This is a genomic window from Chitinophaga sp. 30R24, from assembly GCF_049056765.1.
Taxonomy (GTDB): domain Bacteria; phylum Bacteroidota; class Bacteroidia; order Chitinophagales; family Chitinophagaceae; genus Chitinophaga.
This window is the reverse complement of the sequence record NZ_JBJGXX010000001.1, coordinates 1,211,103-1,268,773: the sequence shown is the minus strand read 5'-3', so window position 1 is coordinate 1,268,773 and position 57,671 is coordinate 1,211,103. Positions and strand designations below refer to the sequence as shown.

Annotated in this window: 48 protein-coding genes (1 of these 48 only partly in view); 4 read left to right on the top strand and 44 right to left on the bottom strand. The window is 40.5% G+C overall.

Going from position 1 to position 57,671, the window contains the following annotated elements; translation table 11 throughout:
* Positions 1-11: 11 nt before the first annotated feature.
* The 23 genes from ACDQ55_RS05315 to ACDQ55_RS05205 form a co-directional block, all read right to left on the bottom strand.
* Complete coding sequence (locus tag ACDQ55_RS05315; RefSeq protein ID WP_420980149.1) at positions 12-1,916, bottom strand: ABC-F family ATP-binding cassette domain-containing protein; 1,905 nt, start codon at positions 1,914-1,916, stop codon at positions 12-14.
* A gap of 202 nt (positions 1,917-2,118) precedes the next feature.
* A complete protein-coding gene (locus tag ACDQ55_RS05310) occupies positions 2,119-3,705 on the bottom strand; it encodes a hypothetical protein (RefSeq protein WP_420980148.1) in 1,587 nt (528 codons plus the stop codon).
* 210 nt (positions 3,706-3,915) lie between these two features.
* Positions 3,916-4,995, bottom strand: a complete 1,080-nt coding sequence (locus tag ACDQ55_RS05305; protein WP_420980147.1) for a mannose-1-phosphate guanylyltransferase — start codon at positions 4,993-4,995, stop codon at positions 3,916-3,918.
* Between the two features lies 1 nt (position 4,996).
* Complete coding sequence (gene fcl, locus ACDQ55_RS05300) at positions 4,997-5,932, bottom strand: GDP-L-fucose synthase (protein ID WP_420980146.1); 936 nt, start codon at positions 5,930-5,932, stop codon at positions 4,997-4,999.
* A gap of 1 nt (position 5,933) precedes the next feature.
* Positions 5,934-7,046, bottom strand: a complete 1,113-nt coding sequence (gene gmd / locus ACDQ55_RS05295) for a GDP-mannose 4,6-dehydratase (protein ID WP_420980145.1) — start codon at positions 7,044-7,046, stop codon at positions 5,934-5,936.
* An 85-nt stretch (positions 7,047-7,131) separates the two neighbouring features.
* The gene (locus ACDQ55_RS05290) at positions 7,132-7,965 is read right to left on the bottom strand and encodes a glycosyltransferase (protein WP_420980143.1); all 834 of its coding nucleotides are present in this window, start codon (positions 7,963-7,965) and stop codon (positions 7,132-7,134) included.
* Between the two features lie 62 nt (positions 7,966-8,027).
* Positions 8,028-9,143, bottom strand: coding sequence for a glycosyltransferase (locus ACDQ55_RS05285; protein ID WP_420980142.1), 1,116 nt, complete (start codon positions 9,141-9,143; stop codon positions 8,028-8,030).
* A gap of 4 nt (positions 9,144-9,147) precedes the next feature.
* Positions 9,148-10,089 carry an NAD-dependent epimerase/dehydratase family protein gene (locus ACDQ55_RS05280; RefSeq protein ID WP_420980140.1) on the bottom strand — a complete coding sequence of 314 codons (942 nt, stop codon included), beginning with the start codon at positions 10,087-10,089 and terminating at the stop codon, positions 9,148-9,150.
* A gap of 1 nt (position 10,090) precedes the next feature.
* Positions 10,091-10,987 (bottom strand): glycosyltransferase family 2 protein, encoded by an 897-nt coding sequence (locus ACDQ55_RS05275; protein WP_420980139.1) that lies wholly within the window; start codon positions 10,985-10,987, stop codon positions 10,091-10,093.
* Complete coding sequence (locus tag ACDQ55_RS05270) at positions 10,950-12,296, bottom strand: O-antigen polymerase (protein WP_420980138.1); 1,347 nt, start codon at positions 12,294-12,296, stop codon at positions 10,950-10,952. Before ACDQ55_RS05270 ends, ACDQ55_RS05275 begins: the two co-directional genes overlap by 38 nt.
* Entirely contained in the window at positions 12,293-13,012 is a 720-nt protein-coding gene (locus ACDQ55_RS05265) for a glycosyltransferase family 2 protein (protein WP_420980137.1), read from the bottom strand. The genes ACDQ55_RS05270 and ACDQ55_RS05265 overlap by 4 nt, the downstream gene beginning before the upstream one ends.
* Before the next feature lie 31 nt (positions 13,013-13,043).
* Positions 13,044-14,180 carry a glycosyltransferase gene (locus tag ACDQ55_RS05260; protein WP_420980135.1) on the bottom strand — a complete coding sequence of 379 codons (1,137 nt, stop codon included), beginning with the start codon at positions 14,178-14,180 and terminating at the stop codon, positions 13,044-13,046.
* Positions 14,159-15,052, bottom strand: coding sequence for an NAD-dependent epimerase/dehydratase family protein (locus tag ACDQ55_RS05255; RefSeq protein WP_420980134.1), 894 nt, complete (start codon positions 15,050-15,052; stop codon positions 14,159-14,161). Before ACDQ55_RS05255 ends, ACDQ55_RS05260 begins: the two co-directional genes overlap by 22 nt.
* 13 nt (positions 15,053-15,065) lie before the next feature.
* A complete protein-coding gene (locus ACDQ55_RS05250; protein WP_420980132.1) occupies positions 15,066-15,620 on the bottom strand; it encodes an acyltransferase in 555 nt (184 codons plus the stop codon).
* 52 nt (positions 15,621-15,672) lie between these two features.
* Positions 15,673-16,956 (bottom strand): hypothetical protein, encoded by a 1,284-nt coding sequence (locus ACDQ55_RS05245; protein ID WP_420980131.1) that lies wholly within the window; start codon positions 16,954-16,956, stop codon positions 15,673-15,675.
* 6 nt (positions 16,957-16,962) lie between these two features.
* Complete coding sequence (locus ACDQ55_RS05240) at positions 16,963-17,871, bottom strand: glycosyltransferase family 2 protein (protein WP_420980130.1); 909 nt, start codon at positions 17,869-17,871, stop codon at positions 16,963-16,965.
* Between the two features lie 4 nt (positions 17,872-17,875).
* Positions 17,876-18,895 carry a GDP-mannose 4,6-dehydratase gene (locus ACDQ55_RS05235; protein WP_420980129.1) on the bottom strand — a complete coding sequence of 340 codons (1,020 nt, stop codon included), beginning with the start codon at positions 18,893-18,895 and terminating at the stop codon, positions 17,876-17,878.
* On the bottom strand, positions 18,892-20,202 hold the full coding sequence (gene rfbH / locus ACDQ55_RS05230) for a lipopolysaccharide biosynthesis protein RfbH (RefSeq protein ID WP_420980127.1): 1,311 nt from the start codon (positions 20,200-20,202) through the stop codon (positions 18,892-18,894). The genes ACDQ55_RS05235 and rfbH overlap by 4 nt, the downstream gene beginning before the upstream one ends.
* A 5-nt stretch (positions 20,203-20,207) precedes the next feature.
* Positions 20,208-21,107 carry an NAD-dependent epimerase/dehydratase family protein gene (locus ACDQ55_RS05225; protein WP_420980126.1) on the bottom strand — a complete coding sequence of 300 codons (900 nt, stop codon included), beginning with the start codon at positions 21,105-21,107 and terminating at the stop codon, positions 20,208-20,210.
* Positions 21,094-22,167, bottom strand: coding sequence for a CDP-glucose 4,6-dehydratase (rfbG, locus tag ACDQ55_RS05220; RefSeq protein ID WP_420980124.1), 1,074 nt, complete (start codon positions 22,165-22,167; stop codon positions 21,094-21,096). Before rfbG ends, ACDQ55_RS05225 begins: the two co-directional genes overlap by 14 nt.
* A 21-nt stretch (positions 22,168-22,188) precedes the next feature.
* Entirely contained in the window at positions 22,189-22,959 is a 771-nt protein-coding gene (gene rfbF, locus ACDQ55_RS05215; protein WP_420980123.1) for a glucose-1-phosphate cytidylyltransferase, read from the bottom strand.
* Between the two features lie 30 nt (positions 22,960-22,989).
* Positions 22,990-24,066 carry a hypothetical protein gene (locus ACDQ55_RS05210; RefSeq protein WP_420980121.1) on the bottom strand — a complete coding sequence of 359 codons (1,077 nt, stop codon included), beginning with the start codon at positions 24,064-24,066 and terminating at the stop codon, positions 22,990-22,992.
* 38 nt (positions 24,067-24,104) lie between these two features.
* Positions 24,105-26,588 (bottom strand): SLBB domain-containing protein, encoded by a 2,484-nt coding sequence (locus ACDQ55_RS05205; protein ID WP_420980120.1) that lies wholly within the window; start codon positions 26,586-26,588, stop codon positions 24,105-24,107.
* A gap of 539 nt (positions 26,589-27,127) precedes the next feature.
* Here ACDQ55_RS05205 and ACDQ55_RS05200 point away from each other — a divergent pair.
* A complete protein-coding gene (locus ACDQ55_RS05200) occupies positions 27,128-27,625 on the top strand; it encodes an RNA polymerase sigma factor (RefSeq protein ID WP_420980119.1) in 498 nt (165 codons plus the stop codon).
* A 44-nt stretch (positions 27,626-27,669) separates the two neighbouring features.
* Here the strand turns inward: ACDQ55_RS05200 and ACDQ55_RS05195 are convergent, their stop codons facing one another.
* The 11 genes from ACDQ55_RS05195 to ACDQ55_RS05145 all read right to left on the bottom strand — a co-directional run bounded on the left by ACDQ55_RS05195 (position 27,670) and on the right by ACDQ55_RS05145 (position 46,254).
* Positions 27,670-28,887, bottom strand: coding sequence for a sterol desaturase family protein (locus ACDQ55_RS05195; protein ID WP_420980118.1), 1,218 nt, complete (start codon positions 28,885-28,887; stop codon positions 27,670-27,672).
* A gap of 277 nt (positions 28,888-29,164) precedes the next feature.
* Positions 29,165-29,341 carry an RtcB family protein gene (locus tag ACDQ55_RS05190; RefSeq protein WP_420980117.1) on the bottom strand — a complete coding sequence of 59 codons (177 nt, stop codon included), beginning with the start codon at positions 29,339-29,341 and terminating at the stop codon, positions 29,165-29,167.
* Positions 29,342-29,637: 296 nt separating this feature from the next.
* Entirely contained in the window at positions 29,638-30,702 is a 1,065-nt protein-coding gene (locus tag ACDQ55_RS05185; protein ID WP_420980116.1) for an AAA family ATPase, read from the bottom strand.
* Positions 30,703-31,368: 666 nt separating this feature from the next.
* On the bottom strand, positions 31,369-33,606 hold the full coding sequence (locus ACDQ55_RS05180; protein ID WP_420980115.1) for a DUF3857 domain-containing protein: 2,238 nt from the start codon (positions 33,604-33,606) through the stop codon (positions 31,369-31,371).
* Between the two features lie 18 nt (positions 33,607-33,624).
* Positions 33,625-35,559 carry a transglutaminase domain-containing protein gene (locus ACDQ55_RS05175; protein WP_420980114.1) on the bottom strand — a complete coding sequence of 645 codons (1,935 nt, stop codon included), beginning with the start codon at positions 35,557-35,559 and terminating at the stop codon, positions 33,625-33,627.
* A gap of 141 nt (positions 35,560-35,700) precedes the next feature.
* The gene (locus ACDQ55_RS05170; protein WP_420980113.1) at positions 35,701-36,267 is read right to left on the bottom strand and encodes a DinB family protein; all 567 of its coding nucleotides are present in this window, start codon (positions 36,265-36,267) and stop codon (positions 35,701-35,703) included.
* A gap of 568 nt (positions 36,268-36,835) precedes the next feature.
* Positions 36,836-37,918, bottom strand: coding sequence for a PA0069 family radical SAM protein (locus ACDQ55_RS05165; RefSeq protein WP_420980111.1), 1,083 nt, complete (start codon positions 37,916-37,918; stop codon positions 36,836-36,838).
* Between the two features lie 63 nt (positions 37,919-37,981).
* Positions 37,982-39,763 (bottom strand): MutS-related protein, encoded by a 1,782-nt coding sequence (locus ACDQ55_RS05160; RefSeq protein WP_420980110.1) that lies wholly within the window; start codon positions 39,761-39,763, stop codon positions 37,982-37,984.
* Between the two features lie 105 nt (positions 39,764-39,868).
* Positions 39,869-41,299, bottom strand: coding sequence for a glycoside hydrolase family 125 protein (locus tag ACDQ55_RS05155; protein WP_420980109.1), 1,431 nt, complete (start codon positions 41,297-41,299; stop codon positions 39,869-39,871).
* A 158-nt stretch (positions 41,300-41,457) separates the two neighbouring features.
* Positions 41,458-44,859: a methylmalonyl-CoA mutase family protein gene (locus tag ACDQ55_RS05150; protein WP_420980108.1), complete on the bottom strand. Its 3,402-nt coding sequence runs from the start codon at positions 44,857-44,859 to the stop codon at positions 41,458-41,460.
* Positions 44,860-45,558: 699 nt separating this feature from the next.
* On the bottom strand, positions 45,559-46,254 hold the full coding sequence (locus ACDQ55_RS05145; RefSeq protein ID WP_420980107.1) for an NUDIX hydrolase: 696 nt from the start codon (positions 46,252-46,254) through the stop codon (positions 45,559-45,561).
* Positions 46,255-46,441: 187 nt separating this feature from the next.
* On the opposite strand from ACDQ55_RS05145, the gene ligA reads away from it, so the two are divergent.
* Together ligA and ACDQ55_RS05135 are read left to right on the top strand one after the other, a co-directional pair.
* Positions 46,442-48,559 carry an NAD-dependent DNA ligase LigA gene (ligA, locus tag ACDQ55_RS05140; protein ID WP_420980105.1) on the top strand — a complete coding sequence of 706 codons (2,118 nt, stop codon included), beginning with the start codon at positions 46,442-46,444 and terminating at the stop codon, positions 48,557-48,559.
* Between the two features lie 24 nt (positions 48,560-48,583).
* Entirely contained in the window at positions 48,584-49,024 is a 441-nt protein-coding gene (locus tag ACDQ55_RS05135) for a nucleoside deaminase (RefSeq protein ID WP_420980104.1), read from the top strand.
* Here ACDQ55_RS05135 and ACDQ55_RS05130 read toward each other — a convergent pair whose 3' ends face one another.
* From ACDQ55_RS05130 to ACDQ55_RS05120, 3 genes are all read right to left on the bottom strand, one after another.
* Entirely contained in the window at positions 49,025-49,954 is a 930-nt protein-coding gene (locus tag ACDQ55_RS05130; protein ID WP_420980102.1) for an SPFH domain-containing protein, read from the bottom strand.
* Positions 49,955-50,054: 100 nt separating this feature from the next.
* A complete protein-coding gene (locus ACDQ55_RS05125; RefSeq protein WP_420980101.1) occupies positions 50,055-50,294 on the bottom strand; it encodes a hypothetical protein in 240 nt (79 codons plus the stop codon).
* Between the two features lie 243 nt (positions 50,295-50,537).
* Positions 50,538-51,242 carry a LuxR C-terminal-related transcriptional regulator gene (locus ACDQ55_RS05120; RefSeq protein ID WP_420980100.1) on the bottom strand — a complete coding sequence of 235 codons (705 nt, stop codon included), beginning with the start codon at positions 51,240-51,242 and terminating at the stop codon, positions 50,538-50,540.
* A gap of 288 nt (positions 51,243-51,530) precedes the next feature.
* Here ACDQ55_RS05120 and ACDQ55_RS05115 point away from each other — a divergent pair, with 288 nt between their 5' ends.
* Complete coding sequence (locus ACDQ55_RS05115; protein WP_420980099.1) at positions 51,531-52,136, top strand: superoxide dismutase; 606 nt, start codon at positions 51,531-51,533, stop codon at positions 52,134-52,136.
* Between the two features lie 129 nt (positions 52,137-52,265).
* On the opposite strand, the gene ACDQ55_RS05110 is transcribed toward ACDQ55_RS05115, so the two are convergent.
* The 7 genes from ACDQ55_RS05110 to ACDQ55_RS05080 all read right to left on the bottom strand — a co-directional run.
* Positions 52,266-53,939 (bottom strand): S41 family peptidase, encoded by a 1,674-nt coding sequence (locus ACDQ55_RS05110; RefSeq protein ID WP_420980098.1) that lies wholly within the window; start codon positions 53,937-53,939, stop codon positions 52,266-52,268.
* A gap of 60 nt (positions 53,940-53,999) precedes the next feature.
* Positions 54,000-54,230 carry a membrane protein insertion efficiency factor YidD gene (yidD, locus tag ACDQ55_RS05105; protein WP_420980097.1) on the bottom strand — a complete coding sequence of 77 codons (231 nt, stop codon included), beginning with the start codon at positions 54,228-54,230 and terminating at the stop codon, positions 54,000-54,002.
* Positions 54,231-54,294: 64 nt separating this feature from the next.
* The gene (locus ACDQ55_RS05100; RefSeq protein ID WP_420980434.1) at positions 54,295-54,678 is read right to left on the bottom strand and encodes a ribonuclease P protein component; all 384 of its coding nucleotides are present in this window, start codon (positions 54,676-54,678) and stop codon (positions 54,295-54,297) included.
* A 25-nt stretch (positions 54,679-54,703) separates the two neighbouring features.
* Complete coding sequence (gene rpmH, locus ACDQ55_RS05095) at positions 54,704-54,859, bottom strand: 50S ribosomal protein L34 (RefSeq protein WP_012788729.1); 156 nt, start codon at positions 54,857-54,859, stop codon at positions 54,704-54,706.
* A gap of 235 nt (positions 54,860-55,094) precedes the next feature.
* The gene (locus tag ACDQ55_RS05090; protein ID WP_420980096.1) at positions 55,095-55,604 is read right to left on the bottom strand and encodes an OmpH family outer membrane protein; all 510 of its coding nucleotides are present in this window, start codon (positions 55,602-55,604) and stop codon (positions 55,095-55,097) included.
* Between the two features lie 57 nt (positions 55,605-55,661).
* Entirely contained in the window at positions 55,662-56,177 is a 516-nt protein-coding gene (locus tag ACDQ55_RS05085) for an OmpH family outer membrane protein (protein ID WP_420980094.1), read from the bottom strand.
* A gap of 65 nt (positions 56,178-56,242) precedes the next feature.
* Positions 56,243-57,671, bottom strand: the 3' portion of a protein-coding gene (locus tag ACDQ55_RS05080; RefSeq protein ID WP_420980093.1) for a BamA/OMP85 family outer membrane protein. The gene runs 1,331 nt beyond the window's last position; the window shows 1,429 of its 2,760 coding nt (coding positions 1,332-2,760); its start codon lies beyond the right edge, outside the window — the gene reads right to left on this strand; it ends in the stop codon at positions 56,243-56,245.

Sequence of the window (57,671 nt, the reverse complement as noted above, 5' to 3'; positions counted from 1 at the left end):
ATCCCTTAAAACTATCCGTTCATTTCGCTCAGTTCGAGCCAACGCATTCCCTTGTCGTCCAGTAACTGGATAATTTCCCCGATCCGGAGGGTTAGGGGTTCCATTTTATCAAAAGAAAGGGAACTATCGGACAGAGCAGCTTCAATCTTCTTTTTCTCTGTTTCCAATGTCTCTATCTCTTTCTCCAGTAATTCCAGCTCCCTCTTTTCTTTAAAAGACATTTTACGTGCCTTGTTATCGGCAGCAGGTACAATTGCTGCCGGTTCTGGCTCTGCAGATACCGGCTTTTTAGGCGCTATCGTTTTCTTTTTATCTTCTTCTTTTTGCCATTCCCGGTATTGGGTGTAGTTACCTGGAAAATCACGGATTTCCCCATCGCCTTCAAATACAAACAGGTGATCTACGAGTTTATCCATGAAATACCGGTCGTGGCTTACAATCATCACACAACCCTGAAAATCCAGTAAAAAGCTCTCCAGGATGCTCAGCGTAGGCAGATCCAGGTCGTTGGTAGGTTCATCGAGGATCAGGAAATTAGGGTTGCGGAATAGGATGGAAAGCAGGTGGAGCCTCCTTTTCTCGCCACCGCTAAGTTTAGAGATATAAGTATACTGTTTTTCTGCCGGAAAGAGGAATAACTCCAGGAATTGAGCAGCACTTACCTTGGTACCATCTGCCAGGGGGAAGTTCTCTGCAATATTCTTTACAAATTCAATTACCCGCATATCTTCTTTCACTACCAGGCCGGTCTGGGAATAATCGCCAAATACAATGGTTTCTCCCACGTTGATCTTACCAGAATCCGGTTGCTCAAGACCCAATAACATATTCAGGAAAGTAGACTTTCCTACGCCATTCTTACCTACAATGCCTACACGCTCTCCTTTTTTAAACGTATAGTCGAAGCCTTTCAGAATATTCAGGTCGCCGAAAGATTTGTATACTTTCTTGAGTTCCAGTATTTTACCGCCCAGGCGGGTCATTTTCACATTCAACTCCAATTGCTGATCGGCAATGCGGGTACTGGCCTTTTCTTTTACATCGTAAAAAGCATCCTGCCTTGCCTTGGATTTAGTGGTACGGGCTTTCGGCTGTTTACGCATCCATTCCAGCTCTTTACGATATAGGTTACGGGCTTTTTCTACGCTCGATTTATCACTTTCTTCCCGGGCCGCTTTCTTTTCGAGATAATTTTCATAATCCCCTTTATAGATAAACAGTTGTTCCTGATCTAGTTCCATGATTTCGTTACACACGCTGTCCAGGAAGTAACGGTCATGCGTTACCAACAAGAGGGTCACTTTTTCCTGGTCCAGGTAATTTTCCAACCACTCGATCATGCTTACATCAAGGTGGTTGGTAGGCTCGTCCATGATCAGCAGCACATGTTTATGTTCAAAGCCGATCTCTATCAGCACTTTAGCCAGGGCCACCCTTTTCTGCTGTCCGCCGGAAAGTGAACCTACAGGTTGATCAAGATTGTGTATATTAAGCTTTCCTAATATCTGTTTTACTTTGGAATCGAAGTGCCAGGCATTTAGTTCATCCATTTTTGCAATAGAGGCCGTTAACTTATCCAAATCAGGTTCAAGTCCTTCTTCGGTAAGCAATTCATATTCCTTAATCGCATTGAGCACTGGATTATCATGATTAAAGATATTCTCAATCACCGTTTTATTGAGATTGAAGCCGGTTTGTTGTTCCAGCATTACCACGGTCACGTCTTTATGTATCCACACTTTACCGCTATCGGGTACATCCTTTCCGCACAAAATGCGTAGCAGGGTGGATTTCCCTGTTCCGTTAAGCGCCACCAGCGCTATTTTATCCCCTTCTTCTATATGAAAAGAAATATCCCTGAATAATGGTTTGGTGCCAAAAGATTTGGTAAGTCCTTCTACTGTAACGTAATGCATACTGCGAAGTTATAAATTATCGGCAAGACTGAGGATATTAGGATTTTTTTCCGTATATTCATTGTAGGATAAGTGGGTTATTCTGTACCTGAAAAGTTGCTTATCTCGGCCCTTTGTCCATTATTATCCTTCCCCTCTTTCGATGAAAAAATAAAGCCCTTACGTAAAAAGCGTAAGGGCTGAGTGTTTCTATATAGTTGATTTAGAAATCGTAATAAAACTGACGGAAGGTACTGCGCAATCCCACATTAAAGATCAGGTCATTTGTTTTGGTGATGTCATTACTTACTTTCCAGTAAGCCAACGAGGTTTCCAAACGCAGGTTATACTTCGGATTTAATATATAAGCGATAGTGCCCTGCGCATATACCAGGTTAGTTTTTACGCCTTGTCCGATCCAGTTTCCATAATCATGCGCACGGGTAAGGTATGATTTGGATATGTCGTGCCCATAATTGGTTTCGGCATCTGGATCATCACCATATTTAGCATACATAATTTCTCCACGGCCATACCATCTCTTAATACGATAGGAAGCAATGCCCAGCACCTCCCAGAAATTGGCACCCAGCGGATGAGCAAGGGATTGATTATAATGCTCATAATTGATGAGCGTGCTTTTATAAGAATAAGTATATGGGCGCACTACGTTAAACTCTCCCTGAAGATCCAGCTTCTTAACATTAAAGAGATCAAAAGATCTGAACCCTAATTGTCCAGCTTGTTTGTTGGCCCACCAACCATTTCCTGCCAGTACTTCTTTCAATTTAAATTCATCCAGTACCAGCTGGCCATATATCGTAGTTTTAGGGAATAACTTGAATTTAGCATTTAAACCTAACAATGCATTATCAGAAGACCCTTCGGAAAATTCGGATGATCTGAGAAAAATGATTGGATTCATATAACTCCAGTCGAATCCGCGTTTACGGCCAGAAGAATCCGCATCGGGCCAGATCACTGCGTCAAAAAATCCCAGTGTTAGTTTTTTGCTGACATTCCAATCCAGGAAATGGAATACCCCCCATTTCTTATAGTACCCCAGGTCATCATAGGCCTGTGCAAAATCTTTACTATGCGCGTCCATAAATTGGGCCCACATAGCGGTATATTGTACTTTTCCCAGGTTACCCGTTATTTTTAAATAGGGATAACTGAACTGGATATCCGAAAGGATCAGTGAACGATAGCCATCTCCGATAAAGTTTTGCCCGTATCCGGCGGTAAATGTAAGATACTTAATCGGCGTATATGATAATAATGCACTGGCATAGTTGTAGTCAAAAGCTTTGCCGTTGCTATAATCCTTGATTCCACCTTGTCCAGGAACAATCTGGTTTTTTCGTATATACTCATCCAGATAATCCGGAAATTTCCCTTGGTTCTCGAAGAAATATGATTCAAAATAGAATTTAGTACCAATATTAGCCTGGATACTAGCTCCGCGGGTATTAAGCCAGGTGGTTCTGCTACCATCTTTAGTTTTACCTATCTGAAAATCCGGCAGAAAATCGATGAACACGTTATATTCATTATTCCGGAATTCCAACAGGTGCTCATTAAACAATTTACGGTGAAACCAGCTTCGTTTAGTCGTGTCCGGTTGGGTATACATAGCGCTGGTATCTTCGTGCAAAATAGGCTTAAAGGCGGTATGGTGATTCACCGTATCTAAATACAACTCTCTAATATCCAAGTAATTATAAGGTACTATAACAGGTAATTTTTCCTGTGCGCGGGTAGTAGCAAATAGCAATAGACTTGCTATTATCCAAACAAGCTGCTTCATTAATTTCCTTTTATGATTCTATAAATTCCAATACACGCGATCAGGCTTCACAAACATGTCTTTTATGGTAAGCTGGCAAAACGGTACTGCCAGCCTTAATTAAGACGCAAAGATAATGCTTTCAGTAAATTGTGAGACAGTTGAAGGGATTAATATCTGATTAGAAAGGACGTGGTTACTCCTTATAAAGGTATAAAGAGTAACCTAAAATTACAAATAACGTGAAAGATTATCTGATTTTAATTGCTCAGTAACCTTTTTAATTTCCTGTTCTTCGTTTTTAGGATATATCAATAGTACATCGCTATCATCCACCACTATGTAATCTTTCAAACCTCTGATAACAGCCAGTTTACCAGGGGGTAAATGAATGATGCTGTTTTCCGTTTCTTCCAATCTTAAGTTATCGGCAGATATAGCATTGGTACCATCCTGCTTATCGGCTACATCGAATAAAGAGCCCCAGGTCCCCAGATCACTCCATCCGAAATCAGCTGGTATAGTGTATACGTTATCTGCTTTTTCCATGATGGCATAATCGATGGAAATATTAGGAGACTTTGGATAATTGATATCTATAAATGATTGTTCCCCTAACGTATTATACACATCGTTTCCTTGTTCAAAAAGCGCGTGAATAACAGGAGCATACTGCAAGAAAGCATGTAGTGCAGCTTTTACATTCCAAATAAATATACCGCCATTCCACACATAATCGCCACTCACCAGAAACTCCTGCGCCTTTTCCAATGGCGGTTTCTCGGTAAAGCGGTTTACTTTGTGTACTCCATTAACGCCGGTTTTATCGAAATTAATATAGCCATAACCGGTATCCGGCCTGGTAGGAGAAATACCAAGCGTAAGCAACACTGGCTGTGTTGCTACGGTTTCGAGCCCCAACTTTACCTTATCAATAAAAATATCTTCATACAGGATAAAGTGATCTGAAGGGGCCACTACCATATTGGCAGTAGGGTCTTTAGCCGCGAGTTTAAATGCGGCATAAGCAATACAAGGGGCTGTATTATTCCGGGAAGGCTCACTTAGTATATTCTCCTCAGGTAAACCAGGCAATTGCTCCTGTACCAGGGATTTATATTGACCATTGGTGACAACATAAATGTTTTCTACAGGACACAGTTTAAGAAACCGGTTATAGGTTAATTGCAGCAAAGATCTTCCTGTTCCGAGAATATCGATAAACTGTTTAGGAAAATTATTACGGCTCTTTGGCCAAAAGCGGCTCCCAACGCCACCTGCCATGATAAAAAAGTAGTTGTTAGTATTCATATTATGCGGACCAATGGGTCTTTTTCACCTCCTCATATACTTTACGGATACCTTCTTCCAGAGCAATAGTAGCCTTCCAGCCATAACTATGGAGCTTGGTAACATCCATCAGTTTACGTGGGGTGCCATCTGGTTTGGAGTTATCAAATACCAACTTACCTTCATAACCTACAATTTTGCGGATCAACGCTGCGAGGTTGCTAATACTGATATCTTCGCCTACGCCAATATTTACCAATCCTTTTTCATTGAAATGTTGCATCAGGTAAAAGCAAGCATCGGCCATATCGTCTGCATGTAAAAACTCCCGTTTAGGCGTACCAGTACCCCAAAGAATAACCTCTGGCAGATGATTTACCTTTGCTTCGTGCATTTTACGCAACATGGCTGGCAATACATGCGAGTTATTCAGATCATAATTATCATTGGGGCCATATAGGTTGGTAGGCATTACAGAAATAAAATTACTACCATATTGAGAACGGTAAGCATCACACATTTCAATACCGGCAATCTTGGCAATGGCATATGGCTCATTTGTAGGTTCCAGCGGGCCAGTCAGCAAATATTCTTCTTTCATTGGCTGGGGAGCCATTTTAGGATAGATACAAGAAGACCCCAGAAACATGAGCTTCTTAACGTTATTCAGATGAGCATGATGAATAACATTATTCTGAATCATCAGGTTCTCATAAATAAATTGGCCCCTGTAGGTATTATTAGCCATGATCCCACCTACTTTGGCCGCTGCTAAAAAAACATAATCAGGTTTTTCTTCCTGAAAAAACGCGGCCACAGCTGCCTGATCACGTAGATCAAGTGTTTGAGAGGTTTGAGTAACAATATTGGTAAACCCTTCTTTCTGCAACCTTCTTACAATAGCCGAACCTACCATTCCGCGATGTCCTGCCACATATATTTTATCTTGTAGATTCATACTATTCAAATTGGTTTAATACCTTGTAACCATTGTCTTTCAACAACTTCTCACGATGAAATAATTCTACATCGGCAGCAACCATTTCTTTCACCAATGCGGGTAAGTCGTATTTAGGCTTCCAGCCCAACTGGGTTTGCGCCTTAGTTGGATCACCAATAAGTAATTCCACTTCTGTAGGACGGAAATAACGGGCGTCAATAGCTACTACCTCCTGCCCCGGATGAAGTGGACAGTTGGGATTATTGTTATTTTTTACGTACCCTTTCTCGTCCACACCAGTACCTCTAAACTCTATTTCAATACCCACTTCCGCAAAAGCCATAGTAATAAAATCCCTTACAGTAGTAGTAATACCGGTTGCAATTACAAAATCCTCCGGGCTTTCCTGCTGGAGAATTAACCACATAGCTTCTACATAATCTTTGGCATGTCCCCAGTCACGTTTTGCGTCCAGATTCCCCATATATAATTTATCCTGCATTCCCAATGAGAGTTTAGCTACGGCACGGGTAATCTTCCTGGTAACAAAAGTTTCACCGCGCAAAGGGCTCTCATGGTTAAACAGTATACCGTTGCAAGCAAACATATTGTAAGCTTCCCGGTAATTTACTGTAATCCAAAAAGCATACATTTTGGCTACTGCATAAGGAGAACGTGGGTAAAAAGGCGTTTTCTCAGACTGGGGAACTTCTTGAACAAGACCATAAAGTTCAGAAGTAGAAGCTTGATATATTTTAGTCTTCTGGCTTAATCCAAGTATTCTAACAGCTTCCAGAATACGCAACGTTCCGATACCATCGACATCTGCAGTATATTCTGGGGCTTCGAAGCTTACCTGAACATGGCTCATTGCACCAAGATTGTAGATTTCATCAGGTTGAATTTCCTGAATTATACGAATAAGGTTGGTACTATCTGTAAGATCACCATAATGCAGCTTAAAGCGTACATTTTTCTCGTGTGGATCCTGATAAATATGATCTATACGATCTGTATTAAAAAGGGAACTCCGTCTTTTAATACCGTGTACTTCATATCCCTTAGATAAGAGTAATTCAGAAAGATAAGCTCCGTCCTGGCCTGTTATACCTGTAATTAATGCTACTTTCATTTAATAAATTATAAACTTCTAATAATTAAAATTAAATCCTGAATTTAGTTATGAACTACTTAAGACTTATATCCAAATTTCAAGCTTATTTTCTAAGCATTTTTTTATAAATAAAGGATAACTGCCTTTTAGGTAATAATCGTAAAGGAATCCTTGTAAATAAGGCCGTTACAAAATCACCACTACTAATGTGTCCTTCAGCTCTGACTTTCTTCAGGAAGAAAAGTTCTTTTTTCAAATAAGCCCATCCATGTCTACGCCCAATCATATCATTTCCAACGCGGAAAAAAAGCAATGAATCATTAATATTCCATATTTTGAAATCGGCTGAAATTAATCTAAGCCATAGATAATAATCTTCAAAATAGGGTACATCCTGGTATGACCCAACTGCGAGAATAGCTTCTTTTCGGAACATCACAGTTGGGTGATTCAAGGGGCTTCTCTTCCTAGCAAATTTAATAATAGCGCTTGCATCCAAAGGTACAAATCTTATTTGTTGAATATCTCCTGGTTCATTGATAAATTCCTGTACAAGACCACCCACTACTGCACAATCCGGGTCAGCATTTAGAAATTCTAATTGACGCTCAAACCTATCAGGCTTTGAAATATCATCTGCATCCATTCTCGCAACATACTTACCGCTACAATGAAGCAATCCTTCCCGTAAGGCAGCCCCAAGCCCTACATTATTTTCAAGTACTACTATTTTAAATAGCTCAGGGAATCGATTGGTATAGCTGCAAATTACCTCCTCAATTTCCTTCGTTACTTTTCCATCCTTTACAATTACTACTTCGTCAGGCAACACTGTTTGTTCCACAATGCTTTGCAAAGCTAAATGTAAAAACGGAGGTTGATCCTTTATATATACTGCCATCAAAACAGACAGGATGTCCGAAGTATCATTTTCCATAACTTTTTATTGCAACATTTGAATATTAAAAAAATACCGGCACGCCAACATCTCTAATAGCTTTATGCCATTTTAATATAATAATCTTGATATGCCCTGGCCATTAATTCCGCATTCAAATGTTTTCTTACCAGATCCGACGCAGCCTTCTTTCTTTCTGTCAGATTAGAGTGAAGTATCTCTTTCATCGCATTAAATATCGCCTCAACGCTATTTACAGCAACCAGCATACCTGCCTTACTATTGTAAGATAGTATTTCAGCATGAGGACCGATATCAGATAGTATTACGGGCACCCCCAAAGCCAGGGATTCCACTACAGACATGGGCAATCCTTCCGATTTTGAGCTGGCCACATAACAATTACTAGCTACTAGGTATGGCCTGGTGTCACTAACGGTTCCTGCAAATAAAATATTTTTGTAACCACTAGCTTCCATTTTACAGGCATCTTCCAATTCTCCAGATCCAACGATAACAAGACAAACAGACTGATCTTTATATTGATCAGACAACTTTTTAAACGCTTCGATGGTAACTTGTGGTAACTTACGATCCGTTAACACTCCTATAAAAGAAAAAACAAAGTCAAATTCCCTAACACCTAGCTGATGTCTCATATTATCAATCTCTTGTTTATCAGGAACATTGAAAAAAGCGAGGTCAACTGCATTATTGATAACTTCACATGTAAGCCCTTTTTTTCTCATCTTCCAGGCAACATCCCTAGAACATGTTACTGGAACACTAAATCTTTTTAGAGCCATTGTAGACAATCCTGCCATAACAGTCCCTTTCACTCTGCCATAAGTCATCACATAATCATCATATGGATAATTCTGTAAAGAAGTAATCCGTTTGTATCTGTTCAAGAAAAAGCCCGTTAGAATATCAGCCCGGAATCCGTTCGTATGAATAATATCCGGATCTATTTCTGTTATAGTTCTTTTAAGAGCAGACAATAAGCCATTAAATAATGACTCATGCTTCTGATTAAGTTGTTTGATACTTACGTTAAGTTCCCTGAAATCGTTTATTCTGGTTTGCTCCCCTTCTTGCGAAATAGTTAAAATACTTACATCAAATTGAGTGCGATCTATATACTTTAATAAATTATAAAGTACATTCACCGGTCCCCCTCTTTTTAATGTTGAAATAATATACAAAATTTTTGTCATATGTTTAATTATTGTATTGTTTTTCCTTCCACCAATCCAATGTCCGTGCTACCCCTACTTCAAAATTAATCTTTGGTCTCCATCCTAATAACTTCAGCTTTGAACAATCAAGCACGTTATAAGGCACGTCGAAATGTCGGGAAGGAAGAATATTTATCTTAATATCGTCCAAGGTTTTATGAACAAGCCCTGCCGTATTCTTAATTGTATTAATGACATCAAAATTGGATCTTCCTATACCTGAGCCTATATTAAAAATAGTATCTGAATTATCCTTGGTTATTGCCACCAAAATGCCCTCTACCAAATCATCAATGTAAATATAGTCACGTATAGTACCATTTAAACCAAAAATGTCCAATGGCACCCTATTATTAATAGCATTAACTGCAGTTGCAATAAAACCTTGTCCACGGAAAGGTAATTGCAACTCCCCATATGGATTCGAAGGCCTAATAATTAACAAAGGAATCTGATACATTTCAGCATAGAAATTAGCATACTTTTCTATAGCAAGCTTCGTAATACCATATGGTGAAATCGGATTTGTTGCTGAATTTTCCTTCAGCGGTTGCAAGCTTGCTACTCTACCATAGATGGTTCCTCCTGAAGATAAGTATACAAGTTTGCGTACTTTTTTCCTGGCAACAACAGAAAAAATAGAGATGGCCAACGGGAGATTCTCCTCAATATCTTTGATAGGATTTTCAAATGAAGTTTTCGGAACAGAATTATACGCGAGATAAATTACAACATCATCCTTTTTCACAATGCTATCCAAAAAAGACACATCGTTACAGTCCCCAACATGAAATGTATATTTTGTGTGACTGATCTCATCATTATGCTTTCTACCAATAGCAATCACTTCCCCTCCAACAGAAAGTATCCCTTTGGATAAATTCTTCCCAATAAATCCGGAACCTCCTATTAATACATATCTCATATTATCTATATAACATTAATAACCATCTTTTTACAATAATCCTAAACACTTTATTAAGCCTGAATTTATATTGCAGGTTTTCAAGGAAACCCAAGACTCGCTCTACTCCTACATTCTCGTTAAGCTGGTACTTTAGCAATCTAATATTCCTTTTAACATATTTATCCTCCCTTAATGCCGGGAATCGTTTTAGGGTAACCTCCCACAAATCCAAGGCACTAAGCCTAAGATTACGCTGATCGTGGCTAAAATTTCTCTCATGAATATTGGCAACGTACAAACACTCCTTGATAAATAGCGTACGAAGCTTCGGATTGGTATAGAACAACTGTACCCAGCAGAACTTATCATCAGCACCATGAAATTTACTTGGGGCCGGGAATCCTAACTTATCTAATATACACTTCCTAACAAGCACCTGACCTGGTGATCTGATAAAATCATCCAGTAAAATATGCCTATATGATAAATAAGGTTTTATATAGTATATTCTATAACGTATCTTATCTTCAAACGCAATAACACCATTGCACAAAACAAAATCAGATTTTTCAAGCGCCTTAGGATGAATAACTCTAAAAAAATCAGTTGTCACCATATCATCCTGATCAATAAATAGTAACCAATCTCCCTGCGCCAAGGAAATACCTACATTTCTGGTTTTAGCAACTCCAAGGTTCTTAGCATTCTTAACCACGAGTATTTTAATTCCAGGATAAACAAAGGAAGATAATCCATTCTTTATAAGCTCCAATTGAGATTCCATTGAGTCGATAACGACTATAATCTGGATCTTATAACTTAGTGAATTAATCCTAGCACTTTCAACAATAGAACTAACTATCGGTTGTATAAATGCTTCACCTTTGTAAAAGGGTATTATTATGCTTAAATACATTAAAATTTGAATATAAAAAGAATGTGTTTATAAATGCATTAAAAATAAATATCATTGGCAATACCAGTGCAAGATTATCGACACAAGTCATGAACAATGTCATATCTGCATCTATTACCCCCACTTTTAAAAAAAAATAAATACATATAAACTTAAAATAGAATCCTCCTCCTTGAATTCTCGGAAGAAAAAACCGAATAAAGGAGCCAAGAATTCCAAGCAGCATTGAATAAAAGATACTTCCAATGTAACCAAAGTAAAGCAATCCAAAAATATTATGCCTCATATTAGCCCCCTGTGTTAAATCTGAAGCATGATGGTATTTATAAAAATACACCCCCGGGTATTCTGGGAAACTATTCCAGTCAATCAGCCGAAATAAACCAAGAAAATCATTGAACAGGGTAAGCATCCCCCCTCCTACTGAAGCAGGATATGTGAGGAGAACACTATTAGGATAGGTATACCAGTAAATATCACCCGAAGCAATAAATCTATATCCTAACAAAATAAGAGATGAGCTATCTTGTTGTTTATTAACAATCGATTGGATACTAATAATAACCAATACAATTCCAAGTCCCCCTATAATTAATAACATTCTATACTTTCTCCAAATACACAAGATTTGTTCTATGTTAGCCGATACATAATAATATGCAAACACAATGAACAGAATAGTAAAAATGGAACCTTTACTTCCAGAAAGTATGAGGGTAAGAAAATAAAAAAAACCTCCCCCAACCCAAATAAGAAGGAACGGAACATTATTCAGCTTCTTCATTACTTTCCATTCAATTAACATGCAACAAACAAATAATGATAGTACATCAAGTATACGTGAAAATATTCCAAACCCGCTCCCTCCCTCATAATAGTCTAATCTGGACTCATAGAATAACGGAATACCATTTTTCCAGTACACAAATAGCTGAATAATCACATATAATCCGATCAATACTAAAAAATTGATGTTTGTCAACTCCAATGAAGGATACCTCCTCTTAGCAGAAGCAATAACTATACGTTTATGCTCAAAAGAGTGTAAGGAAAAAAAACCTAGAATAAATGCAAATTGCGTGAGCAAAAAACTAGAAAAATAATAAATGTTAATAGCGTTGGTAGCATACATAAAAATTACATCCGCACAACCAAAAATAGTAGATACTATAACCAGGAACAAAGGATCTATTGGGGTTTTTATAATACGGCGCAATAAGATAAAATAAACGGACCCTGTCATTAGCAAAATGAACAAATACAACCCGGAGTGGGAGACCAACAACTCTAAAAAATCGTAATTATTCATTCAAACAATAATTTTTTCAATTTCGTCCTTACTCTTGCATATTGTGCAATGTACCATGGAAAGGCCTGCCGCAACAACCTCATTCTGTCTTCTAAAAATACAAGATCTTGGTTTACACCTGATTGGCCCTCATCATTATATATACAAACACAATGATCAATATATGTAAAATTATATTTAAGCGCTTTTAATTGTAAGTTCATAACATAATCCGCCAAATATTTGTATTTTAAATCGAACTTAAATTGTTTAAAAACTTCTATTGGGTAGAAGATAGCCTGATGGGATATATTTCGTAAACAGAATTTATGATTATCAAACTTACCATCATATAACACATTTCTATGTTTAAAATATACATTCCCGTAATAAATATGCCGGTCATCTTTAAAATGAGCTACCATCTTTTCAATACTATGTTGAGATGCCAGCACATCATCCGATCCTAAAAAATAGATATAATCTCCAGCGGCAAAACTTACGGCCTTGTTCATCGCATCATAAATTCCTTTATCTGGTTCTGACTTCCAAAAAGAAATACAGCTATTATACTGTTTTAATATTTCTACCGTTCCGTCTGTTGAGCCTCCATCCAAAACAATATATTGAATTGACTGATAAGTCTGACTTAATACACTTTTGATTGTCTCTTCAATCGTATTTACGCCATTGAATACTACTGTGATAATCGTTATAGTAGGCCGCAAAATCATCATTATTAAATCTAAAAGCTATAAGTATATACTGTCAGGCAAAGATTTCTAAGAATCGCTCTGCAAAAGCTCTCACATCTGTAAAATTTTCTCCATCGGCAGACGTTATCTTCATTGTCGAAACCTCGGTCATTAACATTTGTAAAGCTCTCTCATCCGTTGGTTCAAAAAAAGCGCAATTATGGTTAATTTGCTCTCTATGAATAGGTATGTCCGACACCAAAATTAATTTGTTAAGCGCCTTTGCATCTTCAACAACAGTACTCCAACCTTCAAAAAGAGATGGTTGTATAATAGCCATTGCAGCTTCCATTAACTTTAATTGCTCATTTCTTTTAATAAAACCAGTAGTAATAACCCTACCTACCAAATCTGGTTGCTTTAAATATTGGGCAATTTCTTCAATATAATCGGGGTTGCGGTAGTCACTTATTTTACCTGTTAACACAAGCTGATAATCAAAATGTTTATCAAGTAATAATTTAAATGCTTTAATTACTGTGAAATGATTCTTGTGTTTCCAAAATTGATTCGTTACTATAAAGTAGGGTTTGTCAATGCCAAATTTTTGTTTAAGATCAAGTATATTAAGCAATTGATAATCTCGACCTACTATACTGGCAAAATGCAAGACAGTTTTGGGATTCAGGTTACCAGGATAAAAATTGTCAAAATCACTTTGTGCATTATAGCTACTAAATACAACGGGGTACCTGTTCCTGACAATTTCAGATTGCAATCGCTTCCTTCTAGAAACCTCCCTAGGATGAAAATAGGTAGGTAGATAGCGCTCTTGAAAATCCGGAATCCACATATAGGGCTGATTTATGTTGGTTTTGCGAAAGTGAAGTTCAAAAGGGTAAATGTGAGTTATTTTTTCATTAGATAGCTTATTTTTCCAAACCGGCCTTTTAATAATAAAGTTGCTTACTCGGTTTATAATCTTAGCAGACAGCGGCAAAGAAGGATAAGATACAAATGTAATATACGGGTATTGAATACTAACTAATTCATCCAGGGGACATCCCTCAGGGTGTAGAACAGATAGAAACGGTTTTTTTTCTTCATCCAGTACATTTAATGCCTTAATAATATTCTGTATATAATAAGAGCCTGCTATCCAGCTCTCATTATAATTATATAGCAGTGTTATACGTTTTCTAATAACCATTTCGCTGTATTTTTTAAGCCATCATTAATTGAGGTTCGTCGTACGAATCCCATGCCTTCTAGCAACGAAGTATCAGCTTTCCACTTCAATGGATCTCCGGCTTTAACTTTATTTGTAAATATGATATTAACATTTGAGCTAATTGCTTGACAAAATATTTGTGCAGCAGTACTAATACTTGTTTCTTCACCTGACGCAACGTTAATGACATTAGCGGAGAAGTCACAATTATCAATAATACATTGAATGGCATGTAATACGTCCTGTATGTAAATAAAATCCCTTGTTTCACTCCCGGTGCCAAACAGCTCAATATTTGAAGAATGCTTGATCTTATTGAACAAATCCCAAAAAAGTTGTTTGCGAAGCCCTTCACCATAAACAGAAAACAATCTTAAACTCACACTTCTAACATTGTATAAGCAGAAATACTCCCTGCACAAATCCTCTGTCATTTTTTTATGCCAGCCATAAGGAGAAAGTGGCTTTACTGAATTGCTTTCATTAATTGGCAGCCGTTCTGGATTTCCATATATAGCGGCTGATGATAAATTTATAAACTTGCAATCTGGATTATACTTCTTAATAGATTCCAGAATTTTAAACGTATTTCTCACATTCAGTTCAAAATCCAACATCGGATCTTCTAATGATACAGGTACGCTTCCATTACCACTGGCATTTATACATAGGTCATAATTTACATTCTTAAACAAATCGAAATAATCTGTATCTACTTTCCTAAGCAAAGAAAAATGCTCTTGCTCCAGATGATAAAATACATCTGCTGCATTCACGATATGTTTCTTTGAGAAGAAATTATATAAATTTTGTCCTATAAATCCCTGAGATCCAATAATCAGAATTTTCATTTAACAATTTTTACTACGAACGACGTAAGTGATCTGGTAATACTTTAATGAGCCTAGCAGGATTTCCGGCTACAACTGTCCATGGTGCCACATCTTTTGTAACTACGCTACCTGCTCCTATAATAGCCCCTTCACCAATGGTAACCCCTTTGAGAATCAAACAGTTCATCCCTATCCATACGTTTGAACATATTTTAATAGGTTTAGTATTAACAACACTCCAGTTCTTATTTTTTATAAACCCTTTCCCTTGCCTTATATCAATTAGTTGTTGCTTCAAATCATTTTGTCGCTCTTTATAATCAAGTGAGTGTGAATCATGATCATATATACATCCTCCCCATGCAACAAAAATATCATCCTCAAATTCTATTTTAGACCGCGAAATGATTTGTCCACCACCAATAAACACCCGATCCCCCACAACTACTTTTCCTTCCCCTGATTCAAAAATTACTTCACAGTTTAATACGCTATCCTTCCCAACTTTTAAAAATTTTTTTCCGGCAACGGGTACACGGACATCTAGGTGAAAATTATCAAAAAAAATGGAATCTCCATGTTCCATATAGATGCTCGCCTTCTTTAATCTTTTGGAGGTCAACCTCTTTTTAATAATATTAATAAACGAGTATATCATTTTTGATCAAATTTATACAGCTTTTTGCTTTAATAAGTACATATGCCATTGTAGGAAATGTTAACAATGCTGATGCGAGGGGAACCGAATTTATACCTAGTCCTATCTTTAAAAAAAATTTCGATAGTGGGAACATAATAATGGCTGATATTACGGAGAAAACAATTTGCCCGCTCAATACCTCAAAAGCATTTAGGAAAACAGCACCACTATAAGCAAATGCCTGTATAGAAATTAATGCAGCAAAGACAACCAGATATCTTGTTTCAACGTGAATCCTGTGCCCGGTCCATATATCTACAACAAACGGAATAATAAAAGTGCTCAGAAAAGATAATATAGCAAATACGAGGCTAATAATTAAAAGCTGATGACGCACTTTTAACAGATTAGCATAATCATTCTTCGCCTTATACTTAGATATTTCAACCCAAAAAATAGCTATTACGATGTTAAAGATGGTTAAGCCCAAGAGGAAAATCTTATTGATTATATCAAACCGCGCAATGGATGCCAAATCCATATTATCATACATCAGTACATTACCGATAGAATATAAGATAAGTGCAGACAATTGAAGAATAAAAAACTTTAATCCTGATTTTATACTGGATTTCTGCTGATAAAAAAAATCTCTATTCCATAATTTCTTAAAATCAATCTTTATGTACCTAGCGGACACATAAAATATCCAAAAGGTAGAACTAAAATAGCAACAGCTAAAAAACGCTCCCAACATCACTAAAGGCAGGTTTAATGCAAATATTTTATTGATCAGTACAAATATCAACCAAAGCCCTCCTTGTAAAAGCAATAAAAAGTTTAATAGGATAAATTTAGACAACGATTGAAGAATAAAATTGCCAATTGTAAAAGGAAAACTTACAATAACCGGCAAATACACAACCATAGCAAGTACTTTATGATCGGCAAAAACTTTCACATAAAAAAGTGATATAGAAAAGATAAATAATAGCACAAAAGCAGATAATATATAGAATTGTAAAACACCAATTACGATAGGTTCTACTTCATCCAGCCTATTTGCAGCTATTGATTCTGTTATTTTATTTTTCAAGCTATAGCCAACTCCAAAGTCGAATAAACTGATCCATCCGATTAAAGTTGTCATTGTAACCCAGATGGCATACTGCTGATTACCCAAACTTGCAAGAAGTATTGGTATTACGATTAATGGTACTATTGAAGACACCAATTTAAATCCAGCAGACCCTAATAAAGACTTAATAACAGACTGTTCCACCAGAGATCATTTAATAATTTGGTATATAATTCGCATCTTAGACTTCAATGTTGCTCTCCAAGGAAAACGATTCTGCCTGATAAAAGCCACCCTGTTTTTTCTACTTCCGTTATCACTCTTTAAGATAGAGTACAAACCAGCTGAAAGGTTTCTAGCATATACTTCATCCTTTATCTGATCAAAAGATAAAGCACCTGGCAATACCCAACCTTGAAGCACTCTCTCTTTAAGTAATCCAACAACCTTATTCTGCCAATAATCAATTTCATCCAACCAAAGTTTGGTAGCAATTTTCTTATTGGTTAACCCTCCGTTCCATACTCTGTAAGCTCCAATAATAACAGGAATAAAAATGGCTTTCCCATGCAATAATCCCCTTTGTACTAAATCGCTATCTCCCGCAGTAAGCTTTAGGTGCTCGTCAAAATAATTCAGTTGCCTCAATAAAGACGTCTTAAATACGATGGAAGGCATTCTAGCTTCAACTCCAAATCTAAATTTTAGGAAACCGGTAGGAGCATTCATAATTTCTTCAGAATCAGGCTGCCACTTGTATTTAACCACATCATTCTCATCAATAATCTGATGACCAAAAATGAGCATATCTGCCTCAGCATACTTATTTGTATAATATTCAATTTGCTGGAAGGCCTCTGGCAAAAACAGATCATCATCTGAAGGGATAACAAGCCATTCAGATGATGACTGCTTAGCTGCAGCATTCCAGTTTTCAAAAACATCCAATACTACAGAATGCTTTATAAATGTAGCATTAGGGTATTTCCTAACTACATCATCACTCACACAACTACCATTATCACTAACATATACTTTAATATCTGCAGGAATAGTTGATAATAATTTACTCAGATACAGATTTCTATTATAAGTGGGTATGGCTACTTCTATATTCATCTTATTAAATAGTTTCAATCCACTTGATCATTTTGCGAATCCCTTCTTTTGCATCTATTACTGGAGCCCAACCATAATCAGTTGCAGCTTTATCTAGTTTGGCAATAAAAACTTTCTGGTCGCTCTGCCTCCAGGGGAGTTCTTGATATTTCATATCAATTGCCAACTCCGTCTCCAAAAATGCAAATAATTCTAGTAGTGAAAGACTATTTGTAACCCCACCTCCAATATTATATACATTACCTGCTGTAATATTAATAGATGCAACTGCTTTGAAATAACAATTGATAAGGTCATCTGCAAACAATACATCCCTTACCTGCTTGCCATTACCCGAAATAGTAAATGGCTCCTTTAAAATTCCTTTCTTTATATCAAGCGCTTGTTTAACAAACCAGCCAATCCAGCCCTGATCAGCGGTAGCATATTGCCTGCCACCAAAGATCGATGAATGCCTGAAAATCACAGTTTTCAATCCAAACATTTTAGCATAATCCAACATATACTGGTCCGTAGCACCTTTAGAACAACCATAGGGAGATGCAAATTTCAAAGGCACTTCTTCATTAAAACCATTTTCATACCCTTTAGCGATATATCTTGTAGCCGTTTCCTCATAAGCAATCCATTCCAGATCACCATAAACCTTATTGGTAGAAGAATAGGTAACTATAGCATTTGGAGCAAATTTTCTAACAACCTCCAAAATATTATTTCCTCCTACAACATTTACTTCAAAATCAAATCTTGGATTATTCAAGGAAGTTGTCATAGCTACCTGGCCGGCTAAGTGAAAAATCACATCTGGTTTGGCATCACGAACAGCATATTCTACATCATTATATGATCTGATATCCGCATGATAAAATTTAAAATCGCCTAAGGATTGGAGCCACTTTAAATTTTGTTCTGTTCCAGTTCTGTATAGATTATCAAAAACAAACAACTCTTCCCCGCTTTTCAAAATGGCTGCTGCCAAATTAGAACCCAAGAATCCACAACCTCCGGTTATAAAATATCTCATAAATGATTTTTAATGAATCCAGCAATAGTATCTACAATATAATCATAATGAATCTCTTCTAATGCAGGCCAAACACCTAACCAAAAAGCCCGATTCATGATGATATCTGTATTAGTTAAATCGCCAACAATTCTTCTCTCAATATGTTGATAAGCGGGCTGTTTGAGGAGATTTCCTGCAAATAACAAACGTGTACCAATTTTATTATTTTCAAGATATTGTACCAATCTATTCCGGTTAATGGGAGATGTTTCCCTAATGGTAATCATAAATCCAAACCAGCTCGGATCACTACCAGGCGTGGCTTCATGCAGAATAAAATGATCTTCAAACCTTTTTAACTTGTTATATAACATTTTATGATTCAGACGCCTTTTTTCAACGTACCGGTCTGCTTTTTTAAGCTGACTTACACCAATAGCTGCCTGCATATCTGTTACCTTAAGATTAAATCCAATATGGGAATAGGTATACTTATGATCATATCCACATGGTAAATCTCCAAGTTCCCAATCGAAACGCTTTGCACAAGTATTATCCTTTCCTGGCTCACACCAACAATCGCGTCCCCAATCACGGAAACTTTCCACTATTTTTTTTAACGATGCATTATTCACCAGCACAGCTCCCCCTTCCCCCATTGTAATGTGGTGAGCAGGATAGAACGATACCGTTGCAAGATCTCCAAAAGTTCCTGTTTTTTTATTCTCAAAAGTGGCTCCCAATGAATCGCAGTCATCTTCAATTACCCATAAATTATATTTCTTTGCAACCTTCATTACCTCATCAAGCGCAAAGGGATTGCCTAAAGTATGAGCCAACATAATTGCCTTTGTTTTATTGGTAATAGCAGCTTCAATCATATCCGCTTTCACATTATAAGTCGGGATATCTACATCAATAAAAACCGGAATGGCTCCATACTGAATAATAGGATTAATTGTAGTTGGAAATCCTGCAGCAACTGTGATGACTTCATCCCCTGGTTTTATAGCTCTATCACCTAACTTTGGCGAAGTCAAAGTATAGAATGCCACAAGATTAGCAGAAGAACCAGAATTCACCAATGCAGAAAATCGCGAGCCAAACCAACGAGCTAAATCTCTCTCAAACATCGGTCCAAACCTACCAGTGGTTAACCAACCGTCCAGTACAGCATCAACGCCAAATAAGAGATCTTCTTCATCTAGTACTTTACCTGTTACAGGTATATAATCAACTCCAGGTTGGATTACCTTTGTAACATTCTTTATTGCTATCGCTTTTAGTGATTCAGCTAAAGTATTCCCAATATTCTTATAACTCATACCGATTAATGATAAAAATGGTCAATTGTAGTTTGAAACGCTATCTCTGCTGGAGTTTGGACAAAACCATATTCATAACACTTACCCGAAGTATTATAAAACATTGTACTTTCGTTAGCACGTTGACTTAAAGCTCCCCAATTCCAATAACCAGCATCAAATTCATTAATATATCTACCTAGATCAGAAGATAATTTCTTTAAAGAAACTGGTGTATTTGAACCCACATTGATGATTTCTCCAGAAAATCTATTAATTCCACGGCTAATCATTTGCTGAATAAAGAAGCTGAGGTCCGACACAAAAAAATAGTCTCTGATTTGTTCTCCACTAGAAAGAGAAATTGTTTCCTTATTCTTTTGGGCAAGGATTAAAGCCGGAATAATTTTACTTTTATCTTCATAAGGCCCATACATGGCAAATGGACGGATTATACAATAATTACGTTTATCCGACTGAAGCAAATACTGAGACATCATCACTTTACTTATTCCATAATCGGTTAAAGGCATCATCGGGCTGGCTTCCGTTAATGCCGTACACTTCAGATCATATTCAAAAGCAGTACCGATTTGTATCCAAAAAAAATCCAGCAGCTTTTCTTCTAAGAAATTCTTTAATAAGTATGGTTGATAATAATTAATTAATTTCATTTTAGTACTATCCAGCTGATCCTTTACTACCCCATAACCAGACGCATTAACAATTACATCAGGTCTATAATCGACGATATTCTGCCAGGTATCAGCATTTTCCAGGTCGAAGTAAATGCTATTCATATCCTCCTTGGGAAAATTTTCTTTCCGAGTTGTTCCCAAAACAGTAAAATTCTTGGAAAAACTATGCATCATATTCTTTCCAAGAAACCCCGTACTTCCTAAAATAAGCATTCTAAGCTGCAACATACGCATCAATATCTTTCTTTACTAAGTCGAATGCTGTTGAATTACCCTCACTAAAAGCTTTATACCAATTAACAGTTTTTTCTATCGCAGCCTCTGCGCTGAATTTAGGGGTCCATAGCAAATCATAAACAGCTTTCGATATATCAAGTTTCAACAGGCCAGCTTCATGTAACTGATCTTGATGCTGAATAATTTCATAGCCTCCTCCCTGCCAAATTTCTAGCGCTATTTTTACAAGTGCTTCTACTTCGAGATTATCTTGCATATATGGTCCAAAGTTGAAAGCAGTACTATACTTTTCAGGTTCAAGGAATAACTTTGCACCTAATTCCAAATATCCACTCAAGGGCTCAAGTACATGCTGCCAAGGCCTAACTGCTTTAGGATTCCTTACTGTTACTGGTATGTTTTGTTGCAGTGCCCGTATAGTATCGGGTATAATTCTATCTAATGCCCAATCCCCTCCTCCAATAACATTACCAGCCCTTGCAACTGCAATTCCTTTCTTATGAATAGAATAATCCCTTAAATTAAAGAAAGAGTTACGATAAGACGCAATAACAATTTCTGCACATGCCTTACTTGCACTATATGGATCATAGCCACCCAATGCATCAGTTTCTCGATATGGATAAACCCATTCATTATTATGATATACTTTATCAGTCGTTACCATAATTACCTGACATTTACCAGGCAGTTTCCTAACAACTTCCAGTAAATGAGCGCTTCCAATGCTATTGATAGAAAATGTAGCTACCGGCATTTTATAGGATAATCTTACCAACGGCTGAGCCGCCAAATGAAAAACAAAGTCTGGTTCAAACGCAAGTAGCTCCTTTTCCAACAAATCATAATCCATTATATCACCAATAATGGAATCGCACAAATTATCACCCCCAATCTGATTATATAAATCGTGCTGATTTTCGGGCGCAAGAGAAAAACCTTTAATCTTGGCACCTAAAAAATGTAACCATACAAGCAGCCAGCTACCTTTAAAGCCAGTATGACCTGTTAAAAAAACTTTCTTATTTTTATATATCTCAGTAGAAAACATATTTATTTTTTAACTGAAAAATCACCAGATTTTCCATTTAGCATTATTAGTATTCCAATCGGACTCAAGTTCCTGCTTATCACGCAATGTATCCATTGGTTTCCAGAAGCCGCTATGTTTATATGCGACCATCTGGCCATTAGCCGCAAGTTGCTCCATTGGCTCTCTTTCCCATAATATACTATCACCAGCTATATATTCAAAGACCCCAGGCTCACAAACAAAAAAACCACCGTTTATCCAGGCACCATCCCCTTTAGGCTTTTCCATAAATGAATGTACTAATCCTTGACCTCCAATATTTAATGCCCCAAATCTTCCAGACGGCTGAACAGAAGTAACGGTACATAATTTACCATTATTCTTATGAAAATCTACCAGCTCTTGAATATTGATATTCCCTACGCCATCACCATATGTCAACATAAAAGTTTCATTACCAACATGCTGGGATATACGTTTAATTCTTCCTCCAGTCATTGAATCTATACCAGTATCTACTAATGTTATTTTCCATGGTTCAGCCTGGCTATCATGAACTTCCAGAGAATTGGTTTTAAGATTAATAGTTACATCTGACTTATGTAAAAAATAATTTGCGAAGTATTCCTTTATTACATAGCCTTTGTAGCCAAGACAGATCACAAAATCATTGAAACCATAGGAAGAATATATCTTCATGATATGCCATAATATTGGCATGCCTCCAATTTCCACCATAGGTTTGGGCTTTATGGTTGTTTCTTCTGATAATCTAGTACCAAGTCCACCAGCTAATATTACAACTTTCATTTACTTATAATTAGGAATTAATAATTGGGATTATTGCATGATATTTCTATAAATTTTCACAATGATTAAGCCCATACAAGCAATAAGCGAAAAAAAGAACCCACCAAACAGAATTCCTTTAAGTTTACCCAAACGCTCTTGAGGTAATGGGAAACGTGGTAAGTCTACCAATTGAATCAATGGTGTTTCCTGAGCCATTGCGATTTTGCTCAGTTCCAGATTTTTCAATACCTCGCCGTACATAGTTTGCAATACTACTTTATCCCTTGAGCCTAACTCTGCTCCTACAGTAGCTAACCTTCTAGCAGGATTCAGATTCAAATCCTGCGAAGCAGCAACTGCATAAGTCTTCTTGTCTAACAACGCTTCTAGGGAATCGGCTTTATTTTGCAAAACAGCTACGCTGGCTTTAGATCGTTTCGTTTTGGTAGTAACATAAAAATCTATCGCCTCATTCACCAATCGTTCTGTAAATACTTTAGAAAAAATTTGATTGGTAGAAAGACATTTAACTATAATAAATCCCAACTTTTTATCAGGCTTCGCTACGCTTAGGTTAGTTTTGAGCAACTGTTTATAGATAATAAAAAGGATACTATCCTGTACTAGGTCTAAGTTCCTTTCTCCAGTCACAATAGGCAGATGCAAATTCTCCAACTTTCTATTATGCTTCCATTGTTTTCTTAAACCACTTGATTCAATATAGAGGTCGCCAAGGCTTATTGACGTGCTATCTGAAATAGCCGGGGAAAGTAACACCTTCTCTACCATTAGCCTTGTCTTCAGAAACTCTAATATATTATCTCCAGAAAATACCCCACTTGCACCTGAGCCACCTAAATCAATTCCAAACTGACTTGCTAACCCAGCATATGCCCCCAATGTATTAGATTTGCCTTCTTCCATGACAAAAGAAAGCTCTGCCACATAATTGCTTTTTTTAGATAAAGCATATAATAAACCGAGCGTACCACCTATCACAAGAAAAATCAAAATAATAACCCACTTTTGCAATAAATAGGTACACCAATCTTTTACTATTAAAATAACCTCTTTGATGGACATATCGGTAGGCATATTTGCTTCCTTATATTGTGGTGTTTCCATATCTGTATCTGCTTATCTGCTCACTTAGTAAATCACAATTACCTAACTGTATTCAATATAGTTACAATCACCAATGCCAGTGAAGCTAATCCACTTGCAATAGCTACCCCTTCCTGCCCGTTCAACCCTTTTCTTTCCCTTCTTGTAGGCACATAAATTTCTGCACCTGGTTTCACTTTAGGATAAGCATTAAAGAAAAAAACCTTTCGGGTATTCTTAACTTCACCATTTGCATATACGATATAGCTTCTTCTTCTCAACGCTTGAGAAGTAAACCCACCGGATCCACGCACATAATCCCTGAATTTATATACGCCGTCGTACCTTATTTTCTTTGGAAAATACACTTCTCCGAACAGCTGTACTGTTTGCAATCTCTTAGGCACCTTGATGATGTCTCCTTCTTCCAATAGTAAATCATATTTGGAACCTGGATGTTTCAATATATGATCCAGGTTGATACCGAGCAACTGCTCATGCCTGGCAACCGCCCCTTTCATCCGCTTAATATCAGAACTATCCTGCAGTTTATTATAAAACACTTCCAGTTTATTCGTCATCAGCAAGCTATCCCCCTCATTTAAAAAAGTTCTTCTTAGCATCACAGCCCCTTCTGCATAAGCCTCCGGGCGCAAACCACCTGTTCGTCTAACCAGATCTGAAATCCGTTCAGAACGATTGTTGATCGTATACTCTCCTGGATATACCACTTCTCCAGAAATATGCACATTGGCTTGTATTGCATATACAGGCGACCGGCGGATCAAAACTTCATCGAATGGCTGCAATACAAATCCCTTGGCATCTGGAGCGCTACTGAGATCCGTATTTACGTCGAACTGTTTAACGATAGCTTTGGTGCTATCCTCTGGATTATATGTACCACTTCGTATTCTACGGGAAATCTCTATCCGCTTTACAGAAGCCGCGTCAGTGAGACCTCCCGCTAATAAAATAAGATCTTCCAAGTGCATGCTATCACCATAATTAAAGTATCCAGGATTATTAATCTGGCCTTCAATTCTTACGTAATAAGCCTCCCGTAGTTCCAGCTTTGAATAGATAATTACACTGTCTTCTTTTTCTAACGCTACACTGCTTTTTCCTTCAATTGCATCTTGTACACTAAAATTAATATAAGCAGGCGTAAAATCAGGCTGCAAACGCCTGATTAACCCTCTGGATAAAGCGGCTACTTCCTTTACACCATCCGCTCTTTTTATCAGATCCGATACGGTCATATTATCTTCCAGGGCATAATTCCCGGGATGAAATACAGCTCCGGTAATGGTTACACGGTTACTAAACCTCTTTAATATAGAATCTACGAAAAACTGATCACCGGATTTTAATCTGAAACTGCCAATTTCACTGGCAGAAACATTCACTACTTCCCATTCTTTATTATTCACCCTGTACGCACGTATATTATCCCGGAAAGAAATATCCGTATAACCGCCAGCGTAATCGATGATCTGCTGCAAGGTTTCATTTTCCTTTGCCTCAAAAATAGCAGGCCTTTTTACTTCTCCAGACAGTTCTACTCTGGTTTTATAAGGGTTTACTTTCACAATATCCTGGTCCTGCAAAATAATATTATTACTCAGGTCTCCATTGCTCAAAAAGGCGTACAAATCGAATGTAGCAACAGACTGGCCATTCCGGATCACCTGTATATCACGGAAAGAACCATTTTCATTGGGCCCTCCGGATACATATAACGCATTGGCCACAGATGCCAGGGAAGGAATAGTATAGGAGCCTGGCCTTACTACTTCTCCTATCAATAATACCCGGATACTCCTGATATTTCCCAGGGTGATCTGAACAAAGGTGTTTCCGGCTTTTATTCCGCCGTATATAGTAGACAGTTGTTTAGTGATCCGGACCTTTGCCTCTTCCATGGTAAGCCCGTTCACATACACAGGACCCAGATTGGGAATACGCAAATAGCCATCCGGCGTAACTTTCAACCGGTGCTGCACTTCGGAATAACCGTATACGTCAATCATTACCTCGTCATCGGCTGCCAACCGGTAATTAGGAGGAGTTGGCATCCTCAGGTTGGGTTCAAACGTTAAATTTGTATTAGAGAAAAGTTCTGATCCGAAAATATGTTTGGTTTTAGGCTCACCCTCCCGGTATTGCCTCTTTTTATTCCTGTAACTACTGGTATCACCATCGGGGCCGTAATCTACATTCCTGCTACCATATTGGTCCTCCTTATTGTTTCTTGCACCAGACGATCCGTTTAATTCTTTGTCAAGCCCCAACTGTTCTATCCTTGCTTTTAATTTGGATACTTCTGCTGCCGGAATCCCTTTTTGTTGGGCATAGGTATCAATATCATCCATGCCCAGCTTATTCTTCTTCATCTCCGCTACAATCTGCCGGATCTGGTCATCACTGAAATTGTCTATTTTAACCTGGGAAGCCTGATCTTTAGAAAATGATGGGACCTGCGCCACTGCACAATAACCAATTAACAAGAACAGTTGGACCAACAAAAATTTTCTTAACATGTATAATAGGATATAAAACTTCTCGAATACATTTTTGGGAACAGTTTCGCTATGGCTCCCGCCAAATAAGGTGCAAATCTATTAAAAATAACATATAAATATAAGCTACCCCTGAATTCCTAACACTTTTATGCTGAAATCTTTATGATCTATTTATCATGCTCTTACATAATAAACAGGCAACCTACCACAATCCAAGGTAATAAAATAGCTTATATACTAATTTTAAGACGATTATAATATATAAAATTGTAAAATACAATAAATCTCTGCCATTACAAACCCTTTCCCTACCGTTTACGTTTATTTTATTAGAGAGGCCATTGATATTACCTGTTGAGAAAATTCTATTTCACTACTTAAACTACCACTGTTTTTATCGATCTAAGTATCTAGTTATTGGCATTAGATAGAATCGTTTGAGAATCAGTTCAGATCACTAGAAAAAGTTATGTATTAGACCTCCCCCTCAATACAAGTGGGATGTCTTTTCTACCCCTTCTTTTTGTTTAAATTAGTCAAGGCAAAACTTAAACATTATGTCCTCTGTTGAATTTAACACCTTGCTTATCGGAAATGCAGATTTCCTGAAACCCTTCGCTTTCACGTTGACTAAAGACACCGAACAGGCAAAAGATCTCTATCAGGAAACCCTTTTCAGAGCCCTCTCCAACCAGGAGAAGTATCTGGAAGGCACCAACATCCGGGCATGGTTGTTTACGATTATGCGTAACATCTTCATCAACCATTACCGGAAATCATTAAAGCACCGCATGGTAGGAGAACCTAGTGGCAATGAGTTCATTAACAATTATGAACAACATTCCGTTAGCAACAAAGCGGCTTCCAATTTACAGTTGAAAGACATTAACGTGGCGGTATACCACCTGCCCAGCATCTTTAAAAAACCGTTTATGCTCTATTATGAAGGGTACAAATACTTTGAGATCGCAGACATTCTGCAGGAACCGCTGGGCACCATCAAAAGCAGGATACACTTTGCCCGGAAAATCTTGAAAAATCAAGTCCCCAGATAAGTAGACCTCCTATCCAGCAGGCTCTGCAGTAATATGCCTATAACTCAGGAACGGGTATAACCATATACCAGCCGCAGATAATGTTCTTTCAGGTGAGACTGGAAGTAGGCCCCCATGATCATAATAATGGCGGCGGCGCATAAGAGGGCTGGATGTGGCCAATAATAATACCCCACCAGGCATATTACCAGGTAACGGGCATACTCCAGATAAAACACCCATTTCTTTTGCTCCATAATGGCACCGCAGTTGATCAGCGTAAGCAATATCAACAACGTAACACATACCTGTATAAACACTGGTATGTAATGCTCCAATAAAAGAAAGGTAAACAACAAGGTAAGTGTGGCTACTATCTGCCACAGTACATAACTATACAGTTTGGGCGTTTCCGTAACATCCTGGTTACGGAGCAGTAATTTTTCTTCCAACACCTGCCGGGCAGTGGGATCTATATAATCCGGCTTACCAAAAATAATACGCAACTTATTCCGCCACCCCTTCGCCTGCCGGGCAGAATAAAATAATTCCAGTATAAAATGGAAATGTTGCCATAAAAAACTATTGCTTTCCAATGGTTTAGTTAAACCATATACCGGCTCCTCCTCCTCTTTTACAAACGTGCCAAATAACTTATCCCAAATAATAAACACATCTCCGTAATTCTTATCAAGATACTTAGGATTACTTGCATGATGCACCCGGTGGTGCGAGGGCGTTACAAAAATATATTCCAATATGCCCAGCTTCCCAATAGTACGGGTATGAATAAAAAATGGGTACAGCCCATGTACCAGTAACATACTGGTAATCATAGCAGGCGGGAAACCTATTACCGGCAATACCGCCCAGAAACCAGTACGGATAAACGCCTGAAAAACGGTTATACGGGCCGATACTGTATAATTGAATTCCTCACTCTGGTGGTGCACCACATGGGCGCTCCAAAATAAAGACACTTCGTGCGCCAAACGGTGGTACCAATACCAAATAAAGTCTGTGCAGATCAATAAAGCCACCCATAATAACACACTGGATTTAATATCAAACAAAGCGAAATGCCGGTATAAATAATCATACACAAAGTAAAAAAGACCTACTGTAAATGTGTCCAATAGCCGCTCTGCAATGCCTATACTCAGGTTACTCACAGAATCATTGAACTTGAAATAGGTTTTTCCCTTTTTCCGCGCCACCAGATATTCCAATCCGATAAAGGTCAGAAAAAATGGAACTGCTAAAGCCAGGTAATTTAGATGCACTTTATTGAATTTTTAATCCGGAAATAACAAGACATAGGCCGGTACATGGCACCAGCACATGTATCAGATAACTCATTAAAAATGTTGGCGGTGGTAAATTTTCACAATGATAAGTAATATAATTAAAATATCCTACCATTTTAATAGACTAATAACAAGAAAGGCGAAAAACAACTGCTGTTGTTTCCCGCCTTTGCCCATTGCATACCCGTTTTAACTTAATCCTCTGCAGGCCCTCCCTCTGCCATCCTCATTATCTTCGGCACAAAATGGCTCACTACTTCCACCAGCGAGCCATTACCACTTCAATATCCTTATAAGCACTAGGCGCCTCATCCAATCCGCCCCCTATCAGGGTTACGCCATGCGCCCGCAGTCCCGCCTGGGTGATCAACTTCGCCGCCCGCGTACGCGACATCCGCCGGCCCGCTCCATGAGACGCTAGGTGATGCACTTCATCCGGTAAAGGACACAGCTTTTTCGCTAACTGCGTGTAATGCCCGGCAATCTGCGCTCCTAGCCCCCTGGAAGCTGGAAAAAATATTCCTTTATAAGGCTTAAAACTATACGATAAACAGGCCCTGATGGAAATCCTACTTCCAGTAATAATTGACCGTTGATAATTGTTTCCGATATATAGGGATTAATTTATACAATGTTTTATTTAATTAAAATGGTTGGCAGGGAACCTATGTTTGGATGCCGATCTGAATTCCCTCAACATGCTTATATATAAAGATAAATAGGTCATCATATTACTTCTTCTATTATACTTGTTCTAAACCCGATCACGTTTTGCCTTCTTTCATAAGAAGGTTCGTGTTGATTGGCAATTTCCGCCACGCTCATTGGCCGGTTAACAATGGTATCAAATCCCATATGTTTAGACAGTTGCTGCGCCTTTGCCACGGACAACCGTTTAAACTCATACTTGGCAATGAGGCGGCCCTTACGCAGCAAAGCACTATCTATAGCAGACAAATCGCTGTTAAAGGAACAAACCAATTGTATGTTTAAACAGTCGGCTAATAAGCCGTCCGATAAATTCAACAGGTTAGATACTGATGAATTGCCGGAGAACTTACGGTCCATGATCACATTCTCTGCATCCTCAATAATCACTACACAGTTAGGATTATCTATGAGCAGCTCCATGAATTCCGGATTCATAATATTAGTAGCCAAATCCGGAGATACAAACAACACCCGCTTCTTTATCCTACCGATCAGATAACGGAGGTAAGTAGTTTTACCCGTGCCTGGCAGTCCATGCAATAGCACAATACCTTTATCCTTATCCTTCTTTAAACGTTGTTGTACAACTTTATCTATCGCTTTAAAATCATCTTCATAAAACAACCCAATATCCAGTTTGGTACGCTTTATTTCCAGACTTTTCAGCTCCAGTCCTTTACGCCCGCTGGTGATCAGATTGATTTCGTGTGGCTCCCGGCGCTGCTTTTCTTTAAATCGTGTAACCATATCCGTTACCTCCTTTACAAATGCCGGATGTTGGTTATCATGCAATATTTCACACCAGGAAGACCAAAAGGCTACTACACAATTGTTTTGCAGTATCATTTGGGTCTGATTATGCTTATAGCGTTTCTTCTTATTATCATAATCAGTATACCGGTGTGTACGTACAATTATATCTGCATATTTCTGTGCAAAGGTGGCAGCTGCCTTTTCCCCGTCTATTTCATATACATTATTGATATCAGGTATAATATTAAAATTCAACGTATATACGCCTTTCGGATCAAAATATTCACCGTCTGTAATGTCTATATTATTATTAACGCTATGCTTCATAAATGTTATCCTTTTAAGTCCCTGATAACGATTTACCAGGGCTATGGCAGCCCTGCGTAAATCGCGCTTATCATGGGGTAAATTACAGGTTATCCTTCTGATAACCTGATTGTTGGGGGTTAAAATGCAAACAGAGACGAAAAAAAACATCTTTAAAGGAGTTGAAAGCGGAGCAGGATTACTCCGCCTGCCTGTTTTTTATGTACCTCCTCAAATAATCTCTTGTATTACCATCAAAAAAAACCCGGTCTGTTGTTACACGGACCGGGCTATTAACGTTAACGTATATACTACGTTAAGGCATACCTTATCCGTTTAGCATCCGCCGAGGCGATGCTATCCATAAACCATTCACTGTAGCGGTTTTGAACCCGTTTGGTAATTGCTGGTAAATTCATTCCTGTTATAGGCTATAACAAAAAAGCCCGGATCATGCGACCCGGGCTTTCTGTTATATTTACAAATATTTTTGATCTACCTGTAACCATAAAACGCCCGGAACCCGCCGCTACCTTGCACCATGCAAGGAATTGCGTTGTCCGTATGTAGTTGAAAGCGTTTCATGATTGTAAGTTTCTTTTATTAATATTTTTTTTGCGACACAAATATAAGCTGATATATTTTGATAATGCAAATTTTCTAACAAAATATTCTCAACTTTCTTTATCAAGACTTCTTGAGCAATACTTTTTGATTGTAGAAATCCGTTGCTGCATCTATTATCTGAAGCAAATTATTCCACTTGGCAACAGGTTCAAAGTTGTTCTTGTAAGCCTTTCTGATATGCAGTTTCAACTTATCTGGTGCCACTGTAGCTTGTACAGTGAAAGAACCGCTCTCGTTATCTATTTCCTTGTTTAATTTATCTGCGCCCACTAACGTATAGTCGCTAGGTATAGTTATCTCAATATCATATTCAAAACTGCGCGCAAACGGCATGTATACATCTACTTTACGGTCGCGCTGCTCAGTTTTTACTTTTAGTGGCTCACCGATGAGTTTTCCCGCATCCAGAATATAGTTATTACCTGCTTTCTTTACAAGTCCGTCCAGCGTAAAAGAAGTAGCATATACGAAATCAGGCTTGTCATGTCTCAACCCTTGTTGATTAATTTTGAAACTCACCAGTTCTGTGGGCTTCACATCAAACTGTTCCTGTACTTCTTCCATAAACTGATCTTTCTGCGCCTTTTTGGCCTCAGCAAAGGCATTGGCGTATTCTTCTGCCAACTTACGTTCTGCTTTGTTATCATCCAGTTCTTCCATAAAGCTATTGCGTAGCCCTAATGCCTTCCTTTCCGATTCGTAATAATCCTGGAACAATAACAACCGCCTTTGCTCCCCTACCCTCAAACTTCCTTTTAATGTGGTTTGCCGGTTTACTTTCAGTAACTGCATATCATCGTCCAAAGAAATTTTCAGTTGTTCTATTTGCTTATTATCATCTGCAGTAGAAGTACCAACCTTTATTTCATCGTAGGTTTTCAGTTCATGCCGGCGCTTATCATATTTTTTCAGATCAATTACCGGTGCAACCTGCTTCTCATATTCCGGAGCAATATAGGCGCAGTTACTGAATACGCCATCCGCACTCATGAAGATAGGTTTTGGACCTTGCGTTTTCAACATATATTCGTAATCGCCGTTATTTAATACTTCTTCCTGGCCCGGTCCATAACGAGAGGTTACCAGTACAAATTCTACCGGCACATCCATCCTTCGCATAGCATCTTGCAGGAAGAAAATGAATTTTTTATTATCTGGCTGAATGTAATTCCTCTCTGTACCTACCATAATCTTATCGGTGAAATTCACTTTATAGAAGGCCAGGAAACGGAAAGCATAATACACGTAATAGGCCAAACTGTCGTCTGGAATTTCCTTTCCCCTCTCCCGCTTATATTGTTTCATCATATCATGGATATCCTTATTCCAGTGGCCCCCGCCAGCTGCCCACAGGTTCCAGCCGTCGGTGATAATATCTTTTAAGATAGATTCCTTTATTTCCTGCTGGCTGGGATTGCGGCGTACTTCCCCAGCCGACTGCCCCGCCTCCAAACGGGTGCCAAAAAGAATATCCATCCGGATCATAGGTATCTGCCGGTAGGGCGACATCCACAAGTCTACTGGTAAACTAGGCAGGTTTCTAACGAGCAGGTCCATCACATTGCCATCATCATCCCGCTTGATTTTCAGGTCAGGCGCACCATTAGAAGCACGATACCTTACAAAATATTTATCGCTGATTTCGCAATGCACGGAATATTGCATAACCGGCTTATCATCTCCCAATATAAAAACCTGTTGATCTATGGGACTGTTCACATCTTTCTGCTCTTCCACTCTTACAAAATAATCAATGATATCGCCTACTTGCAGATCTGGGATAGCCAACTTACTTTTTTGTTGTTTTTTATCATCTTCTTCGTTTACGATCTCTTCATCTACATTTACTTCTTTCTGGCTACCATCAGGCTTTATAACACGAACACCCACAATAGTAGTGGTTAATCCGCGATGAAAGTAAGTGTTCAGGCTTTGAAGCTTCTTGAAACTAAATTCAGAATATTCATCCAAGGCAGCTTTATCGTTCAGTTTTACCATTTCACGAACGGTATTGCTGTAAAAGATGTCTTTCTTTATTTTAAAGCCAACGCCAATATACTTTAGCTTTTTAGTACTGGAAGTCTTTACATCCACATGCTTGGCAATTACCACGGCAGAGGATTTATTGTCGGTAACGGCTGGGGGATTTTTAAACGCTGGAATATCCCAGGCCCACACTTCCTGTCTTACGGCAGTGGCGCGTTCTTTATACTCCCGGAAATCTTTGGCTTTCTGTGCATATCCCCATTGCTGCAATAACAGCGCAATGATGGCACAGCATAAAATTTTTGCTCTCATGGTATAGGTATGTAGGTATTACTTTTTAGCGAATGTTATTTGTTCGAGATAAGCTTTATCCAGGGCTCGGATATCAGCATTCCACTGCCCGAATCCGGATTTGGGTAACCAGGGGTTTTTAATAATCAATTCTTTATGATAAAGGATTTGGGAACCGTTTACTTTGTAAGAGATATTAAACGAATAACCGTCGCGGTCTATTTTCAGACCTGCCGGCAGAGTGGTTACCTTATAACCCGCCGGTACTTCCAGGGTCGTTTCATTTACCACATGATGCTTATAGTAAAACAACATATCATTTTCCCGCTTGGCAGTATCTATCGTGTAACCAGACATTTCCTTGCGGTAATCCATTTCTGCATATAATTCATCTCCGAAAGCGGTAACCGCTTCCTGGAACTCCAGGTCGTACTGTATATCCAACCCGTTATCCCAATAATTGATATCTGATGTTTGCAAATTATTGATCTGGTACTTGTTATTACTTTCTGTAAGATATTGGCGAAGGGCATCTTGTAATTTTTCTTTTTTGATACCATGCACCTGGGTAAGCAAGAACTCTTTGCTTTCTCCATCCCACTGCTGGTGGACCTTTCCGGCTAAGTTAGTCCCATCTACGCGTAGGGTTCTTTTTTCAATAGCTGTATTCTGTTCCCAATTACGCAGAGGAATACGGTCAAGTATAAACGATTCCCCATCTTCTATCATTACCTGCCGGCCCTGTATACGCTGAGCGTACTGGTTGGGGCCAATATAGGTTTCGGTAGCGTCCAGGAAGTAGCGCTTTCCCTTATAGTTGAGCGCACAGATCATGTGATTGTCTACTGCCAATGAAGGAATAGCATAATCATAAGCAATATGATCAGTACCAATCCAACAAAGCCGGGCATCAAAGCCGAGTGCTTTCAGCAGGCCCCGTGTAAGGTTAGCCATACCTTTACAGTCGCCGTATTTATGTTGCAGCACCAACTGGGCTTTCTCTGGTTTAAAGCCGGCAATGCCATCTTCAAAAGCGATGTAGCGAATATTATCCTGCATCCAATGGTATACGGCGTTAATCTTACCTGTATCTGAAGAAATGCCTTTGGTGATCTCCAATGCTTTGGCTTTAAGAATAACTTCATCATCGCCAATCTGCTTTACCAAACTGTGATACCAGGCATAGAGATCGGCCGTGGTATTAAAAAAATTGGTTTTACCACCTTTCAGTTCTGCGTACTTACTCAATACCAGCAGGTGTGGATAAACATAAGAAGGTCCGGGGGCATTTTTTTCAGTTACCTTGGCAGGCAGCTTTGTAGCTGTGTAAGTATATACATCTTCATCCCGCTTGCTGTCGTATACCACCGTTTTACGGATGTTGTAAGCTTTAAGGTTCATCTCTTTGATCTCTACCTTCATCCAGCGGGGCACTACCAACTGCACTTCATGTTTGTCGATATCATAGCTATCCGTAAAATAGATAGCAGTGAAATAGCGGGGATCGAGCGTAGTTTTATCCAGCTCTACGGAGCTTTCTTCTCCTTTTTGTTCCAATGGTACTTCCATGGTGCATACACGTGCATCAGAATAAAAAATACCATCTACTGTATAGTTCTGGAAAGCAGGCTTGATCATTTTATTACGCTTCCCACTTACAATAGCGCGTACTTCATCTATCCGGCTTTTATCGTCATAAAACTCCACGAAAGGCACAGTAGTCCGGAACTGGTTACACCGGTAGGTGACTGCTGAATTTTGATGGATATTGACTGGGTAGTCTTTATCGCCGGTTATAAATTCATAGCGTTCCAGGTAGGTACTGATCGCAATGTTTTTCTCGTCTTTTCCGGGAATAGCAACAGGAATGTTTTTACTGGCTACAGGCGGATGTAATTTCTTAATAGCTAAAGCATTAGACGCATTGCACCACAATGCGATGAGCAAGCACAGGTAACGGGGATTTCGGGTCATATTTGGGTACTGGTTAGCAGTAGTACATAAAGGTAAAATCAAATTTTGAATATTGATAATAAAAAGCCGGAAGTAGCGGGGTACTTCCGGCCAGATAAATCAGGATTAACAACAACAGAAGTTGATGGTCGACCTTTACAATTATATTAATACTGCACTTTCTTCGAACTCCTTCTGGAGCCGTTGCATCTGACGGATATGCCGCTCGATATGTTTAGTAAGGAAATAGATATATTGGTATATATCCAGTTTGCCCAGGTGGTTTACAGACATATTGGTGAATACCAGCAACCCTTCCCCATTTTTCAGCAAGGAGAGGTTATACATACACTGTGCAAACTGTTGTTTGAGCAAGGCTTTTATCTCTTGCATATCTTTAAGACCCGTAGGTTCCATATGTTCTGGCCGTACCCATCCAAAGGATTTGCTTCCGATCACATCTATTTGATCAAATTTATCATGATAGTCTGCTGGCAAGATCACAGTATGTCCTGTTCTTTTACGTTCCAACGCACGGCGGGTACTTTTGTTAATAATCAGCAGCAGGAAATAATTGGTGAGGGTAATATGTTCCAACACTTCCCTGATACTCCATTGGTCTGCTTCCGGTTTGAAATCCAGCAATGCCTGGTCTTTATCAAACCAATGATCCAACTCCCTGAAATTGGTGAGTAAGGCCTCTCTTACAACTTGGATAATGTTTCTCATCATCTAACGTTTTTGGGATTATGCACTTTACTTTTTGCTAATGAAATGGGTTAGCGCATAATTTCATTAAAGATTACTTGTTTGCCATTTTTATGCCGGATTTCACCACGAAAAAACCCGGCCGTGTTTACGGACCGGGTCAAATAATGTAGCGGGGTTTGCTCACACTATTGCATACCATGATCCGTATGGCTTTTTTAAGGTAAAGCCATTCTGTTTACGCCATGAGGCGCATTTTTTTTGCATTACAGTTATCACTTGAAACTCTTTCAATATCTTCATTTTCAGTACTTCTACTAAAGCAGAAAGTCCCACACTTATTCTAGTGCGGGACTTTCGTTTATATCGTTTGATAACTTTCTATCGTTAACAATCGGTGCAACACGCCCGCGGCCTGACCTCGACCTGCTTTTGCTTGCAGGCCATCGCTGAAATTTGGTATGTTGAAAAAAGTTGCACAGTTATGTTTTAATACTTGAAACAAAGATAATTTTTATTTCTTTTATTACACAAAAAAACACCTTACTTTTTTCATAGACTTAACAATTAGTTTATACTACTGCACCCATTAAAATAAACTCAATTGTGCATTGGGCCGGCGGAAGGCATTCGTATTAAATTCAAAGCGCTCCTGGTTCAGGTTATTCTTTTTAGTATGCACCCGGAACTGTTGTCTGATAAGATCAGCGATATTACCATCTCCCCGCATGCGCCGTCCAAATTCACTATCGTTCACCTGTCCACCGTGCATGCTCTGTATATGGTGCCACACCTTGTCGGCCCGGTCGGGGAAGTTCTTATACAACCAGTCCTGGAAAATCACCTTCACTGCGTCATTAAGCCTTACCACTGTATATCCGGCATACTTGGCGCCATTAGCGGCCACAGCTTCCAGCAAACGTGGAATTTCGTGATCGTTGAGTCCGGGTATGATAGGGGCCGTCATAACTCCAACGGGTATCCCAAGATCGCTTAACTCCTTTATTATTTTGAGCCGTTGGACAGCGGTAGTGGTACGCGGCTCCATTTTCTGCCGTAGTTCTTCGTCCAGGGTAGTTACGGATACATATACACATACCAGATTATCTTGTGCCAGTTGTTGTAGTAAATAACGGTCGCGCAATACCAGGGAGTTTTTGGTGATAATGCCGATCGGCTGCTTATATTCCAGGGCTACTTCCAGCAGCTGCCTGGTAAGCCACATTTTACGCTCTACCGGCTGATAGCAGTCTGTATTGCCTGAAAGCGAAATAGGCTTAGGCACCCAATTTTTGTTCTCCAGGAACTTGCGCAGCAGCTCCGGTGCATTATGTTTTACAATGATCTTCCTTTCAAAATCCAACCCTGCACTCAATCCCCAATATTGATGAGAATTACGGGCATAGCAATAAATACAACCATGTTCACAACCCTGGTAAGGATTCATGGAAAACCACATCCCCACATCCGGGCTATCCACCTTATTTACCAGGTTTTTGGCATGTTCTTCAAATACCTGCGTAGGAACATCTGCCTGCCACCACTCATCAATCCCCTCTACATGTTCCTGGGCATACTCGTCTGCCAGGTACTTGTTCCTGGGATTGATCTGCGCCCCGCGACCTTTATAATATGGCTGTTCTGATGCTCCTTCCTGGAATGGCAACGTCATAACTAAATATTTTAGTAAAACTACTAAAATATTTAGGATTTACGAATTTGAAATTTTACTGCCTCAGATGATACCCATTTGCTTCATCAGGAAAGTGGCATTTTTATTCCGGGCAATACCAGCACGGATACGGTAGTCGAAGTAAAGATGATCATCCTGTATGGTACTTTCAAAGCAATAATTACGGATCCTGCCCGGATGGGCGGCTTCCATTTGCCCCAGTTCCAGATCGTGCGTAGCAATCATTCCCAGGCAATTATAAGTAAGAAAATGTTCTATAAGGCTGCGGGAGCCGGAAAGCTTGTCCTCCGAATTAGTACCTTTCAGGATCTCATCAAGTAAAATAAATACCCGCTCTCCTGTTTTCAGCCGGCCAACAATATGCTGTAACCGCAACAGCTCTGCCTGAAAATAAGAAGTATGACTGGCGATAGAATCCTTGATGCGCATAGAGGTCATTATATGCATAGGAGTAAACACAAAGCGGGTGGCACATACCGGCGCCCCGCACATCGCCAGCAACAAATTAGCGCCTACACTGCGGAGAAAAGTACTTTTACCGGACATATTAGACCCCGTAATGATCAGGAAGCTATCTGGCTGCCCTGCTGCGCCATCATTTTTCACACATGCGGTAGCAGGTATCAACGGATGCCCTAAGGCAGCTGCTTCCAACAGCCCTCCTTCCTCCTGTGGCTCCGGCCACGTAAATTCCGGATGGTCAAAAGCATAGGTAGCAAAACTGTTCCATACCTCCATCCGGTTCACCACCTCAAACCATTCCCGTATGCCTTGCTGTTGTTGCTTTTTCCAGCGTTCCAGGCGCAGCATACAGTGAAAATCATATAAGAACAATGAATTCACCACAATACCAACCAACAGGTTCAACCGCTGATCAAAGGCATTACTGATACGTGATAACTTCCGCAAGGCCACATCGGCATCTTTGGCAATTTCTTGCTGACGGCGCAATAACACCGATGCCTGGAAGTTCCCCTTACAGATCAACTGCAGCAGTATGGAAAACTTATCCAGTATCCTTTCTTTATGGCCGATCAGCGTGTATTGGGCGGAGATCTTTTTCTGGCTGCTGCCAAGCAATATCCAATTCACAATAATCATTAACGCTAGCGGGAAATAAATACCGGTAACGATATCCAACACAATAGCGGCTATTGCCAATGCAGGGCATAACCAAACCGTTACCTGCACCAAGGTATTATTAATGAAATGGAAGGGCATCTCCAGCCAGGCGAAAATTTCTTTGCGGTCGCCTTCTTCTTCTTTGGCCAGCAGAGCGTTGGCCGTGAGCAACTGCCGGAACTCAAGTTCCGGCATTAATGCCTTCAACGCTTCCTGGGTATCCCTGATATCGCCCGTTTGCTGTAAGGGCCCGCTTAGCGCTGCAGCCAACCTGCGCTTGCCAGACAATGTGCCGGTACGGTTAATATGTTGAAAAAGGGAGGAAGGCCCAAAAACATCCAGGTCACTGCTGAAATCATGTTTATCATCCACAAACTCATGGCCATCCTCAAAAGTCGATTCCCAGGTGGTAACCAGCCGCCATTCTTTCTGGTTAAGTTCCAGTAATGTTTGATATAACTCCAATCTTTGCTGGGAACGGGTATAGCCCATCAACAGCACCAAAAAAGCAGCTACTGCCACCAACAACAGCAACCACCAGGCAACCATCCAATTACTACGGAACAACTGCACGATAGCGGCAACGATCATCAGAAAGCTGGCTAGCCTCCCCCAAGATAAAGCAGCAGTTAATTGCTTTTCTTTTTTAATGGAAGCCTGAAATTGACCGATCCGTTGCTGGTAAATATTTGCTGTTGCCATTTATCTTCGTTGATTATAGGTTCAAAATAAAAAGGATTTTGTGGTATGTGCCCACAATTTATTGCACACACACCACAAAATCCTGAAATCCGGTACCGGAAAATATTATGCGTACTGACGCTGCAACAAGTCAGGATATTCCTGGCTCACTTTCAGAATCAGCTCTCCAAACAAAGTATTTACCCAAGCAAACCACGGACGGGTAAACTTAGTCGGATCGTCTTTATGATAAGACTCATGGATAAACCCGGTATTACCATCTGTATTGCGCAATGTTTTAATACATCCGGCTATCTCTTCCTTATCATGACTGGTTAAAGCCCTCATGATGATACTCATAGGCCAGATATAATCCGGACCGGTATGCGGACTGCCTACGCCATCTCCATATTTACCCTTGTAAAACCAAGGCTGGAAGTTACTCCACACAAAATGACGCGAAGACTGGTACAATGGATCATCTATACCGGTATATCCCAAATAGGGAATAGACAAGAGGCTAGGCACATTGGTATCATCCAGGAACAAACGGTTACCGAAACCATCTACCTCAAATCCATACATATGGCCCAATTTCGGATGTTCTACGATGGCATAAGCCTTAATAGCCCGGTCTACTTCATCTGCCAGCGCAATGCACTCTTTGGCGAAAACCTGGTCTCTATAAATAACTTCACTGATTTCTGCCAACTGCCGGAGAGATACCACGGCAAACATATTGGACGGGATCAGGAAAGGAAATACAGTGGCGTCGTCAGAAGGACGGAAAATGGAAACGATCAGCCCTACCGGTGAAATAGGCGCCCCCCAGCCTCCATTGGGCACCGTGTCTGATTGCACGGCAGTAATACGCTGAAACTTGTAAGGACCTTTACTGTCCTTACGTTGCTGCTCTTTAAACGTTTTTACAATAGCCTGCGCCGCCTGTTTGTACTGGCTATCGAAAGGAGTAGCATCTCCGCTGATCTTCCAATAATTATAAGCCAGGCGTACAGGATAGCACAGAGAATCAATCTCCCATTTACGCTCATGCAACTCCGGCTTCATGGTGGTAAGATCCTTATCCCACTCACTACCTGTAGGTCCTTCATTAAAGGCATTCGCATATGGATCAATCAGGATGCATTTAGTTTGACGGTTAATAACGCCCACTACCATATCCTTCAGCTTGGCATCCTCTTTTACCAGTGGCAGGTAAGGCCATACCTGGGCAGAAGAATCGCGCAGCCACATCGCATTGATATCGCCAGTGATCACAAAAGTGTCTGGGCGGCCATTCTCCATTTTATAATTAACTGTTGTATCCAAGGTATTGGGGAAACAGTTTTCAAACAACCATCCCAGTTTAGTATCTGCAATCTGGGATTTTACTTTCAGAATTGTTTTTTCTACTGCTTCACTGGTAAATTTACGTTTTGCTACAGGTGGGCGTTGAGAGGTATATCCGCTCCAACCAAATACAGTTTTAGGCAATCCTAGCCCCACTGCGCCAGCTACTAATGCACTGTTCTTTAAAAAATCTCTTCTTGCAACCATAAATGTAATTTGATCTGATTTCTTGATTATCCTGATGTTCGAAGACATAAGCGGGCACAAGATAATGAGGATGTTCTATCTTTTGACGTGATTTTTTAGATGGCCCTGACCCTTCATTCCTCTTTCTTTTCTGATCAGGACCATCTTCCGGAAATATATTACATATTACGTCTATACTGTCCGCCTACCTCATACAAAGCATGCGTAATTTGCCCCAGGGAACAATGCTTCACAGTTTCCATCAGCTCAGCGAAAAGATTCCCGTTATTGATGGCTACCTGCTGCAATTGTTTTAATGCAGTAGCGCTCTTTTGCTCATGTCGTTGCTGGAAGGCCTCCAACGTATGGATCTGGAATTCTTTTTCTTCTGTAGTGGAGCGGATCACTTCTGCAGGAATAATGGTAGGAGAGCCATTCTTATTCAAGAAGGTGTTCACCCCTATAATCGGGAATTCACCAGTATGCTTCAGCGATTCGTAATACAAACTTTCCTCCTGGATCTTGTTACGTTGATACATTCTTTCCATAGCGCCCAATACACCGCCACGTTCTGTGATGCGGTTAAATTCAGCCAATACAGCTTCCTCTACCAGGTCTGTTAGCTCTTCGATGAAGAAAGAACCCTGGATAGGATTTTCATTTTTGGCAGTCCCCAACTCCCGGTTGATGATCAACTGAATGGCCATGGCCCTTCTTACACTTTCTTCTGTAGGCGTGGTAATTGCTTCGTCGTAGGCATTGGTATGCAGCGAATTACAATTATCATAGATCGCATACAGCGCCTGCAGGGTAGTGCGGATATCATTGAAATCAATCTCCTGTGCATGCAGGCTGCGACCGGAAGTCTGGATATGGTATTTCAGCTTCTGGGAACGGTCGTTGCCTTTATACTTATACTTAATGGCCTTAGACCAGATACGGCGGGCTACACGGCCAATCACGGCATATTCCGGGTCCATCCCATTACTGAAAAAGAACGACAGGTTAGGCGCAAAATCATCAATGTGCATGCCCCTGCTCAGGTAATATTCCACGTAGGTAAATCCGTTGGCCAGGGTAAATGCCAGCTGGGTGATCGGGTTGGCGCCGGCTTCAGCGATATGATAGCCAGAAATACTTACCGAATAAAAATTGCGGACTTTTTGTTTAATAAAATATTCCTGTACGTCGCCCATGAGTTTCAAGGCAAATTCGGTAGAGAAGATACAGGTATTTTGCGCCTGGTCTTCTTTCAGGATGTCTGCCTGCACGGTGCCTCTCACCGTGCTCAATGCGTGGGCTTTTATTTTTTCGTATACTTCCCGGTCCAGCACTTCTTCACCAGAAATACCTAACAATACCAGGCCCAGCCCGTCATTACCAGTTGGCAGGTCGCCGTTATAGTGCGGCAATGGGTGATCTTTGAATTTATCTTTTATCAGGGAGGCTACCTTTTCTGTGAGACCATGCTCCTGGATATACTTTTCGCATTGCTGATCAATGGCGGCATTCATAAAAAAAGCCAGCAGTATGGGCGCCGGGCCGTTGATCGTCATGGATACAGAGGTTTTGGGATCGCAAAGATCAAAACCGCTGTATAATTTTTTGGCATCGTCTACAGTGGCGATGCTTACACCGGAGTTGCCTACCTTTCCGTAGATATCCGGCCTTACAGCAGGGTCTTCTCCATAAAGGGTTACGCTATCAAATGCGGTGGAGAGGCGTTTTGCCGGCTGATCTAGCGATACATAGTGAAAACGTTTATTAGTCCTCTCCGGGCCACCTTCTCCGGCAAACATACGGGTAGGATCTTCTCCTTCCCTTTTCAACGGAAATACACCAGCGGCATAAGGAAATTCACCGGGTACATTTTCAGTGAGCTGCCAACGTAGAATATCTCCCCAGTCTTGGTATTTAGGCAGGCTTACTTTAGGGATACGGCTATGGCTCAGGCTTTCGGAGAATAAAGGCAATTTGATCACCTTATTCCTTACCTGAAATTCATAATAATCAGCAATATATTGCTCCACCAATGCCGGCCAACCCGCAATCAACTGCTGGCATTCCGGATGCAAAGCTTGTTCGAGGTGCGTCTTAATCTCTGCCAGCGCAGCTACCTGTGCGGGTTGCAGAGCCATTACGCCAACAACCTGGTATAATTGCGTGGCCAACTTACATTGTTCGTTCACCCACCTGCTGTAATCCTCTATTGCTTCTGCTATTTCAGCCAGGTAGCGTACCCTGGCAGGGGGAATGATCTGTGACTTGGTGGCAGTATTTTTCAAGCTTTCATGTGCCAGTGACCCAAAGTTAACCCCGGTTCGCTCTTCCACTTTTTCCATTACCTTTTCAAACAGCAGATTAATACCAGCATCATTGAATTGGGAAGCAATAGAACCTATCACCGGCAATGTCTCGTCTGTGGCGTCCCATAAGTTATGGTTACGCTTATATTGTTTGCGCACATCATGCAAAGCATCCAATGCGCCGGCCTTATCAAATTTATTGATGGCAATCACATCAGCATAATCGAGCATGTTGATCTTCTCCAACTGGGAAGCTGCGCCATATTCCGGCGTCATAACGTATAAAGAAACATCGCAGTAGTCGGTAATGGCTGTATCGCTTTGTCCTATGCCGGAAGTTTCCAGGATAATAAAATCGAAAGCGGCCAGTTTACAAATATCGATGGCTTCCTGTATATGTTCGCTGATAGCCTTATCGCTTTCGCGGGTGGCCAGGGAGCGCATATAAGCACGGGGATGATGAATGGCGTTCATACGGATACGATCGCCAAGAAGAGCACCGCCAGTTTTCTTCTTGGAAGGGTCTACCGAAATCACTGCTACTGTTTTATCTGAAAAGTGGTGCAGGTAACGGCGCACCAGTTCATCGGTAACACTGCTTTTACCTGCGCCCCCAGTGCCGGTGATTCCCAATACCGGCCACTTATCGGCCTCAGCAGTAGCAGGAGCAATATGTGTGCCGTTAGCCTCATCTACTACCACGGCAGTACGGGCCTTTTGACTGCTCAATAAGGCTACCGGCATATCATTTTCGGCAAGACTGATCGCCCTAGCAATAATCTTTGGATTTTTATCTTTCTGCAGCTGGGGAATATCTTCTTTGCTGCTACCTGCAGTAAGGGGTTCCACCGGCACATCGCAACGGCAAATGAGATCTTCTATCATACCTTCCAGTCCCATTTGACGGCCATCATCGGGCGAATAAAGGCGTGCAATACCATAAGCATGCAGTTCCGCTATTTCTGATGGCAGGATGGTGCCGCCACCGCCACCGAAGATCTTAATATGCCCACAGCCTTTCTCCTGCAACAGGTCGTACATGTATTTGAAAAACTCTACGTGCCCCCCCTGGTAAGAAGTAACTGCAATCCCTTGTGCATCTTCCTGGATGGCGCAATCTACAATTTCCGCGGCAGAACGGTTATGGCCCAGATGGATCACCTCTGCGCCCTTTGCCTGCATAATGCGGCGCATGATATTAATGGCGGCATCATGACCGTCGAATAAAGCTGCTGCTGTTACAATGCGCACCTTATGTTGTGGTGTATAAGACATATAGCTAACCGGTTTTTTATAAATACAAGCGCCTGCAACTGTAGCGCAGATGATGGAGTGAATACGTGGTTACTGAAATCGATCATCGGAAAAAACAAACCCCTTCCCCTGCAGTTGCCGGCTTCCTTGCGCAACACCGCAAGTTACGTAAAAACCTGCTGAACAGCCGTATTAGCAAGGGTTTAACAATAATTAGAATTGATTAAACAGGTAGCTCATCCCGTTGCAAAATATTTAACCAATCCGGAATTAGCTTAATATTTCCCTAAAACAACTTTCCCTTGCACCGGTATTAGTACAAGGGAAAGCGTAAAAAAGACGCAAGGCAGTAATGCTTAGCAGTCTTACATTTCATAACGTGGAACTATAAAATCAAACGATCAATTATTGTTAATGATTTTAATAGCTTTCAAACTTATTTAAATGGAATTTTAAAACAACAAATACTTACAGCGAATTAGTCTTGGTTTTATTCTGATTTAAGTTACTCCGGATGTGTATACCTTACGCAATCTTAATTTAAATTTTTGTTAAAAACAAAAATAATTTTGTTCTACGGAAAAAAATAACCTGCAAATTCCTTTGCAGGTTTTATGAAGATGAAATCCTTTACCATCAAGGATTTTGATCAAATGTAAATTAACCGGATCTGAAAAAGATGTCTTTCAGGAAGATAAAAAAACATTACGGACCAACTACTTAGAATCCTATTCCCAGGTAAGGCTTCTTACATTGTTCATATTTATCAAAATCAAATTTGTAGAGCCTGGCTGGGCGGTGGGGCACATCCGCTTCCTCTTCATTCAAATCCATTAAGAGGTCCATCGATAAAAACTTCTTCCTGAAATTCCTCCGGTCGAGCTCCACATCCAAAATAGCTTCGTAAAGATGCTGTAATTCACGCAAAGAGAACTTGCGGGGGAGCAGGTTAAAACCAATAGGTTGTAACTGTACCTGCTGCTTTAGCCGATTGTGGCACATTTCCAGGATCTGCGCATGATCGAAAACCAATTCCGGCAGCGCTTTGATGGGGTACCAGTTAAGCCGGAGATCCGACAATGTTCTCTCTATACGGGCAATGTTCACCAGTGAGTAATAGGCAACGGTAACTACCCTGCCCACCGGATGACGCTTTACAGCGCCGAAGGTTTGCACCTGCTCCATAAACACATGATCCAATCCTGTGCGGGCCTTCAACACACGATACGCAGCGTCTTCCAACTCTTCGTCCGGACAAACAATATCTCCCAGCAAGGAATACTTTCCTTTGCATTCTTTGAGGTCAGATTCAATCAATAAAACTTTCAACTCATCATGGTTGAAACCGAAAATGACACAATCCACCGAAACGGCTAACTTGAAGTGATGCTTTATTTCCTGGAGGTGCGTCTGCATGTTTTTGGTGTACATAGACATCATAGGGAACGTGGAATTACAGATAAACGCTTTTTATTACAACATGAAATTTAATCTAAATGAAAGAAAAAAAAGACATTTTTAGCCTAAAAAGGGGTGAATTTTTCCGTGAATGATCCCTAACCTGAAAGATAAGTTTAAATTTACGGTTCAGTTTTCAAAGATTATGTACACAAAGGAAATAGAAATAACCCTGGCACAGTTGGCCAAAGACCTTCTGGACCGATTACAACAACAGCAACCGCTGGCATCCATTGAAGAAACCCTGGAAGACCTTCGCCGTGTGATTAGCTACAACGACTGGCGCTATTATGTACAAAGCGAACCTGTGCTCACTGATTATGAATATGACCAGTTATTTGCGTGGCTGAAAAAACTGGAGCAGGAAAATCCCACGCTCATCACGCCCGATTCTCCTACCCAACGGGTAGCCCAAGGGCTCACTAAAGAATTTGTTACTGTACCTCACCTGGTACCCATGCTTAGCCTGGAAAACTCCTACAATGCAGACGATCTGCTAGACTGGGATCGTAAGGCAAGGGAAAGCGCCGGGTTGGACGCCATTGAATACTGTATAGAACCTAAGTTTGACGGCGCCAGTATCTCCCTGATATATGAAGATGACCGCTTTTTCCGCGGCGCCACCCGTGGCGACGGCGTTGCCGGAGAAGACATCACCACCAACATCCGGCAAATACGTTCTATCCCTTTATCTGCCAGCTTCTCCAAATATGGTATTCACCAGATTGAAATCCGGGGAGAAGTGCTCATCAATAAAAATACCTTTAAAGCATTCAACGATAAACGCATCGCGGAGAACTTACCCCCACTGGCCAATCCCCGCAATGCGGCCTCCGGCTCCCTACGCATGGTAGATCCTAACGAAGTGGCCAAACGTGGGCTGGAAGCTTTTTTATACCATATGAGCTTCCATTCCATGAATCCCGGACAAACAGAACCCGACGCACTCAAAACCCATAGCGCTACGCTCGACTTATTGTCGACCCTTGGATTCCGTAGCCCTGCGAAAGAGAAAAAAGTAGTAACAGGCATCCAGGCGGTGATAGACTATTGCCTGCAATTTGAGACAGAACGTGATAACCTTCCCTATGAAATTGATGGTATGGTAATCAAAGTAAATGATTATAACCTGCAAGACAAACTAGGAATGACCACCCATCACCCACGATGGGCCATCGCCTACAAATTTAAAGCCCGGCAGGCTACCAGCAAATTACGCAGCGTGGAATTCCAGGTAGGCCGTACCGGCTCCGTAACGCCCGTTGCCAAAATAGACCCCGTACCTATTGGCGGGGTTACAGTAGGCTCCATTTCCCTCTTCAACGAAGATGTGATAAAAGAAAAAGACCTGAAACTGGGTGATACTGTACTGGTAGAAAGAGCAGGAGACGTGATCCCTTATATTGTAAAGTCTGTGGCAGACTTACGCGATGGCAGCGAACAAAACATCGTGTTCCCAACCCATTGCCCTGTATGCCACGATAAACTGGTAAAGCCGGAAGGAGAAAGTGTATGGCGTTGTACTAACATCAACTGCGAAGCCCAGGTAGTGGAAAGAATGATACATTTCGTCAGTAAAGATGCCATGGACATCAAAAGTTTTGGAGAAAGCAATGTGCGGAAATTCTATTTGTTAGGATTACTAAAAGATATCCCTGGCATCTATGAACTGGACTTCGAAAAGATCGGGGCACTGGAAGGTTTCGGCAAAAAGTCGTTGAGCAACCTGCAAATGGCTATAGAACAGTCCAAATCACAGCCGCTGCACAGATTGATATTTGGCCTCGGTATCCGCTATGTGGGTGAAACCACCGCCAAAACGTTGGCCAATGCAGTTACCAACATCATGGACCTCCAACACTGGGCAGAAGAACAGATTCTGGCACTGGAAGACATTGGCCCTAAAGTGGCCGGCTCCATCCGGTTGTTCTTTGCCAACCATGATAACATTGCCATGCTGGAAAAACTATCCGCACTCGGCATCAACATGGAAAACACAAAAAAATCGGCTGCTTCCGAAGAAGGTCACCTCAACGGACAAACGTTTTTGTTCACTGGCACGCTGCATAAATTGAAACGCAGCGATGCCGAAGAAATGGTAGAACAGGAAGGCGGTAAAATCATGAGCGGTGTAAGCAGTAAACTCAACTACCTCGTTGTAGGAGAAGATGCCGGTAGCAAGTTAGAGAAAGCCAAAAAAATCAATACCATCAAGATACTCACAGAAGACGAATTTATTGAGCTGTTAGGTATTAGCCTCTAGCAGCCAGTAGCTAAAAGCCAAAACATGAACGACGATTTAACATACATGCGCCAGGCATTACAAGAGGCGCGAAAAGCTTTTGAAGATGGGGAGGTTCCTATTGGCGCCGTAGTAGTACTAAATAACAGGATCATCGGACGGGGTTATAATCATGTAGAAAGATTGAATGATTGTACTGCGCATGCAGAAATGATTGCCTTAACAGCGGCTTTTAATACATTAGGCAGCAAATATTTAATGGATGCCACATTATACGTTACCGTAGAGCCATGCCTGATGTGCGCAGGAGCGCTTTATTGGAGTAAAATAGGCAGAATAGTATATGCGGCACCAGACGACAAGAACAGTTACCGGAGAGCAACCGGCGACCGGTCTCCGTTTCATCCTAAAACAAAACTGGAGGCCGGCCCCTGTCGCGAAGAAAGTTTACAACTGATGAAGTCTTTTTTTGAACAGCGACGGTAGTTATTGTTGCTTTTGATGCTCCATCATTTTATTCATGCCCATCATCTGCGTCATGGTATGCTCCATGCCTTCTGAAGAGCCGTCAAGAAAGATGACATTCCCTTTGGAGTTTTCTGCAAAATGCTTGATCGCTTCTGTCCACATGGAAAAAAGGATCACAGAAGTATCCAGGTTGGCCTGTTGCATTTCTTTAGCTGCCATGGTCATACCTTTGGCTACCTCTTCCCGGAAAAGGGCTACGCCCATACCGCGCAATTGAGCCGCCTGGCGCTCTGCTTCTGCCGCAATCTTAATCGCATTACCATCTGCCTCTGCCGCTTTGGTTTTAGTAATCAATAACGCCTGACCTTCATTTTCAGCGGCGGCTTTCAGGTTATTGGAAGCCACTACCTGGGCCATAGATTTCATAATCACTTCATCAAAAGTAATATCATTCATCTGCAGATCTAGTAGATGAAAACCCCATTCTTCCAGGGTTTTATCTATCTGGTCTTTTACGTGCTCAGTAATATCTTTGCGCAGGGCCAGCACTTCGGCCTGGCGCTTGGTGGCCACAAACCCACGGATAGAGCCTTCTATGGTACGTACCAGCGCTTGCATGAAGCTTCTTTCATCCATAAACTTAAATGCCACATTCTTAATGGTTTCTTCCTCCTGGTTCCATACTGCATATAACAGCATCGCCTTAAAATATACATTGGCCTGATCGATAGTAATGGCCTGGAACTCCAGCTCCACCGACCGGTTCTGGATAGATATCCGTTTGAATACTTTTTCTATAACCGGCACTTTAAAGTTGAGGCCAGGATATAATACCCGGTTATATTTACCAAAGATGGTGGTAACGCCTATCGTGCCCTGTTGCACGGTAACAAAGCTGGATGATACTATAACAAGTGCCAATACCAGCAGAACTAACAAAAATACCATAGATTGATTGTTTAGGTAGGATTAGGGGTATAAATGTAATCAAAAAAGCCAATGTTACAGACAAATACAAAGCCGCCAAAAGCTTTGCCCATTATCTATTTTATATCCTTTGTTTTCTTCTCAAATAGATAAATACATCGTCTAGTTCTATCTGCTTTAATTGGTAGGCGAGGCGCGTTCTGAGATCTTCTGTTTCATCTTTTATTCTCCGGTATTGGTCTTTCAGAATTTCATAACGGGCAACAATCTCCGCTGTAGTCGCAGTTGCTTCCAATTGCAAAATATTAAATGCTCTTTCCTCGGTTATCATAGGCAGTAGGGGTATTTCACTGGTAATCATGTAGGATATTTAAAAAACACGCGTAATATTTAATTCCCTAAATTAGTAGAGTTTGAAAAACAAGTAAATACCCAATCTTGGGTATTTTTGAATCATTTCAGCACTTTTCTAATCGCGCTGGTTTAACAAACTTCTTATCATAACTAATGGTTCACAGTAATATATAGTTGATTATTACAATTGCTATGTATGGATCATCAAAAACATAAAAAACATACTGATACTATCTTCACCTAAAGTTGTTTACTCAAATCCAATCTTCCGGGCAATAGCTAACAATTCGGAAGTATTGCGCACTTTCAGTTTCAAACGGATGTTTTTACGATGGGTTTCCACCGTATAACGGCTAAGATTCAACGCTTGAGCAATTTCCTTATTGTTGAGCCCTTTCACCGCCATAGACAATACATCTTTTTCCCGGGTGGTAAGTTTATTGAACAGGTTCTCATTTTGCCGGCGTGATATGGCGCTAAGCGCTTCCGACAACTGCACATTGGTATCAATAGCATTGGTCAGGTCCAGAAAAGCGCAAATGATTTCTACTACCCTTCCATTCTTATCGTAGGTAAAAGGCACTTCCAATCCAAATAGCCAACGGTAATCAATTTCCCCTTTCTTCCGTATCCGGGCAAGCCCGCCAAACTGTTTTTTGTTATTAAAAAAGGATTGCTGTGCTACAGCCGCCATTTTAAAATCTTCGGGATGCATAATGTGCTTGAAGAAGTCTATTCCCATACCCGCCATCTCTGCCGAAGTAAAGCCTACAGCTTCTGCCAAACGATCATTACACCAGGTAACAGCTTTGTTATTATTGTCATAACTACAGATCATAGCGGGTACATGATGCAGGATACTCTCCAACCAATGAATACGATTCCTTAAATGTTCATTTTCCTTCTGTAAAGTATTGAGGGAAAAATTTTGTCCTGAGTCCAAGCCTGTCTGCATACTATAAGTTTTAAACAAACAATAGGTAAACAACTATCAAGCACACACGAAATCCCTAATGTTTCGCCTTGTTAAACCGGGTATCTGTAAATTTAAAATATTTTTTCATATGATCAACCCAGGGCAATGGCAAAAGTGGCTGCGTTTGTCTGTATTTGCATGGATAAGCGTATAAGGAATCTAAATATCTAAGTAACCCAATAATTAAATGGCTAAATTTTAACGGATTGGCAGTAAATTTGGCGACTATCTATAATCATATTTTTAAAACCCATAAAAAACTGAGTTATGGCATTTACACTTCCGAGCTTACCCTACGCAACTGATGCGTTAGAGCCGAATTTCGATAAACTGACAATGGAAATTCACCACGGTAAGCACCACCAGGCTTATGTAGACAATCTGAACAAAGCAATTGCAGGAACAGAAAACGAGAACAAATCACTGGAGGAACTGGTAGCTAATGCCGGTAAGATCAGCCCTGCTGTAAGAAACAATGGTGGCGGTCACTGGAACCACAGTTTCTTCTGGACGATTCTGGCTCCTAATGCTGGCGGCGCTCCTACCGGCAAACTGGCAGATGCGATCAATGACACTTTCGGTTCTTTCGAAGCATTCCAGGAAAAATTCAGCAATGCCGGCGCTACCCGTTTCGGTTCCGGTTGGGCATGGCTGCTGGTAAAAGATGGCAAACTCGAAATTACTTCCACACCTAACCAGGATAACCCCCTGATGGACGTTGCTGAAGTAAAAGGTACTCCCATCCTCGGTGTAGACGTATGGGAACACGCGTATTACCTCAAATATCAAAACCGCCGTCCGGAATACCTGAAAGCATTCTGGAACGTAGTAAACTGGTCAGAAGTAGCTAAACGCTACGAAGCAGCCATCTAATCGTTTTAAATAGCTAACTATCTACATAAAAAATCCCTTCCGCTATCAACTCGGAAGGGATTTTTTTATAGCCCCTTACACCATTTTAACTGTTGCGGGCCCAAAGCATATTGTTACTGAGAAAAATGATTACCGGGCAGCGGTCAGTAATTGTTTATATTTAACCGGATTATGCAATATATCGGCGGCGGTATTCACTTCGTTGTCCCATTCCAGTGATTTCATGATACGGCCTTTCTGCAAATAATAACGGTTCACAATTTCTTCTTCCAGCAAGCGTTTGATCTCTACTTTATTTTTCAGCAGGTCTTGTTTTTTATCATGTTTCATGCTGGCTTCCAATGTTTCCACTTCCTTGACAACAGCATCATAATATTTCTCTTTTTTAGCCGTGCTTTTAAAAGCATCCAGTGCGTCTTCACTACGGGTTTTATAACTATAGTCCTTATTGTCGAGGTAGTGTTCAAAATCTGTAAACTCACTATCGGTAAGCGTAAAGGCTGATGATGAGGTAATTGCTGGATGACTGTAATAATAATTGGTAGCGTAATCGAAGATAAACTGTTTACGTATTAAGGAAATGGATACCTGGCTGATATAGGTTGGCTCTACTTTTTCGTCGGGCTCAATACCGCCGCCATCTTTTACAGCGCGGCCCCCAAGTGTACGGAAAGATTTACGGAGGGAGTCCGGCACATAATCAGCACTACCATCGTCGTTGCGGTGCGAATAATCGATCGCCTGTATGCAACGGCCGCTGGGGGTGTAGTACTTGGCCGTAGTAACCTTTAATTTGGTGTTATAAGGCAGTTGCCGGGTGGTTTGTACTAGTCCCTTTCCATAAGAACGCTGCCCTATTACAAGACCACGATCGAGGTCCTGGATGCTGCCTGCTACAATTTCAGATGCAGAGGCCGAAGAATGATTGGTTAATATAGCCAGCGGTATATGTGTATCCACCGGTTGATCAGCCGTTTCATAATTGCGGTCCCAGGTTTTCACTTTACCACGGGTGCTAACGATCAATTTATTTTTATCTACAAAAATATTGGCTACAATCACTGCTTCGTCCAGCAGGCCGCCAGGATTACCCCGCAGATCCAGTACAAGGCCTTTCAGTGCAGGATTGGATTGCTTCAGTTGCTCTACGGCCTTACGTACCAGGCTCCCGCTATTTTCGGTGAACTGGGTCATCTTTATATACCCAATATCATTTTTCACAATACCAGCATAGCTAACAGCTTTTACGTTGATTTCTTCCCGTACAATCTTCCGGGGTGTTTCCACACCGGTAACAGGATGGCGAAACACCATATCCAACGGGGTGCCGGCGGCACCTTTCAGTTGGCGGCTCACTTCTTCCTGTGGCAGGTTGCGGGCAGACTTACCATCCATACTCACAATAATATCCCCGGCTTTCACACCGGCTTTGTCCATAGGGCTTCCTTCGTATACATCTGTAATAGAGGTCCATTCACCGTTGGTATTAATAGACGCACCTACGCCGCCATATTTACCCGTAGCCATAAACCTGAGATCATCCAGGTTCTCTTCCGACACAAAATCGGTGAAAGGGTCTGTTTCTTCGAGCATAGCGTCTATCCCTCTGTGTATAAGTTTTTCGGGGGGCAGATCATCTACATAATAAGTATTCAGCTCTCGGTAGAAGGCAGCAAAAATGTCCAGATTCTTAGCGATCTGGAAGTACTTATCACTTTCATTAAAGGCAAAAAGACCGGCAGCTATGATCAGCAACAGCAGGGCTGCTGCCAGTTTCTTTTTTTTATTAAAAAACACACGCATGCAACATTTTGTGTATAAGATGAACGATTTTATTACGGTTGGCAGCCGGCTGTAAATATATCAGGGAACCGGATCATATCCATGGCCACCCCAAGGATGGCATGACAAGATACGCTTTATGGTGAGATAGCCACCTTTCAAGGGGCCGTATTTTTTAAAGGCTTCTATTCCATATTGTGAACAGGAAGGGGTATAACGGCATTTATTGCCCAGTAAAGGCGAGATAAACCATTGATAACCTTTTATCAGGAAAATGAACGGATAGCTTAACCAACGTGCAACACTTTTCATAAACAACATATTAGTTAATAGCGGAGAACTATCAGCAGTTTTGTAAATGAGCTGTAAATCGAGGCTACTCGACTTTCTGCAGCTTTTTTAAAATTACTGAAATTTTGTCTTGTAGTGTAGAAAAGTCAGCTATTTTTTTATCCGTGTAAATAAGAAAAACAGCGAGCTGCCGGGATTCTGATTGGAGATGATCGTACAATTCCTGTTTTTGCAGCCGCCAGGCCTCACGGCCCAGGCGTTTGATGCGGTTACGGTCTACCGCATGGGGAAAACGGCGGGTAGTAGCGCTAAAACCAACCTGTACAGGATATTTACCTGCAGGTTCCTTCAACGGCATATAAACAACCCGGTATGGAAAAACAGAAAACGCTTTTCCATCACGAAAAAGCGTTTCAATAAGTTTTCTGCTTTTTAACCTTTCTTCCTTTTTAAAAGAATAAGTTTTTATGGCTAATAGTATTTAGCTACTATAATTATTTCAGCTTACGTTCGTCAGATACAGTCAGCTTTTTACGACCTTTTGCTCTACGGGAAGCCAATACCTTACGGCCATTAGCAGTTTCCATTCTCTTTCTGAAGCCGTGAACGCTCTTTCTGCGTCTGTTATGCGGTTGAAAAGTACGTTTCATTTCTTTTTTTTGTTTTTACCTGTACTACTAAAACTCCCGGATTAAAGGATAATTTTTAAAACGGAAGGCAAAGGTAGCAGAAATATTTGAAAATTAAAATTTAAATCGAATTAATTAGCGCTAATGGATATTTATCTGCGCTAATATGTAATGGTACTACAGGGTAGCAACCCCTTAAAAGTAAAGGTGGAATGCAGTTTTCACTACATTCCACCTCTAGCATTAAAAAGTTTGATTATTTAATACCCAGTTTAGCTTTCACAGCAGCCAGGATATCGTCTGCAGGAGGAGAAACCAGTAACAGACCAGCAGAGCTGTCGATTACGTAGCCATAACCTTTTTCTTTCGCTACATCTTCAATGGCTTTGCGAGCTTTGTCGTAGATAGGTTTCAGCAGTTCCTGCTGTTTTGCCTGTACTTTCTGCTCAGCAGAATCGCGGTAGTCTTGGATACGTTTCTGGGCATCCTGGATTTCACGACCCTTGATTTCTTTCATATTGTCGGTCATGGTAGCTGCCTTGTCATCGAATTCTTTCATTTTCTTAGTGTACTCATCCACTAAAGCTTTTCCATCTCCTTCTAAGCCTTGTGCATAAGTCTGCAGATCAGTTTCTGCCTTCTTAGCTTCTGGCATGCTGGATACCAGTGCTTGTGCATTAATATGCGCTACTTTGGATTGTGCCATTGCATTCACGCTGAACAAACCGGTAACCGCCACAAAAGCAATAATTACGTACTTCTTCATGATGTTGTCTGTGTTTAAAAAAATTTAAATACTTATAGTTAAAAAATAGGTGCGCATTTATTTCTTTACTCCTAGCGCTTTGAGAATTTCCTCGCTCTTATCTAATTTAGGATCAGAAAAGATCACAGTAGTTCCTCCTGCCTTGTCCAACACAAAATCATACATCCTGCCGGCAGCGAGTTTCTGTATGGCATTATAGATCTTGTCTTGAATAGGCTTCACCAGTTCCTCTCTTTTCTTAAAAAGATCGCCTTCATAACCAAACCGCTTTTTCTGCAGATCCTTGGCGTCTTTTTCCCTGGCCACGATCTCATCTTCCCGTTTGCGTTTCAGCTCTTCTGTAAGCATTACCTGTTCAGCCTGGTAAGACTTATACATCTTATCTACCTCTTGGAATTTTGCATCTATTTCCTTCTGCCATTGTTCTGCCACGGCATCCAGTTTCTGCTGTGATTCCTTGTATTCAGGAATATTTTCCAGGATATATTTGGTATCTATCACACAATAACGCTGTGCACTTGCTGCACCGCCCATCGCTATTATTATAGCGGCTGTAATAAATAGTTTCTTCATGCTACAATAGATTTTTCGCAAAACCAAATGACGGTTAAACTTGCAATATATAATTTATTTTCACATTATTCTGGTTCAAAGCCGAGCATGAAGGTAAACTTAGCCGCGTCTTTCAGACCAGTACCTGGCCTCAAACGGTCAAATCCAATACCATAGTCAAATCCGAGCAATCCAAACATCGGCAGGTAGAAACGCATACCGATACCGGCAGAACGACGCAACCTGAATGGATTATAATCCTGCAGATTCTTGTAACCATTCGCCGCTTCCAGGAAAGCCAGACCAAAGATCGTTGAACTTGGATTCAAACTGAAAGGATAGCGCAGTTCCATAACATACTTATTAAATACGGTAAAGCCCTGATAATTGGCCGGCTGGCCATTGTCTGGATTATCGCTTGGATTGGAAGTATAGTACACCGGATAACCTCTCTGAGAAATGATATCACGGTCGTAGATCGCAAAGTTACTTAAACCGTCTCCTCCCAACTCAAACCGGCCAAAAGGCGATAAGGTAGTGCGGTTATTGTACGAGCCAATGTAACCAAATTTAGCCGCTACTTTCAATACAAACGTTTTATTATCGCTACCCATCGGACGGCTCAATGGCACATACCATTCTGCATTGAAGCGGTATTTCTGGTACTCAATAAAGTTAAACTGCTGTGATAGTGGCTCGTTCTTATAGTTCTTATCCGGTTGGAACAAAGAGTAAGGAGGCGTATACTGGGCAGATAAGGAGAAGTTGGAACCACTGCGCGGGAAGATCTGTTGGTCTACAGAAGAACGCGCCAGCGTGAGCTTGATGTTCAAGTTATTGGAAGTTCCATTCTCAAATCCCGGGATACCGAAATAGTTATAATTTTTCAGCTTGTACTGTTGGTAGTTCAAAGAGTAGATCAGGGTGAAATAGTCATCCGGCCATTTCAATTGTTTACCCAGAGATACAGAGGCACCTAACACTTTAAAGTGTCCGTTGGTAGAAGTAGATGTATCACCATAAATACCTTTATAATAATCGTTGTACGCGTATGGGTTCTGGTAGCTGCTATACAAGCTCACAGAAAACTGGTTCCTCTTCTTACCCCCCAACCATGGCTCAGTGAAAGAGAGGTTGTAGGAACGGTAGGCCTTGCCATTGGAAGATACACGCACAGATAATTTCTGTCCGTCGCCACTTGGTAAAGGGTCCCAGGTTTCTTTTCTGAAGATGTTGCGCAGGGAGAAGTTATTGAAAGTAACACCGAGAGTACCGGTAAGACCGATGTAACCTCCCCAACCGGCCGACAATTCCAGCTGGTCGTTGGCTTTTTCTTCCACGGTATAATCAATGTCCACGGTTCCATCCTGTACGTTAGGCACCGGGTTCATACCAATTTTTTCCGGGTTGAAAAATCCGAGGTTAGCGATTTCGCGGTTAGAGCGGATCAGATCCTGGCGACTGAAATATTCGCCCGGGATGGTGCGCAGCTCACGGCGGATCACATGCTCGTTA

Bases quoted from the DNA above. Each gene is read 5' to 3' on its own strand.
- ACDQ55_RS05315 (WP_420980149.1), bottom strand. From the start codon at position 1,916: ATGCATTACGTTACAGTAGAAGGACTTACCAAATCTTTTGGCACCAAA.
- ACDQ55_RS05310 (WP_420980148.1), bottom strand. From the start codon at position 3,705: ATGAAGCAGCTTGTTTGGATAATAGCAAGTCTATTGCTATTTGCTACT.
- ACDQ55_RS05305 (WP_420980147.1), bottom strand. From the start codon at position 4,995: ATGAATACTAACAACTACTTTTTTATCATGGCAGGTGGCGTTGGGAGC.
- fcl (WP_420980146.1), bottom strand. From the start codon at position 5,932: ATGAATCTACAAGATAAAATATATGTGGCAGGACATCGCGGAATGGTA.
- gmd (WP_420980145.1), bottom strand. From the start codon at position 7,046: ATGAAAGTAGCATTAATTACAGGTATAACAGGCCAGGACGGAGCTTAT.
- ACDQ55_RS05290 (WP_420980143.1), bottom strand. From the start codon at position 7,965: ATGGAAAATGATACTTCGGACATCCTGTCTGTTTTGATGGCAGTATAT.
- ACDQ55_RS05285 (WP_420980142.1), bottom strand. From the start codon at position 9,143: ATGACAAAAATTTTGTATATTATTTCAACATTAAAAAGAGGGGGACCG.
- ACDQ55_RS05280 (WP_420980140.1), bottom strand. From the start codon at position 10,089: ATGAGATATGTATTAATAGGAGGTTCCGGATTTATTGGGAAGAATTTA.
- ACDQ55_RS05275 (WP_420980139.1), bottom strand. From the start codon at position 10,987: ATGTATTTAAGCATAATAATACCCTTTTACAAAGGTGAAGCATTTATA.
- ACDQ55_RS05270 (WP_420980138.1), bottom strand. From the start codon at position 12,296: ATGAATAATTACGATTTTTTAGAGTTGTTGGTCTCCCACTCCGGGTTG.
- ACDQ55_RS05265 (WP_420980137.1), bottom strand. From the start codon at position 13,012: ATGATGATTTTGCGGCCTACTATAACGATTATCACAGTAGTATTCAAT.
- ACDQ55_RS05260 (WP_420980135.1), bottom strand. From the start codon at position 14,180: ATGGTTATTAGAAAACGTATAACACTGCTATATAATTATAATGAGAGC.
- ACDQ55_RS05255 (WP_420980134.1), bottom strand. From the start codon at position 15,052: ATGAAAATTCTGATTATTGGATCTCAGGGATTTATAGGACAAAATTTA.
- ACDQ55_RS05250 (WP_420980132.1), bottom strand. From the start codon at position 15,620: ATGGAACATGGAGATTCCATTTTTTTTGATAATTTTCACCTAGATGTC.
- ACDQ55_RS05240 (WP_420980130.1), bottom strand. From the start codon at position 17,871: ATGAATATAGAAGTAGCCATACCCACTTATAATAGAAATCTGTATCTG.
- ACDQ55_RS05235 (WP_420980129.1), bottom strand. From the start codon at position 18,895: ATGAGATATTTTATAACCGGAGGTTGTGGATTCTTGGGTTCTAATTTG.
- rfbH (WP_420980127.1), bottom strand. From the start codon at position 20,202: ATGAGTTATAAGAATATTGGGAATACTTTAGCTGAATCACTAAAAGCG.
- ACDQ55_RS05225 (WP_420980126.1), bottom strand. From the start codon at position 21,107: ATGTTGCAGCTTAGAATGCTTATTTTAGGAAGTACGGGGTTTCTTGGA.
- rfbG (WP_420980124.1), bottom strand. From the start codon at position 22,167: ATGTTTTCTACTGAGATATATAAAAATAAGAAAGTTTTTTTAACAGGT.
- rfbF (WP_420980123.1), bottom strand. From the start codon at position 22,959: ATGAAAGTTGTAATATTAGCTGGTGGACTTGGTACTAGATTATCAGAA.
- ACDQ55_RS05210 (WP_420980121.1), bottom strand. From the start codon at position 24,066: ATGGAAACACCACAATATAAGGAAGCAAATATGCCTACCGATATGTCC.
- ACDQ55_RS05205 (WP_420980120.1), bottom strand. From the start codon at position 26,588: ATGTTAAGAAAATTTTTGTTGGTCCAACTGTTCTTGTTAATTGGTTAT.
- ACDQ55_RS05200 (WP_420980119.1), top strand. From the start codon at position 27,128: ATGTCCTCTGTTGAATTTAACACCTTGCTTATCGGAAATGCAGATTTC.
- ACDQ55_RS05185 (WP_420980116.1), bottom strand. From the start codon at position 30,702: ATGAAGCATAGCGTTAATAATAATATAGACATTACAGACGGTGAATAT.
- ACDQ55_RS05180 (WP_420980115.1), bottom strand. From the start codon at position 33,606: ATGAGAGCAAAAATTTTATGCTGTGCCATCATTGCGCTGTTATTGCAG.
- ACDQ55_RS05175 (WP_420980114.1), bottom strand. From the start codon at position 35,559: ATGACCCGAAATCCCCGTTACCTGTGCTTGCTCATCGCATTGTGGTGC.
- ACDQ55_RS05170 (WP_420980113.1), bottom strand. From the start codon at position 36,267: ATGAGAAACATTATCCAAGTTGTAAGAGAGGCCTTACTCACCAATTTC.
- ACDQ55_RS05165 (WP_420980111.1), bottom strand. From the start codon at position 37,918: ATGACGTTGCCATTCCAGGAAGGAGCATCAGAACAGCCATATTATAAA.
- ACDQ55_RS05160 (WP_420980110.1), bottom strand. From the start codon at position 39,763: ATGGCAACAGCAAATATTTACCAGCAACGGATCGGTCAATTTCAGGCT.
- ACDQ55_RS05155 (WP_420980109.1), bottom strand. From the start codon at position 41,299: ATGGTTGCAAGAAGAGATTTTTTAAAGAACAGTGCATTAGTAGCTGGC.
- ACDQ55_RS05150 (WP_420980108.1), bottom strand. From the start codon at position 44,859: ATGTCTTATACACCACAACATAAGGTGCGCATTGTAACAGCAGCAGCT.
- ACDQ55_RS05145 (WP_420980107.1), bottom strand. From the start codon at position 46,254: ATGCAGACGCACCTCCAGGAAATAAAGCATCACTTCAAGTTAGCCGTT.
- ligA (WP_420980105.1), top strand. From the start codon at position 46,442: ATGTACACAAAGGAAATAGAAATAACCCTGGCACAGTTGGCCAAAGAC.
- ACDQ55_RS05135 (WP_420980104.1), top strand. From the start codon at position 48,584: ATGAACGACGATTTAACATACATGCGCCAGGCATTACAAGAGGCGCGA.
- ACDQ55_RS05130 (WP_420980102.1), bottom strand. From the start codon at position 49,954: ATGGTATTTTTGTTAGTTCTGCTGGTATTGGCACTTGTTATAGTATCA.
- ACDQ55_RS05125 (WP_420980101.1), bottom strand. From the start codon at position 50,294: ATGATTACCAGTGAAATACCCCTACTGCCTATGATAACCGAGGAAAGA.
- ACDQ55_RS05120 (WP_420980100.1), bottom strand. From the start codon at position 51,242: ATGCAGACAGGCTTGGACTCAGGACAAAATTTTTCCCTCAATACTTTA.
- ACDQ55_RS05115 (WP_420980099.1), top strand. From the start codon at position 51,531: ATGGCATTTACACTTCCGAGCTTACCCTACGCAACTGATGCGTTAGAG.
- ACDQ55_RS05110 (WP_420980098.1), bottom strand. From the start codon at position 53,939: ATGCGTGTGTTTTTTAATAAAAAAAAGAAACTGGCAGCAGCCCTGCTG.
- yidD (WP_420980097.1), bottom strand. From the start codon at position 54,230: ATGAAAAGTGTTGCACGTTGGTTAAGCTATCCGTTCATTTTCCTGATA.
- rpmH (WP_012788729.1), bottom strand. From the start codon at position 54,859: ATGAAACGTACTTTTCAACCGCATAACAGACGCAGAAAGAGCGTTCAC.
- ACDQ55_RS05090 (WP_420980096.1), bottom strand. From the start codon at position 55,604: ATGAAGAAGTACGTAATTATTGCTTTTGTGGCGGTTACCGGTTTGTTC.
- ACDQ55_RS05085 (WP_420980094.1), bottom strand. From the start codon at position 56,177: ATGAAGAAACTATTTATTACAGCCGCTATAATAATAGCGATGGGCGGT.